Origin of the sequence: Rhizobium grahamii CCGE 502 (assembly GCF_000298315.2) — a bacterium.
In the GTDB taxonomy this organism is placed as follows: domain Bacteria; phylum Pseudomonadota; class Alphaproteobacteria; order Rhizobiales; family Rhizobiaceae; genus Rhizobium; species Rhizobium grahamii.
Window position 1 is genome coordinate 57,452 of the sequence record NZ_AEYE02000024.1, and the last position, 57,671, is coordinate 115,122.

Consider the following 57,671-nt stretch of genomic DNA (forward strand, 5'->3'; position numbering starts at 1 on the left):
GGCTCCGATTGAGCTTTGTCGCGATCTGCACGGTCAGGCGAAGTTTGCGCCAAGCGACTTCCATGATGTCTGTATCAGGCACAGCACGGATGAAATTCCCCCCGAGGCTCACAAAGGCTCGACTTTTTCCTGACCGCACCGCCTCACAAACATCCACGGTGCTACGTCCTTCCCAACGCGGCGGATCAAAACGGTAGAGTTCCGCCAGCTTGTCGAGTGGCACCAGATCGGGCTTCTCGGTAATCCCAACCGTCCGTTGACCCTGAACATTGGAGTGGCCACGTACCGCGCAGATGTTCGCTCCTGGCTTGCCGATATTACCGCGAAGCAATGCAAGGTTCGCCACCATGTGTATGTTTTGAACCCCCATCACATGCTGAGTAAGGCCCATCCCATAGATAATTAGTACGGCGTCTGACGCTGCATAGGTTCGAGCAGCCGCTATCATCTCTTCACGGGTAAGCCCTGAAAAACGTTCAAGGTTTTCCCAGGTATGGGCACGCGCCGCGGCCGCAAATTCTTCAAAACCAGCGGTGTGTTCCTTGATGAAGTCGTGATCGAGAACATGTTTTTTATCTGCCGCAGCCATGGCTGCCGCGAATGCTACGGCGGCCGCGCTCTCGCTCCTCGGTTCTCCATCAGATCCAGCAACCGTGCTTACGCCGAGGCCCTGCTTGCCATCGTCGGCCTCGATCAATGCCTTGCAAACCCCAAACAACGCTGCGATGTCGCCGCCGTTTCTGACCTGATAATACTCGCTCGAGATAGGCGTTTCGGATCCGCTGATCATCTCGCTCGGGGCCTGAGGATTGATGAACCGCTCCAGGCCGGGCTCCCTCAGCAAGTTGAACGTGACAATCTTGACGCCACGATGCACGGCATCCTGAAGATCGTGAAGCATGCGCGGCGATGACGTGCCGACATTTTGTGCAATATAGAAAATGCAATCGCAATTCTGGAAATCCGACAGAACAGCTGTGCCAACTGTGGCACCGATGCTTTCCGGAAGCCCAACGGAGGTGCTTTCGTGGCACATGTTTGATGAATCTGGGAGGTTGTTGCTGCCGAAGATGCGTGCAAAGAGCTGGTACATGTAAGATGTTTCCAGCGAAGCGCGGCCAGACGTGTAGAAATCGACCATTTCAGGCGCAATTTGCTTCAGCTCGCGACCGATTTCCTCGAAGGCAGTGTCCCAGCTGACCGGAACGTATTTGTCGGAGGCGAAATCCCAGCGCATCGGTCGTGTGAGCCGGCCTTGCTCCTCGAGATCGTGATCCAGCCATTTCTCCAGTGCGCTCAGTGTATGCGAAGCGAAAAACCTTTCGTCTGCGCGCTTGCTCGTCACCTCCCATGCGGTTGCTTTTGCACCGTTTTCGCAAAACTCCAGCGGGTGAGTTTTGGCTGGTTTGGCCCAAGCGCAGCTAACGCACATGTAGCCTTCGGGCTTGTTCTGGTGTCGGAGTAGCGACGGCCCGGAGAATGGAATATGCTCCCGCAGAACGATCTCCGTCACCGACTTAGCCGACCCCCATCCACCGGCCGGCCCGCTGTCGAAACCGATGTGAGGGTGTTCATTTGGTCGAGACGTCATGGCGGTATGCCCTTTTTGGATCCAGCAGATAAAACGAGGAAGAATTATTCGCCACTCGACCTTGCTGTGGTGGAGGGTTGATTGACTGTTGCGGGAAAGTAGCGACCATCGATCAAACTTGGCTCCTCAGCGAAAGACTTCGAATTGGTCCGGCGCTTCCGTATCGCGGGTACGCTTAAACATTGAGAGGGGAAGGTTTGTTCCAACAGTGAAACCCGATCCATTCCACCTTGCGCGGTGTCGAGCATTTCCGAACAAAGAGAAGCTGTAATATTCCGTAAGCTCCTTCTGAGGCTGCATCGGTTGAACCCCTTGACGCGTGATAGCGACTGCAAAGACCAGCAGGTAAGAGAGCCTTCTGCGAATGGAACATCGTCCCGATGTCACTTCGACCTCTTCGAAAGACCCGATGCGGTGCCGCCCTGTCCGCGCCATCAACAAATAAGAATTTTGCCGTCGGAACATTGATTTATCTTGGGGATTTCGTCCGATGGAGGTTGCGATGACCAAATTTCACTTTCGAACCACGGATCTGGACGCCACAATTGCGGACGAAGAGGGATATGATTTCCCTGATTTGCCGGCAGCACTTGCTGAAGCAAAGCGGCTACTGGCGGAAATGGCTCTGGACGGGCTCCCTCCAAACGGTGGCACCTTGCGAGTTGACCTTTTGAACGCTGACCGCATTGCGATCGCAACAGTCGCGCTCGAAATGAAGGTGAGCTTCGGTGTGACACAGCAGGACCATACACAGCCGTCTTAAGCGCGTTTCATCCATCGGTAGATCGGTTTGCCCATCAGTTGGAGATTTCGGAAGGATCTGCTTTTTGCAGCCGCGCAGCCGGCGTTTTCCATATCGATGGTCCGGAACTTCCCCCGGCACTTCCATGCCTTGCCTGCAGCGGGGATGAAAAGGGCCCAGCTGCATTTCGCAACATCATTTCAGTAGTTTGCTGTGGTGTTCAATGAGTCGCCGCAACCGGCTTATCGTCCATAGCCATCACGATGCCGGCATAGTGAACGGGATTGTTGTTTCGGTCTCTGAAACACCGACCGAAAGCCGAAACATTTACGTATGAGCCGTCTGCTTTGCGTGATCGATATTCCTGGACTGTCGGGTGCTCCGCAATGATGGCATCGTTTATTTGCTTTGCCAGTCTCGGCGCATCGTCAGGATGCACGCGCTCGAGGTAGACTTGCACCGGCAATCCATGTTGGGTCTCAGCCGGGTCAAGGCCGAAAAGCTCCGCCAGGGCACTGTCCGCGTAAACAAGGTCGCTGTTTAGATCCCAGGTAAACAAGCCGGCATCCGGCATTCGGTCAGTCGAGATCTCGGTAAGGAATAGTCGATCTGTGCGTGACGCCATAACTCCTCCCCCTTTAATCCTACTTCAGATTGAACCTGTATCAATCTTCTGCGCAAGTTCTCATTTGAGAGGAGCCTCTACGTCCAGAAGTTCAATGGTACGACACTGCTTTGTAGGGAGTCGAAGCCTGAAGAGTGGAAGCACCTGCGTTTTGCCTGCACCATCTGCGGTCCAGCTTGGCGCCTTTGATAACCAGCGTCGTTTGGAGAGCAGATTTGGTCGACAAGGGCTCGCGCAGTTCAGAGCAAATACATCTTAAAGAAGCCATTGCCTCCATCTTGAATACGAGCCGCCGTTATCGCGTATGGATCACGTGCTGGATATGTCCCGGAATCTCGGATCGACTTCCTATCCAGCCTCCGAAAAGGATCGCGCAGCCGATCAAGGCAACCACGACGATATATATCAGGTGCGGGATCCTTTCCTTCGTTGTCATGGCTCCTCCAGTTACTAACAACATTGCAGAGACCTATCCGTTCCCGCTCGACAGCATAGACGAGGCGGTGTTTCCCCTTACGCGGGCGTAGGTACGATATCGTACGCGTGTTCATGGTTGACCGTCCGTATTGCAAAGCTACGATTAAGGAGAAGGCGACATAGAGCGCCAGGGGCATGGCGCCCACACAACGTGGAAATATGCGCAGCCCTGAATTGAACGTTACGCATCTTGAGCGGTTTTAGCTTGATCTTATGCGCAATCTGCCGGGTGGCGCCGGCGCATTTCACCGGAGGAACGAATGTCTCTCTCTCATGTCCCACGTCTCAATCCAAGTGAATTGAAGCTTGTCACTAAGGTCGCAACGAAGTGGTGTCACAAGCATCATATCTCTCCCTATAGTGATCAAGGGAAAGCTGTCTTGGCAGTCACAACCGAGCGCGTTCTGGCCGGTGAACGTTCATCGGTTATCCTGGCCGAAGTTATTCAATCGCACATGGCGATACGTCGGTATCAGCAACCATGGGAATAGATGGGATTCAATGCAGCTCTCCCGAGAGCGGGCGTGACCTGATGCTCGCCGAGGTCTTTTCAGCCGATTGGTGGTGACATTTTTCGTGCCGTCGTCCGACCGATGCGTTCTCACGCGGAGCTCGGGAGAAAGTGTTCGTAACTTTCGGGCTGTGCCACGAACTAGATCAGCGCATGGGCGAGACTCTGCCCGGTCTGCACGTTCGACGACCCATTCGAAGCCGCGAGCTTGCGCAGGATGGCGGGGAAAGGCTTGCCGCAGGATCCTGCGGAAGCCCGTGGAACCAACTCCTTCACCGTCGAGACGTCGACGACACGATATTGGCGAGTACTCCGGTTGACAAGGGTTGTACCGGCTGTCATCGTCATGGCTAACGGCAGACAGGATCTGTTGTTATAGCTACTGCAGTGGCTTGAGGCTTCTGGTGATGCCTTGTAATCCTAGGGACGCAGTCTGTTTGCTTTCCCTGGCCCTCGACGACCTCCATTTCGAAAGTTTCCGCGTAGCGGCGGCGATGCATGAAGGAGTGCACCTGCGTGGTCAGCCAGTCGAAAGAAGTTCCTCGCACATTTCTGCTGGCAATGCTGGCGTCACTGCGAAAAGTGTTTTTCAGCATAGCGATTGCCAGTGCAGTGATCAGCGTCCTGGCCCTGACAGGTTCCTTATTCATGCTTCAGGTCTATGATCGGGTCATTCCCGGTCATAGTGTCTCAACACTCGTCGGCATAGGGATTATAGCCGCTACCCTCTTTGTTTTTCAGGGTATTTTGGAGCTTTTGCGATCGATGCTTTTGGCGCGCGTTGGCGTCGCGCTTGACGAACGGATGAATGAAAAGGTCTTTGGCTCGCTGATGCTTCAACATCAGCTCGCACTGGTACCAGGGGACGGCATGCAGTCGGTGCGTGACCTTGACAAGGTCCGTTCATTTCTTTCCGGCGCCGGACCGATCGCGCTTTTCGACTTGCCTTGGATACCGCTTTACCTCGGATTGTGTTTCCTGTTCCACTTCTGGATCGGGCTGACGGCGACCTGCGGCGCGATCGTGCTCGTCTCTTTGGCGGTTTTGGCCGAGATCTTGTCGCAACGCCCGGCGGCGGAGGCGGCCAAAGATTTGACAGCACGCCTCGCCTTCGCGGAAGGCGTGCGGCGAAACTGGGAAGCGGTTGTCGCGATGGGTTTCGTTGGCCGAATGACGGATCGGTGGACCGACATCAATGGCGCCTACATGGCAAATCAACTTGTAGCCGCCAACGTCATTGGCACGCTGACGACTACATCGCGCATCCTGCGCTTGATGCTGCAGTCCGCCGTGCTCGCGGTTGGCGCAATTCTAGTCATCCAGCAAGAAGCGACCGGCGGGATCATGATTGCGAGCTCAATTCTCGTCAGCCGCGCGCTCGCGCCAGTCGAACTTGCAATCGGTCACTGGAAGGGGTTCGTGGCCGCACGGCAAAGCTGGTTGCGGCTCGTCAAGTTGGTGGATATCCTTCCTGCAGAAATCAGAAGCGTCAGCCTGCCGGCACCCCGATCGAAATTGACGGTAGAAAGTCTGAGCGTCGCACCTCCGGGTAACCGTGAACTGGTCCTTCGCAATATCTCATTTGGCGTTTCGGCGGGGACCATCCTCGGCGTCATTGGCCCTAGCGCCTCAGGAAAGTCCTCGCTGGCACGGGCGATCACCGGCATTTGGCCCGCCTCGAGCGGCTCGATACGCCTTGATCAAGCCGCGCTGTCGCAATGGGACCCGTCGAAGCTCGGGCGCAATGTCGGCTATCTCCCGCAGGACGTGAGCTTGTTCGACGGTTCCATCGCTGACAATATTTCCCGTTTTGACGAGCAACCGTCTTCTGAATCGGTTGTCGCCGCCGCCAAATCGGCCGGTGTTTACGACATGATCGTAAAGCTTCCTCAAGGCTTTGACACATTGATCGGTGAGAGTGGCTCTCGGCTTTCTGCCGGGCAGCGCCAGCGCATAGCACTTGCGCGCGCGCTCTACGGAGAGCCGTTTTTGGTCGTACTAGATGAACCCAATTCCAATTTGGATACCGAAGGCGATGCCGCTCTTACCCAGGCCTTACTCGGCGTCCGTGCACGGGGTGGCATCGGCGTGGTCATTGCCCATCGGCCGAGCGCTTTGGCGGCGGCTGAAACCCTACTGGTAATTGTAGAGGGCCGACTACAAGCCTTCGGACCTAAAGAGACAATTATTGCGGAACCAGTAAGACAGCCGCTCAAGCAAGGCGCGGTCAGGCTGAAAATCGGCGGGGAGGAAACTGGCTCATGACAAGGGAGAGGGTGTCACAAAGCGAGTATTCGATGCGTCGGCTTTCTGTCCTGGTGCTTGGGACGATCGCCTTGCTTGTCGGTGTGATGGGCGGACTGGCCGCGACCACGGAGATCTCAGGTGCGGTTATTGCCCCCGGATCGCTCGTTGTCGACAGTTATGTGAAGTCTGTCCAGCATCTCAAAGGGGGTATCGTCGGCGACCTTAGAGTGAAGAACGGCGACCGTGTCGATGCCGGCCAGGTTCTCATCCATCTGGACGACACGCAAACCATCGCCAATCTTGCCATTATTCGAAAACGTTTGGACGAGCTCTCCGCACGGACAGCCCGGCTTCTTGCCGAACGCGACCATGCGCCTTTGATCACATTTCCGACAGAGCTGTTGGCGCGGGCTGGTGAAGATGACGTCGCGCGGACGATGGCCGGTGAGAGGCAACTTTTCGACGACCGTATGGCATCCAGGCAAAGTCGTAAATCGCAGCTCAGGGAGCGGATCCAGCAATTGAACCAAGAGGCGGGCGGCTTGGCTGCGCAAGAGACCGGCAAACGCACCGAGATCGACCTGATAAACAAGGAGCTTTCAAGCCTGCAGGGTCTGTTTGACAGGGGCATTTTGCCAGCGGCGAAGGTCTATGCGCTGCGGCGAGAGGGCGCGAGTCTCACCGGTGAACTGGGCAATCTCGTTTCGAGCATCGCTCAGGCAAAAGGCAAAATGACCGAGACGGAACTTCAGATTACCCAGATCGACGATGATCAGAGTGCAGAGGTCTCGGATCAGCTGCGCCAGGCACAGAGCGATTCCGGGGAGTTCATGGAAAGGTTGGCGGCAGCTCAAGACGACCTGGAACGGGTCGACATAAGGTCGCCGCAGGCCGGCATTGTCGACCATTTGAGTGTGCATGCGCGGGGCGCCGTGATATCGCCAGGCGACAGCATCATGCAAATCGTGCCGGATCAGGACGCTCTTGTCGCAGAACTTAAACTTTCCCCGCAAGACATCGATCAGGTGAGTATCGGGCAGCCAGTCATGCTGAGGTTTTCAGCGTTCAACCAGCGCGACACGCCCCAGCTCAATGCCCAAGTCGTCAAGATCTCCGCGGAACTGACCGTCGATCAGAACGCCGGCGCGAGCTACTACCTCCTTCGTGCCAGCATATCGAAGGATGAATGGCAGAGGCTCGGAAAACTGACAGCTGTCTCCGGCATGCCGGTCGAGGCCTTCTTGCGAACGGGCGAAAGAACAGTGCTTGCCTATCTGGTGAAGCCGATGACGGATCAGATGGCGAGGACCTTTCGCGAGGAATAGTGCCGGATCATTTAAAACCGTCAGCGCGAGCCGGGGCGAATGGAAAAAGTTAATTCTGCAGGATCAGCCGGATAGCAGGCGAGCCTATTTTGCCTATTGATTTTGCCAGCGGTCGATTGCAGGCTAGTGCATCATTTCAACTCGAAGGAGGTCGGGATGGTTAAGCGAATTCCGATAACAGCCGGGAATTTGATCAACCATCAGGTCGGCACGAACGACATCCTGGCCTCGCCGGATTCAACCAGTATTCTTTTCGGTGATGCCAGAAAAAGCCTGCTGGATCACTCCACAGGTGGCAATGATGGTCTGACCATACATGGGTCCGGGAGTTTTTTTGGCGACGCTGTCAAAAACATTGCTGACCATGCAACCGGCGGCGACGACACGTTCAGCGCTGCAGCGAGTTCCAGCAATATCACGGTCGCGCTGTACGGGGATGCAGGAAAGGATATTTTAGGCTTCGCCGCCGGTGGCGATGATACCTTTAGCCTTTCGGCCTTCCAGAACACGTTCACCATCTACGGAGACGCTGGCGGTGATATGAAGGATCATGCCGTTGGTGGCAACGACACGGTCACAGACGGGAATTCCGAGGGCTTCGTTATATTCTACGGTGATGCGGGTCTAAATTTGTCCGACCACTCACGTGGCGGCAACGATACACTCAATACAGGCCTTGAAGATAGCATAACATTTTTCGGCGATGCCGGAGGCGACCTTGGTGGTCGGGCCGTTGGCGGCGACGACACAATGAACGTCGCGTCTGTCGGAGCCGTTCTGGCCTACGGGGATGCGACGACGATGTCGGATCATGCTCGCGGCGGCAATGACAGCCTTATTGTCAGAGCACAACAGAACGCCGACGATTTGATCGTGGGCGATGCGCAAACAATGTCCGGCAGTTCGCGCGGCGGCGACGACGTGCTAAACGTCGATGGCGTTCGCCACCTGGAAGGGACCATCACCCTTGTCGGCGATGCTCAGAAAATGTCCGGCAACTCTTTGGGTGGCAACGATACCCTGATCAGCGGCAACGGAAATGACGATATGTGGGGGGACGCCCAGGTCATGATCGGCCACGCCATGGGCGGAAACGACACATTTGTCTTTAAACCAAGTAACGGCAACGACAGGATTGAAGATTTCGGCCAAGGCGATTTTGGCGCCGGGTCGAATTGGGGGATCGACCACATCGACGTTTCGGCGTTAGGAATTGCGGACTACAGCGGGCTTGACTTTATCTCGGTCTTTGACCCTACAACGCATGAGAGTGTGATTTCATTCGGGACTGGTGGCGTCGTCGTCCACAGTCAGCACGCGTTGGTGGCACAGGACTTTTTATTCGCATAGGCCGCTGCCCTTGAGAGTTCGAGCAGTTCACTTGCCATGGAGGTGAAATTGTCTGCGATTGATCTTAGCAAATATCAGCTGACGTTCGACGACGAGTTCAACACCCGGAGCATTTCTCAGACCGGGAATGGTACGACTTGGGCAGATATTCGTCCTCAATGGCGCTTCGACGCCAATTCGGATATCGGCTTTGGCAATTCGTCATTTGTCGATCCGTCCTCAGGTTACGATCCGTTCAAGGTGAGCAACGGCGTTTTGACCATTACGGCCGTGCCTGACCGTACCGGGTCTGGTTATCCAGGGGCCTGGGAGTCTGGCCTGATCACCACCCAGGGGCACTTTTCGCAGACCTATGGCTACTTTGAGATTCGGGCAGATTTCTCGAACCTGGCGGGCGCTTGGGACGCGTTCTGGCTTCTGCCGGACCACGTGATAGCCGACCCGTATAATGCCGGGCACTGGCAGGAACTCGATGTTGTTGAAAACTACGGGAGTTTTGAGAGGGGTGTCTATAGCGGCATTCACACCACGGATGCAGCTCCAAATCAAAATTGGCAGCAGAATTTGCAGGTCTATAGCGAGCTTCCCCAGCCAGCAGGCTTCCACGCCTATGGAATGGATTGGAACGAGGACACCATCGGCTTCTATGTCGACGGTCAGCTTGTCGGAACGAAACCGACGCCCAGCGACATGCATGGGCCAATGTATCTGTTGGCCAATCTGGCGACGCAGAATGACATCCACAATAACGCTGATATTGCCAAGGTGCCCATTTCATCGCAGATCGACTATATCAGGGTCTATTCGCACCACCCAGAAACAGGCGGTGCGCCACCACCCAGCAGCACAATCGGGACGGGACCGGACAAACTCGTTTTGTCCATCAGTGAAGATGCATACCTCGGCGACGCTCGGTACAGGATTGAGGTAGACGGAACACAGGTCGGTGGAATTCAAACGGCCCATTCTCTGCACGGGTCCGGGCAAACAGACCAGTTGCTGGTTCAGGGGGATTGGACCCACGGCAGCCATGATGTTGCTGTCACGTTCCTGAACGACGCATGGGATGGGACCCCGACTACCGACCGAAACCTCTATTTGGAAGGCGCAAGCTACGACGGAACCGATGTTCCCGACGCAACGCACGCTCTGATGGGGGTCAGCACATTTCACTTTCACGTATTTGATGTCTGAAGTCCGAGCGGGATGATGCCACGTCGTTTCGCTCCGATAGTGGTCAAGAGGCATCGGTGAAGCTCTCGCGACTTATCGAACCATCGCGGCAGGAGGCCAGATTTGTGGCCTCCTAACGGCGTGGGCGAGAGCGCCGACGATCTCTGGCGAGCGCGACGACGGGGCGCGAACCCATGACCGTCGTGCGCTCCTCGTTCCGAAGGTTTGCGCTGCAACTATCTCACAAGCAGCTCGCCTTTCGCATTATCGGCGTTCTACTTGTTCAAATCTTTCGCCATTTGAAGATGGTGTTCCAACGCCGGGCGCGTTTTTGCCGCCCACGCCTTCAGGTCGGCGTTATCCCCTCCGTCGCCGTACCGTTTGAACAGGTCCACCGCCGCTTCATGGGCCTCCTCCTGATCAGAATGATACTGCTTCACAAAATCATCACCCTGCAGCTTCTGCAGCTTATCGAGCATATTGCGTTCTGATTTACTCATGTCCGTCGGTATTGTCGCCTTGACCTTTCCTGCGCTCACGAGTGCCTTTATTTCCTCAGTCGTTTTTTGGTGATCGGTGATCATCTGTTGAGCAAAAGTCTTCGTGGCATCGTCTGACCTTTCTAGTGCGAGCTTGCTGGAGGCAATTTCGAACATGTCGCTCGCGGCGGCCTCGGTCACAAAGTCCTCGGTCTTCGGAGCGACACCAATCAGGGAATTCACACCGGTTTTTTCCGCCGCGGACTGGCCAAAGGCGGAAGACGCTAGCACGATGGCAAACCCGCTGGCGATGAGAAGGCGTTTCATATCGTCCTCCTGGACAGTTGAAAGATACCCTCAAACTCAATCAGGATGGGAATGTTCCTTGCCCACGAAAGCGTTCGGCTTCCGCGCCGCCGGATCTGCGCTCGCGTGACTGTTATGTCAGCTCGCCGGCTGATCAAACTCCTTCAAACCGGATCTGCTCCCATGACAAGTCCTTCGATGTCGTGCTTCTGAGTGATGGGTTCCAAGGTTTCGACCACGCGACAAACAAGATGATCTCGAGCAACGGATGGAAGGCTGTCATACCAGTCCTGCGTAACCATCATGTCATGAAGTTCAGCGTGGCCGGCGCCAGGCGCATCAACTCCTAGAACCAATACTGGACGAGCAATCGGAGAGTTGTGCTCGGTGCCTCGATGTACCGTCAGCGCGGATCTGCAGGAAATATCACCGCGGCTTGGATACTTGCGGGTCGCACGCTCCTGGAACCGTGTCCACTTGGACTTGTCTGGAAACATTTCGTGCTTCCAATCTCTTCCGTCATCATATTGGGTGCCGGGCGCCACCTCAAACGGGCCCATGTCTTCGGTGACATCGACACCGGTCAGATTAAAGGCAAGCGACGTGATCCTCCGATCTCGATACGTATCGACAGGGGACGGAAAGTCACGGTGCCATGGCTGGTATTTCGCGCCCTGGAAGGGAACGTCCAGTCCGATCTCGACAATCTGGAAGTCAGGTCCGAGTACGCCGGCACACATGCCGACGACCCAGGGATGGGTGACGAGATCGACGAAACCGCGGAAATTCTGGGGATGTATCTCAACATACCATCGCCTTGGCCCCCGTCCGACCGCGCCCCCAGGTCTCTGGATTGCTTCCCAGAACGCCGTCATCATGTCCTCACGCATGTCATCAGCCCAGTCTGCGCTGAAAGCACCCTTCAGGCCGGTAATCCCGTCCTTCTTCAGGCCAGCGATATTGGATTTCAAGTCAAATTCCTCACTGCTCGCCATTGAGCATTCCTCCTCCTTGAAGAGATAGAAGAGTAAGATTACTAATAAATATCAGTCAAGCTAATATTTATTAGGCGGCGATGAAAGAACGCAAAGTCAAAAACCCTCGGCGGGTCACAATGGCAGATGTCGCTAGAGCGGCCGGCTGTTCCCAGGCGACCGTATCATTGGTCCTGAACCATGTAACTGAGGTGCGGATATCGTCCGAGCTTCGCCAACGCGTTATTGAAACCGCTCGGGAACTTGGCTACGGCCAGGCCTCGTTTGTAAAGAGCCTTGTGCTGCAAGAGCTCCGGGGCGCCTGTATTGGTTTCGTGGTGGATCAATTGGCCACGACGCCTGAAGCAGTCAACGCAATCGACGGCGCCAGACAAGCCTCCTGGGGCCACGACATAAATGTCCTGGTTGGCCAAACGCTCGACCACTCGGACCGCGAGAACATTGTAGTTGAACGCCTTCTGCGCGCTGGTGCCGAAGGGATCGTGCTGATGTCCATCTTTTCAAGAAGAATAAGCTTGAGTGAGACGATGCGGCGGCTGCCCGTGCCATTGGTCCTCCTTAATTGCTATACGGATGATTGCCAGTTTCCTTCCGTTGTCCCCGACGAAGTCGTCGGAGGGATGCGGGCGACAAGGGCACTGATTGATTACGGCCATGAACGGATCGCGACAATCACCGGTGAAATGTTCATGGATGCAGCTTCTGATCGCCTTACAGGATACAGGATGGCCCTGAAGAGATCGGGCATTGCCGAGTGTCCTTACTACATTGCGCAAGGGAATTGGACGCCTTCTTCGGGTTACGAAGCAACAGCTGCACTGATGTCGATCAAGACACCCCCGACAGCCATCTTCTGTCAAAACGACAAGATGGCCATCGGTTGCCTCAACGCGCTTCTCGATCGCGGTTTAAGGGTACCTGAGGACGTGTCAGTGATCGGGTACGATGATGACGAGCTTGCGCGCCACTTGAGGCCGCAGTTGACAACGGTCGATCTCCCTCATCGTTCAATGGGCGCTTGGGCAATCGCTCAGCTTGCGCGCGGCAAGCACAAGTCACACAACCCTATAGAAGTCACGAAGATGGAATGTGCGCTTGTTTCTCGCGGATCCGCGTCATGGCTAAGTGCGACCTTGCGGTAAAATCGAAGCTCGAGTGCCGAACGCCACGTCTCAGATCATGATTTCGCCGCCGGTTACCGGAACGACAGCGCCCGTCATGTAGCTACCGAGATCCGAGGCGAGGAGAACATAGGCTCCCGCCAGTTCAGCTGGCTGGCCTGCGCGCTTCAGAAGCGTCTGCTCACCAAATTTGGAAGCCTTCTCGGCCGGCATTGTCGAGGGGATTAGCGGGGTCCAAATCGGACCGGGCGCAACGGCGTTTACGCGTATTCCTTTTTCAGCCACCATTTCAGCCAGCGCCGCCGTAAAATTCGAGATTGCACCTTTGGTGGATGCGTAAGCGAGTAGCTGCGACGAGGGCTGCCTGGACTGGATGGATGTCGTGTTGATAATCGAACTTCCTTGCTCCATATGCGGAATGGCGGCCTTTGAAAGGAAAAACGGGGCGTAAATGTTGGTTCTGAATGTTTCATCCCACTCTTCGGGTGTGATATCCGCAATATCGGCGTAAGTCCTCTGGAAAGCCGCGTTGTTGACCAGAATGTCAATCCTCCCCAAATCGTGGATGGTACGATTGATAAGCTCCTGGCAATGCGTCTCCGACTTGATGTCGCCGGCCATCAAGACAGCCTTGCGGCCCGCCTCTTTGACCCAATTCGCGGTGTCCTGCGCATCGTCATCTTCGTTCAAATAGGAAATCAGAACGTCTGCTCCTTCACGCGCAAATGCGATTGCCACGGCTTTTCCGATGCCGGAATCCGCACCGGTGATAAGAGCGACCTTTCCTTCAAGTCTACCAGACCCCTGGTACGCGTGCTCGCCATGATCCGGACGCGGTTGCATCGCGGCAGTGGAGCCCGGCGGCTTCTGCTGTTGTTCGGGAAACGGCGGTTTGGGTCGGCGGATGTCGGTCATGAAGCTATCCTCGATTAATTCTGCTGCAACTGAACCGACAAAAGAGGAAACAGTTCCCGCTGGCGTGCTTGACCTTGTCCACCGGTAGGGAAAGTGCATGCCATCGCGCGCGGCCGTGACCTTCCTATGGTCTCATCCGCGGACCCACTGTGGTGCAGGACGTCGGTTCCACAAGAGCGAGCCGGGCTGCCTCGTCTTGCTGGAACCAACGTCGACCAGAGAAGTTCTTATGAACACCCACTTACATCAGGCCGTCATCGATGTTCAGCAGGAAAATACTCGACGCATCCATTAGCGATTTTGCCACCAGCCTCGCGGCAATGATCGATGATGAGCTGTACGCGACCATGGAACTGCTAGAGACAGAAAGCGAGTCTCCAAATGACGGGAATGTTGACGAAATTCTGGCCAGAATAGCGTTAACGGAAAGTGAGATAGAGCGCCGCCATCCCGGCCAGCTCTTGCGCCCATACCTCGACTGGAAGGAGCGCAATGTTGGTCCATGATATTAGCGGCTGTCTCGTCGCTTTCTAAAGGGTTGGCCACACGCCATACTTCGTCGCGTGAGATTTTTTATAAGATATGCGATCAGGCCAACCCAGATCGCAACATGATTTTCGAGGGAACTGTCTGCCGGCTTGGCCGTTTGTCTCGCAGTCCCAACCGAATGGAGAAAATTGTGGATTGGAATCGCGTAGAAGGAAACTGGAAGCAGGCCAAAGGCAAGGTCAAGGAACAGTGGGGAAAGCTCACGGATGATGACCTCGACCGAATTGCCGGCAAGCGCGACCAACTCGAAGGCATTATCCAAGAACGCTACGGGCTCGAACGCGACCGCGCCCGCCAGGATATCGATGATTGGTATGGCAAGCAGACCTGGTGAGGTCACTGCGGCCCGGGCACCAGCCCGGGCCGCCCTGCATGAAGGCCCTCGACAGAGATTTTGACTATCGATCCTCGCCTTTTCTCAATCCATCTTGAGAACGATAAGAACGTGATCTCCATCGACATCTGTGACGACATCTCCGTCCTGGGTGACAAACTGCGTATCGTCGTGGTGCTCGAAGTCCGGCAAAATCTTCTGTGTCGAGCGCATTTGTTCGATGGCGATCCGCAAATTTTCGGCCCGGATACTGTAAGGCAAGCGTTGACGATTGGGCACCGGATGACCTCCTAAGGCGATCCAGAAATAATTAAGCAAGCCAGTTCGGTTGCAATCCCTTCAATGTGAGTAAACAAGGCAAACAGGGAGAACCTTTGGGCGTACCTCTCTGGCTTTTGGTCTTATGTCACTCAAATTGCTTAGATGAAACCTCGAGGTCAGGAATCTGGTAGAGGGCAGCCCGAGGATCTGCAAGCGTCGGAAAATTTTATCACCTCTCTGCCGCTGATTTCGTCCATTGTCTATCGACATTGCCCGTCAGATGCATCCTTCCGGCGCCGGCCGCGTTATGGGAAGATCGTCGGAGTGAAGACCATGAGACAACCAATCCTGAGCAAATCGGGCAACCCGATAACAGCAAGCCTGTTTGCGCTGGCAGCCGGCGCTGTTTTGTTGAGAGCTTTTGCCGAACGCAAGGACCCAGAACCTTCAAGTCCATCGCAGCATGATTCGATGGACGAGCGGGGGCGCAAGGCGGTCGTTCCGGAGGCGATTCCCAAAAAGGGATTGCGCGACGTGTTCTGGCGGGTTGTGGGCAAGATATCCAGCCACCGTATAACCCTTATTGCAGCAGGGGTATCGTTCTACCTGCTCCTCGCGATCTTTCCGGCACTTGGTGCAGTCGTGTCATTATACGGACTTGCCGCAGACCCGAGCACAATATCCGACCACCTGAGAGAGCTTTCCTGGGTACTCCCGCCTGGAGCCTTTGACCTCATTGCGGAGCAGGTCAAGAGCATCGTACAGCGCGGAACAAGCACGCTCGGATTAGCCTTCTTTATTGGCTTGGCCATCGCGCTATGGAGCACACATAACGGTACACTTGCCGTGTTCGACGCAATGAACGTGGCTTACGAAGAGAAGGAAAAGCGTGGTCTTGTCAGGCTTAACCTCGTTGCACTTTGCTTCACGCTGTGCGCTGTCATTGGGGCCCTGCTTATGATTTTTCTCGTTGCTGTTATGCCGCTGATTTTGACCTTCGTGTGGATAGATGCATTCAAGGAGCAAATCGTATTGCTGATGCGATGGCCCGTGCTGTTGCTTGTCGTCATTGCTGCATCAACCGCAATTTACAGGTTTGGTCCAAGCCGTGAGCCTGCCCGAGTGAGATGGATGACATGGGGAGCCGCCTTCACAGCTATCGGCTGGTTCATCATGTCAGCAGCGTTCGCATTCTATCTAAACCGCTTCGCAGATTACAGCGCCACCTACGGCACATTGGGCGCCCTCATAGGCTTCCTCATGTGGATGTGGTTGTCCGTTGTCATCTTGATCCTGGGAGCGGCATTGAACGCCGAGCTTGAGCACCAGACCGAAATTGACACGACGACGGGACGACCCTTGCCAATGGGTGCACGTGGAGCTTATGTCGCTGATACTGTCGGCGAGGAGGCCGAGTAATGGGCTGAATGAACGGACCCCGGTTCCATTGATTTGAACTCCAATCGAAAGATGACTGCGGCTTGAAAGGGAGCGGCAGCGAAACTTTTGGTTTCTGGACGATCTTTTTTGCAGTTGCGCTTGGTTCGCGTGTCAAACACGCGATCTAGCGGTAGCGCAGATGTTGACTCCGTGTCTCGCTCGGTTGAAAAGACTCTTGGCTATAGAGGGAGATAACTGATGGCTGACGAGAATAACACAGGGTCGCCGAGCGATGGCGGAACCACCGCTGCTCCTACAGACGTTGCGCCGCAGAAGAAGCAGCGCGGACCGCGCAAGAAGGCGGCCATCGAGGTGACCGGTGCAGCAACGCCGCTTGCGAAGTCGCCGAAGGGCACGCGCAGGAAGCGCGGCGAGCAAGTTGGCGAAGCAAAGCCGGCTTCTGTTGAAACGTCCGTCGCGGCCAAGGACAAGAGCGGAGCCGCCGTTAAGGGTCCGCGCAAGTACGGCTCCGCAAAGCAGGGTCGGCAGCCAGGCACGGTAAGCGCTTCGGCGAGCGACGAGTTCGCCGACCTCATCCAGCTCGAGGAAGAAAATAAGAAGCTTCGCAAGTCACTTGCCGAAAAGCTGCGTTCTGAAAACGCCGATCTTCGCAAGCGTCTTGGTCTTAACTGATCTGAGCGCTCCGCGAGGCTCAGTACAAGAGGCCCTTTATGTTGCCGGTAGAACAGAAGTAACCGGGCCCGTTCAAGGGCCCGGAAGTAGAAAGCTGCGGCAACGTCGTGGGACGCGGCCGGCTCGAGGAGCATTATGAAATCCCCCTGGAAATTCTTGACACAACTGGGGTCGCGAAAGCGGCGGGCGGACCCCGATGAGAGTCCTGTCGGTGGTCATGCCAGCGAAGATACGCGGGCAACCGAAGCGTCGGAAGAATTTCTGACTCCTGACGAGACACAGGCAAGCCCGGTCGATAGCGATATTGCACCGGGCGCGACCGCCGCGGGCGTCGCGGCTGCGGACCAAGTCGCGGACGAGCCCGCCGAATTGTCGGTGGACGCCGAAGAGAACGATCAGCGTAAGATTGGTAGCCACGATGGCCCAATCGTTGAAATGTCAGACTCAAAACCGGAAAGCGACAAGAGGAAGAGACAGGCGGCTGTTCCGCAGCAGCCCCGGAAGCCCAGGAAAAACCACTCAAGTGAAGTTGCTCAATCTAGCGCCGCATCGGAAAGAGCTCGACCTGAGCCGCTGTCGTTGTCGTTTGCGATTGTTGACGATAAAATCACCGAGCTGGACCAGGAGATCAAGCATCTAAGGATCGAATTGGCTCAAAGGCTGCGTTTGCAGAACGATCAGCTTCGGAAGATGCTGAAGCGATTCGATTGACCTCATTCTAAAGTGAACAAATATGAAACCACAACAGCGCAAATTCGTCGTCGAATTCAAATCGACGCGTCGCCGTCCAAAAGGTCAGGCGAAGTCAATCTGGGGCAACACCGATTTCAAAGCCATCGTGCGTGAGACGCAAGCAGATGCTCCGCACCTGTTCGGGCCAGTCGATCCGTCGCCGCAATCAGGACCGGAGCGAGAGCATCATCTACCGGCCAGCTTGGCACCAGCCGAGGCTGCCGCCCCGGACCATGATCTGACGCAATTCAAACAGTCTGATGTGCCAGCTGAAGCAGCACCTCAGTTTGAACGGGATGCGGCGAAGCCGGTGGTGCGATCGTCAAGACCGCCACGTGAGCAACCCAAATTGCGCCACCGTCCAGTGCGTAGGGCAAGCACCGATTTTCGCGAGACGCCGACGATGGCTCAGCCAGGTCAGTCCGACGACCTAATCGCGCTCGAAGACGAAAACAGAAGGTTGAAAGCGTTGATGGCGGAATATCTGCGCCAGCAAAACTCAGCGCTTCGGGATATGCTGCTGCGTTTCTGAGAGAGTCATGAGACTGCCTCGATCGGCGACGTTGTGACGGGAGGGGGTTGAGCTTACCTCCCGGACACGAAGGACCACGGTCGTACAATTGTTGGTCCGGGGTATCTGTAGCAACCGGGTTATGCCGTCCCAAGCGGGCTTCCTGCCATTCAAGGTCCGATCGAATCCGGCCGCGCTTTCGTCAACCGCACGCTGTCAGCGAAGCGTGACCAGCGGCGGATGGCTATGCGGACCTGTAGTCGAGGCGAGATTCTGAAAACGCTGGTCGAGCAGAAATCTTCTCAGAACCATCGGGCAGGCTGTTGTTAAGCAGGCCAACAAAGGCGTCGCGGGGCACCACGGTTAGTCTCCGGCGTCGTCTCCAAGACGAGGGTGCGACCGGGAGAGGCGCAGATAGCTGGCCCGTACTCAAAGTAGGACCTGCGCCCGCTCCCAAGCTACGGATCCAAGCTTTCTTTCGTTTCCGTCGAAATCCTGAAACACGGTCGTTCGTTGGATTGGGCTAAACTTCATTCCCACGCACCCGCTGTCTAACGGGTCGATCAACGATGTCATTAGTCGTGCTCGGGGCCGCCGTGGAAACAGATGCTCGAATTTGGCTCGGCCTCGAGGACGACTCCAATATTCACGAGGCCCCAAAGCGATGGTTTTCAGTGTCCTCGAACACCCAAGCGTCTCGCAAAGTGACGTTCGACTGAGGGGCAAGTTTTCTCTGAGTGACGCCGTATTCTGTCCTTCACTGCTTCATCCGGTCGTTAATGACGTCGCGGGAGAGGAGTATCAGCAGGCGCCTCCCGCGGCATCCAGCGGCAAGCTTCGCCATGGATGTGGTGCGCAAAAGACTTGCTTTTTATTCTGCGGCCCGTAAGATAGCCCGGTTTCATTTCTTGTATAGAAGCGCTCCCTCATCACAGCACTGCAATAGAACGTGACCTTTATTTCTTTTTTTATTGCTGGACGGTCTTTAACAGCGTTGTTATGTTGCCCTGCACAATAGAGACGAGGGCAAGCTTCATCGCACAACGTTAATCGCTCTTTTGTTGCATTTGCTATTGGGGCCTCTGTTCGGTGTTGCCCAGTCAAATCGTTGGCTGCACCGCGCAAGGTTGTAAACGGGAGCGTTCGGTGGAGCAGATCTACATTTCAAATGAGTACGCCGATTTGAACCCAACATGGCACGAAGAAGATTCGCCATGGAAAGCTGCGCAAATCTCCAAGATCATCGACAAGAACAAGATCAGCTTTTCCAGTCTCTGCGAAGTGGGTTGCGGCACCGGCGAGATCCTGCTCAATCTGGCGCGAACTTACCCCCACGCAAAATTTGATGGGTATGAGGTCGCTCCCCATGCCTACCAGAGGGCTAGCAGGAAAACGACAGACAATGTTTCCTTCCATCTGAAGGACGTTCTCAAGGAACCGGACGTCCAATATGACGTACTTGTCATTGCCGACGTGATCGAACACGTGGAGGACTATCTTTCCTTCATCAAGGGGCTGCGTAGGCTTGCACGCTACAAGATCTTCCACATTCCCCTTGATCTGTCGGTTCAGTCTGTCCTGAGAGGTTGGCCAATTACAAACCTTCGCAAGAACGTCGGCCATCTCCATTATTTCTTTAAGGATACGGCCCTCGCCAGCCTCACGGATTGCGGCTATACGATTGTCGACCATGCCTATACCGCCAGCCGGATCGAGCTGCCGAAACAGGCCTTGAGCAGCAAGCTGATGAGTCTGCCAAGAAAGCTCTTATTCCCCCTTAACCCCGATCTTGCGGTCAGGGTCCTTGGCGGCTACTCATTGCTTGTCCTGGCAGAATAGGATCGTCGGCGCGGATCAGCTGCGGCCGAACTCGTCGACGATACGGATGATATCGTCTTCCCCGAGATAGGATCCGGTTTGCACCTCGATCAGCTCGAGCATGATCTTGCCTGGGTTGGCCAGGCGATGGATTTCGCCGAGCGGGATGTAGACGGATTCGTTCTCTCTCAGCATCTGCACGTTCTCGCCGATGGTCACCTCGGCCGTGCCCTTGACGACGATCCAATGCTCGGAACGGTGATGATGCTTCTGCAGCGACAGTTTCTTGCCCGGCGTGACGAAGATGCGCTTCACCTGGAAGCGGTCGCCGTTTAGCACTGAGGTATAGCCGCCCCAGGGCCGGTAAGAGGTGGGGTGGGTCTCGGTCAGCTGCGATGTCGTGGGGGCGGCGGCGAGCATCTTCACGAGGTTTCCGACGTCCTGGCTGTCTTGCAACCGCCCGACATAGACGGCGTCCTCGCTGGCGATGACCGCGATATCGTCCATGCCCTGGACGGCGAGGTGGACGCCATGCGTCATGATAAGCGAGTTCTTGGTGTTGACGACCGTCGTATTGCCGGCTGCCACATTGCCATATTCGTCGCGGCTACCACTCTTCCAGACGGAATCCCAGCTGCCGAGATCGGACCACTTGAACGGCGAAGGGACGACGGCGGCGTTGCTCGTCTTCTCCATGATCGCGTAGTCGATCGAGATGTTCGGGGCAGCGGAGAATGCTGCCTTGTCGAGGCGGGTGAAATCGAGGTCGGCCTTAGCGTTTGCAACGGCTTCGCTCCCCGCCTTGATCGTTTCGGGAGCATGAGTGCGCAATTCATCGAGTAAAATCGAGACCGAGAACATGAACATCCCCGAGTTCCAGTAGAAGCCGCCCGTCGCCACCATGTCCTCTGCCTTGTTGAGAGGCGGCTTTTCGATGAAGCGCGCCACCACACGGGCGCCGGTCGTCAACGTTTCTCCACCCTCGATATAGCCGTAGCCGGTTGCCGGTTCGGTCGGCTGAATCCCGAAGGTCACCAACTTGCCCTGGGCGGCTGTGGCCGCGGCAATGCGAACGCAGTCGAAATAGGTGTCGTCGGCAACGATTTCGTAGTCGGAGCCGAGCACGTGAATAATGGTGTCCTCGTCAAAGCGGTCGCGTACCAGCATGGCCGCGGCGGCGACCGCGGCGGCGGTATTGCGGGCAACCGGTTCGAGGAGGATGGCGGCGAGGTCGATATCCAGCTCACGCGCCTGCTCTGCGACGAGAAAGCGGAATTCCTCGTTGGTAAGAACGACAGGTGCGTCGTAAAGCGCAGGATCGGAAACGCGCAGCAGCGTTTCCTGAAACAATGTCTTGTCGCCGACAAACTGAATGAACTGTTTTGGAGCTGCAGCACGAGACAGGGGCCAGAGGCGAGTGCCCTTGCCACCAGCCATTATTACGGGAACGATCTTCTGTGTCATTTGATATGTCCTCGAGTACGATTTGTGCTTCGCCAATCAATTCGCCTGCGCCCACCACTGGATTCGCTCCAGGCCGTCATGGAGCAAATCCGTGGCGGCGGCTTCGCTTTGCGCCTCGGCATAGCAGCGCATTTCCGGAGCGTTGCCTGAGGGACGGAAATGAATGATGCGTCGATCCGACAGTGTGACTCGAAGCCCGTCAATATCAGTGACGCTGCCGACCACACCGATCGGCTCCAGAAATGCGGCGAGATTGGCAGAGCCGGCGCGAAGATAGGCCATCAATCGTGCGCTCGTCTCGACCGGAAAATTCTCAAGCCGGTCGGCTGCGGCAAAAGGCAGATGGAAGGACGCCGCAATCCCTGAAAGCGGTTGCCGTTTCGAGGCTGCAAGAAAAAGGGCTGCCAGGATAGGGACGAAACAATCGCGTGTTGGCAGGGGCTGCAGCACCTGCCCGTTGATATCAAACTCGCTGGCGGTCAGTACGCCGCCATTGGCTTCGAAACCCGCCACACGGCCCTGGCCGCTGGCCAGAGCTTCCTGCATCCCCGATATGACGAATGGAGAACCGACCCGCGTGCGAATGACGCTGAAGCGACCGGCAGCTTCGAGACCGGAATTCGACGTCACGGGTGTCACGACCGCGGTCGCGCCGAGAAAGTTCGCTGCGATCAGTCCGAGCATGTCGCCACGCAACGGCCTGCCGGTTTCGTCCGCCACCAATGGGCGATCCCCATCTCCATCCGCGGAAATGACGGCGTCAAGGCGATGCTGGCTTGTGACCTCCTTGAGCGTGGCGATCGTCTCTTCGGAAACCGCCTCGGTATCGACGGGGATAAATGTTTCCGAGCGGCCAAATGGCACGACCGTTGCCCCGAAATGTTCCAGGAGTTCCACCAGAAGGTCACGGGCGACCGTACTGTGCTGGTAGACGCCGACCTTCAAGCTGGAAAGCGCGTTTACCGGAATGAGGTTGGCGTTGCGCTTGCGGAAAACTGCCAGGCACTCGGCGGATCGGTTCTTTGTCCTGGCACCGCCGGGGGCAAACGCGAACTCGGCGCCATCGAGTTCTGCCGCAAGAGCCGTGATCGCCGCCTCGTCCGGCTTGTCGATCTCTCCGTCCGGTCGGTAGAACTTGATGCCATTACGATCTGCTGGGATGTGCGAGCCAGTCACCATAAGACAGGCGGCCTTTTCCTGCAGTCCATAAAGAGCCAGCGCGGGCGTTGGCACCGTACCGCAGTCGTGGACATCAAAACCAAGGCTATCAAGTGCATCGGCACAGTTTGTGGCGATCTCCGGGCTGGAGTTCCTGAAATCCTGACCTACCAGAATGGTGTCACCGGGGCGGGCCATTCCGCTGTCGAGCAGATAGCGACCAAAGGCTGAAGCATAGAGCGCCGAAGCGCGGCCCTTGAGGTCGACAGACAGGCCGCGAAGCCCGCTCGTTCCAAATTTCATTCCGATATCTTCCTTTACACGTAGCGGTTATACGCCACACTCAACAGCCCTTGTAAAGTTCCCCTCGGCAAGCTTTACGTCGTCATCGCTCCTTCCGACTGCCCGCCTCCCGCCAGATCAGAAACAGCACGCCTCCTACATACCCAATCTGCATCAGAATTATACAAAGTACGCTATAGTATAATGACAGAGCTATGCTCCCGTAATGAAACCAGCTAAGAGCAAAAAACACGCATGTAACGCATAGCATTCGTAGATAAATGCCAGGAGCGCGCATTAATTCGATAAAACGCTTCATGAATATTTGAACCTTTCGTTTACAGGTTCACATGCGGGTACATGTTTTGCAAGTGCGAAGATTGGCAGCTGATTCATAGTTCAACGCAAGATCAGTGCTTGCGAACGTCACAAAAAGGTCTTGAGCGCTGAAACATGACAAGGCGCGCCAAATATCTGCCTTTGTTGCTTTCCACCCGCTTTATTCTTTTCAAGACTTTCATCGGCGTATATGCTGCGCTGCAGCGTCAAAATATTACTGTATGTCCGTCAACTGGCGCGGTGGCGATTTTAAATGCTGCCAGGATATGCAGGGGAATTCTTGGCGAGCCGGGTATTCTGTAGGGGCGGGGGAAATTTCGCCGATATTCATCGCCAAGGAATAAGAGGTTATTAGTGGTGGCTGCGTTCAAAGGATGTTCAGGATGATGGAGCCTATTGGGTTATTTACCGTCGTTCTGGGCCTCTATTGCCTGACACGCGGTTATGGCGCGACGGTTTCTACCTTTATCGTCCTGACACTCCTTGGCTCGGCCGCGGCGCTGACCTTGGGCGGTTCCAGTGTTCCCCCGGCACATCTGTTTCTGCTGTTTGTTGTCATTGCCGCGCTTCGAACGCCTTCTTTGCCGGGCACAGCAATCAACGCCTTTCGCCTGGGCAAGCCGGCCTTCTGGTTGGCCGGGCTATTGCTCTATGGCGCGATCTCCGCCTATTTCTCGCCGAGATTGTTTGCGGGTATGAGCCATATCATTCCGTTGGGAGCGTCTGAATATCCCTCGACGGGCGGTACCGTCCCGCTGGGCCCGGTCTCAAGCAACTTGACGCAGACGATCTACCTCACCGCAGACATGGTGTGTTTCGTCATCATTGCGTCCGTCTGCTCCACCCCGACCGGGTTTCGCGCGACGTTCAACGGGCTTCTCGCCTGGGCTGCGGTGAATATTATGTTTGCCCTGCTCGATCTCGCCACCAGCGCAACCGGCACCGAAGAGCTTCTACAGTTCATGCGCAATGCGCAGTACACGTTCCATGACAATGATACGGTCAATGGCATGAAGCGGATCGTCGGCTCATGGCCGGAAGCCTCGGCTTTCGCGGGGATGACGCTGGGTGCACTCGGATTTACCGGCACGCTCTGGATCTGTGGTCGCTATACCGGACCAACCGGTCTACTCGCCATCTGTTCGTTCGTGCTGATCATACTGTCAACATCCTCGACAGGCATGATTGCAGCCCCGATTTGCCTCGTCCTGCTTTATCTGACCGCGGTCCTGCGTTGTGGGGTGGGACCAAAGAGCAGACGCAGTACCGCTGTCGTTCTCCTGGCTCCACCAATCGTCCTTGCCCTGACATTGATCGTTGTGCTCCAGGACAATCTCTTTCGCACGATCTATGACTACTTCGACTTGCTGGTCTTGAGCAAATCGACTTCCGGCTCTGCGGTCGAGCGCGGGTCCTGGAATCTTGCTGCCTGGGAGAACTTTACAGATTCTCTTGGGCTCGGAGTGGGTCTCGGCACTGCGCGCACCTCCAGCTTTCCCATGGCGCTTCTTTCCAATGTGGGCGTCCCTGGCACGACATTCTTTCTGCTGTTTCTGCTTTCAGCCTTGAGGCCCGGCATGTCGGCTCGCACGTTTGAATCCGACGTTCGTCTTGCAGCCTGCAACGGCTGCCTTGGATTGCTTGCTGGATCACTGGTCGCCGGTCCAACAGTCGACCTTGGCCTGCTCTTCTTTGTCCTCGCCGGTCTTACGGCCAGCCGTCCGATTGCCAGGATGAAGGAGGTCCCGCTGTTGCCACTGCGAAGTGGTGTCCTCGACAATGCGGCGCCCGCACGCCACCCGCAATTGACGCTGCATAGTCGCAAGCATCAGACGTAAACGCGGAAATAATCCACTCGCATATGGGTTAGAAGTTGCTGAGCCGTCAGACCTTGAGGGTAGGGTATGTCTGCGCTGAGCGCGAGGGTAAGCAGTGGCCAGAATACGTCCCCGTCGACGTCGAGATCGGGAGAGCGATGGATCGGCCAATCTGCTGTCTTGCCCGTGCGTGAATCGATGATTGGCTTTCGTTCGAAATAGGGGACGCACTTTGTGTCGTCGACGAGAATACCATAACGTCTGTAGTCTTGCGTGACGTCAACACCCGTCGGCACGCCGGTGCCCTCGTGGTGCTCGCCAGGCTGGCCCCATTCGTGCAGATAGGTGCCATACAACGTCGGCTCCCATCCCTTGTGTTCCACGACATCGAGCTCGATGCTGGTTTTAGGGGCAAGAATGCTGCGACCGTTCATGAGCCAGAAGGCTGGCCAGGTAAGCGGATGGCTCGGAAACAGCATCCGTGCCTCGAAATAACCTCGCCGCCATCCTTTGGTGACGATGCCGTCCTTCCTAGCAGTCTGAATGTTTCCCGAAATCCACTGGTATTCCGGGTTGGTGTTGCCATAGTAAGCCGGCACAGACATAGGTGAGCCGATGTACTTGGCTGAGATTTGCAACGCCTTGCCATCTTCGGCTCTGGGATCATCTACGATTTCGTAGGGGATGAAGCCCTGCTCCCCTGACCGCCTGGCAAAGGCTGAGCGACCATAGAAGCCGGTGTCAAAGGTCCCGGCTTTCGGTCCTGCATTCCAGACAGACCAATCCAGCTGCGAAAAACTGTCCTCGAAGTCGATTTGCCGATTGGCGGTCGGATCATCAGTGCTGGCAAGGACCTTGCGCTGCGCGATGCCCGCGACGATAACGGCGCCGGTGGCGGACAGGAGGCTCCTTCGAGACATTCCATCTCTGCTCATGCAGGCCTCCTATGTCCGATGCTACTATCCTGCAGCGGCACGTAGAGCGGTGGCATGGACATCGACCACCTTCTCTTCACTATATTGATCGATAAACGATTGCCGGAAGTCTGAATCACGTTTTGCCGAGACAATGTGATCACAGTAGTCGATCATTGCGGTGACGAGCGAAGCCCCACCCTCCGGATCGACCAGACGGCCGAGCCTGGGGTCGACAAGGATGTCGCTCGGCCCGAACTCGCAATCGGTTGCAATGACGGGCAGGCCGAACCGAAGCGCCTCGCATATTGCAAGCGACCAGCCTTCCCAGCGCGACGTCGATACGTAAATGTCGCTTGTCGATAGCGCGGGTTGTGGATCGTCGGGATGGTGTTCGATCGCGACGACGTCCTGCAATTGAAGCCGCGCAATTTCGCGGCGCAGATCCTCTTCACCCGATCCGTGCCCAACGATCTTCAGCCGGGTGTTCTTTCGCTGCTTGTGAACTTCAGCAAACGCCCGAACGAGAATGTCCTGGCCTTTCTGATGAGAAAAGCGGCCAACATTGATAAAAGTTACGCATCCAGGCTCGCCGCCAGTGGTCTGCGCATTGTCAAATTTGCGAACGGGATTGGGCACCCAGCATTGCGGGACCTTGCTGTCAAACATCTCGCGAAACGATGAGAGTTGTCGCGGCGAGGTTCCAAAGACATACGCGGTGCGGCGAAGAAAAAAAGCCTTCATCAGAAAGAACAGTATTCTCGCCTTCAGATGGCTGCGTTCGCGCTTTGGGTTGCCGTGCAAATGGATAGCAAAGTTTCTCTGTATCCCGAGACAAGAGACCATCGCGATCACAGCCGGCTCGATCTGAGGGACAACGACAAGATCGTATTTCTTGCTCTTGATGACATCTCGGAAGGTCGTCATCAATTGTAGCCTACCGTGTGGTCGTCGGTCGATCGTGTGGTAGCGCCGCTCGGACGGCCGATTATGATGTTCTGAAGTATAGAGGACATCGACGTCGAAATCCTCGTGATATCGATCGGTCAGACTGCTGCAAATCGTGTCCACTACCCGTTCGATCCCCGCAAAAGATTGCGTTCCCGGCTGGATGTAGAGAATTTTTCGAGCGGATCGGGGAGGGAAGGGGTGCCTCTGTCCGCGCTCGGCGGCACTCAGCTCCATAAGGGGGTCCTTTTTAGCGTCGATCTGATCATTATAGTGGTTCGCCCGGACCGCTTGAGATTATTTTTTTGCGCGCCGCACAAAAAGCATCGCCCGCATCACAGTATAATTGTGCGATGCGGCGTAAAATGCAATAGTAATCTTAACGATGCGAACTTAAAACGACGTAATACCGATACGCCTTTTTGGTTAGCGGTATTGCTAAAATAGCAGGCGATTTTTATCGCGTCACAGGGTAGTCTTCAATCCGCCGTATACTTCGACTGGATCTTCCGGGGCGTGCGCGTTTCATCGGCGCGACGAACGTAGACCAGGTACAACACGGTATGAGTGAAAATATAGCCCGCTTCCAGCACGGAGGCGAGCGCCATGCTCCATCCAAATGCCATAATGGATGACATGCCTGCCACAACGCTGAAGATAGCATAGGCAGCCATGACAACCATAACGACCAGGGTGAAGACCAAAATCGGCATACGAAGCGCGGAAACTGCGCCGAGCACGAAACAAATCGCTAATGTCAAACCCATAAAAGCTACTCCGGCCCCCTGTACGTAAACGTACCTAATCATCGGGCATATAACTAATATAGGCAAGCTAATATTCTCTTACAGCGAGAACTATTCGCCCTTTGACCACAGCTCTACGGCGCAAGCGCTCAGTTGCTGGTCGGTACAGAGGCCGGCGCCCCCCGCTGCCGCCGCTCGACGCGTATCACGTCGCCCGGCAAAACTGGGTCATTGTCGTCGACGATCAGGCTTTCATTGCTGCCGTTGACCACTCGGTTGATGCTCGTCGTAAAGGCATAGGTATCCTTGTCCTCTTCCAGCGCGGCGATCGCTGCCGGAGCGCGCACTTCGAGATTTCTAAGAAGATCCCCGGCTGTTTGCATTTTCTTGGCGTTGGATGCGAAACGATCACGAAGTTCTGCGGCTTCGGTCAGAGCGTTTATGCGGTAGCGGTTACGAACATCTCCGATATCCTGATCGACCTTCGCAAGATCCTGCTGCGTCTTCAGGATGGCGAGCGAGACGTCAAGATTGCGGCTTTCAAGATCGGCCAGATTTTGGTTGGCGCCAAGCTGGCGGGCCGAAACCGTCAATCCCTGCTGAACGAGCTTGTTGACGGAGCCGAGGTCCTTATTGGCGAGATCAATCTGCTTTGCGAGCGACACCGCCTTTTCTTTCAGTGCCGAAATCTGGTTGGCAGCCAGTACCTTCGCCTGATTGAGAGAGCCGATTTCCGTCTCCATTGACCTCAAGCGGGTCTCGAAGAGAGCCTCTTCCTCAGTTAGCATCCGTGCAATGCCGGGCTCCGCCTTTCGCGACGTCAATTCGTCCGGGAACCTGATTTCAGGAACATTGTCGAGGATAGCGTCGATGCGTGCCTGGCGTGCCACCAGTTCGAGCCGCTCGGCCTCAAGCGCGCGCATTTCACCGCGACCAGTCAACGCATCGCGCTGAAGGCTGATGATGTTGGTGTCAACTGGCCCGACACCGCCAGCCATGCTGACAGCCTGTACGACCGTGAGGCCCGGACTGAAGCTGTACTTCCCGGGCGTTGCAACCAACCCTGTGACGAAAAACGGCCGATACGCAGATATTTCAACCGAGGCGTTGGGCCGCTTTTGTAACCCCACCTGATTTTGCAGGCGCGTGCCGATGGATTCGGAAACCTGCTCGAGGGTCTTGCCTGCGGCCGGAACGGTGCCGATGATTGGCAGCGAGAGATTGCCGGCAGCCGATATGACGAATTCCCCCGTCAACGGGACCCATTCGAATGGCGCGCCTGTGCTCGGGCGCCACTCGTACACACGGATACGAAGCACATCCTGGGGCCCTAGCAGATAGTCCTGCGCTGCTTCCGAGTGACTGGCGACGAGACTTGCGAGGATGGATGCGGCCGCAAGGAAAGCTACCTTGGAACGGCGACCGAGAAAACTCCTCAATGAGCGGATGTGGTGTACGATCCTGGATGACATGCGTTGCTCCATCACAACCGTTTGCCAGCCGCCCTAGGCTGAGGCGGCAAGCTCGGTTCCGGTTGCGCGTTCGATAAAGGTGCGAAAACGATTTATGAAAACCTCGCGGCGGAAATCCGCAGCGCGCGAGACAGCATCGGTTGGATTGAAGTCAAGCTTCTCCATCCGTTGAACGGCATCGATCAGTTCCTCGACAGTTTGGTTTTGAAAGAACACACCGGTTTTGTTGGCAACGACAGTTTCGGTGGCTCCGCCGCGTCCGTATGCGATCACAGGCCTGCCGCTGGCCATAGCCTCGACCGGCACAATCCCAAAATCCTCTTCGCCCGGGAATATGAGCGCCTTGCAGCGAGCATAGTGGTGTTTGAGAGAATCGAACGGCTGTGAACCGAGAATAGTTACGGTCGGACCGGCGATCTTCTTCAGATGGTCGAGCATCTCTCCGCCGCCGATGACCACGAGCTTAGCCTTGAGGCGATTGAATGCTTCGACAGCGAGATCAGGTCTCTTGTAGCTGACCAACTCCCCGACCATGAGGTAATAATCGCCCAGTTCAGATGCGTGTACGGGCCGAAAAGCACCGGTATCGACGGGGGGGTTAATCACCGAGGCTTCCCTACGGTAATAGCTTCTGATGCGGTGCGCGACCGTCGTTGAGTTGGCGACGAACTCATCCACCCGATTGGCGGTCGCCACATCCCAAGTCCGCAGGTAATGCGCCATTGGCGGCATCATCAGTCGGGTCATCAGACCCGAACTCTCATAGTACCTGTTGTACATGTTCCAGATGTATCTCATCGGCGAGTGGCAGTAGCACACATGCATAGCCGGTGAGGTTGGAATAATACCTTTGGCGGGCCCCGACTCGCTGCTAATCACAAGGTCGTAGGCTGCGAGATCGATTTGCTCGAGCGCCATCGGCATAAGCGGCAGGTAGCGCTTATACAATTTCTTGGCATAGGGCATCGAGCCGATGAAGGTCGTCTGGATCCGATGAGCCTTCAGCTTGTCGGAAATCGCCCGGGGATCAAAGACATGCGTGTAGATGTCCGCGGTGGGAAATATGTCGCATAGCGCCTCGAGAACCTTCTCGCCGCCACGCATACCTACCAGCCAGTAATGAATGATCGCTACTCGCACGCAATGCTCCACTAACTCGAATGAGTAACTCGTACTCGGGCGCGCAAAAACGGGAGCCGAATCTAATCTAGATTCCGATATGTCTATTTCGGAAAGCTAGATTAGTTCTATAATAAAAATAAGACAACAACTTCCGAGAAGTACGCCTTATTTTCCGCATTGCACCCTTGCATAGTGCAGCGCAGTAAATATATTGTCAAATTGTTTAATACTTGTTAACGTTCTTGTGCTTGCCCGTTTGGGCAATTCTGCACGTGCCCTTGGACAGTTTTTATTACGTGGGAGTACGCGGATGAGGGAATTTGATCTCGGACGAGAGTTCGACAGCTTCGATAAGGGGCGGCACTCTCGAAGCGAGCGAGTGCGGCCCTTCGAAGGAAAAAGACGAGGTGCCTCGTCGACCGTCGCCGGATTTGCAAAATATGCTCTCGATGCCGTCCTTGCGGCGAGTGGGCTTATTGTCCTCTTGCCGATAATCGCGATGCTGATGGGCATACTTTTAGTGCTGCAGGGAAGGCCGATCTTCATCGCGCATCGCCGCATTGGCAAACATGGCGTGATGTTTCCCTGCCTGAAATTCCGCACTATGGTGACCAACGCCGATGAGGTGCTGAAACGACACCTGGCAGCCAATCCGCACCACCGGGCGGAATGGAACGCGACCCGAAAGCTTAAGGACGATCCCCGCGTGACGCCACTCGGCGCACTTCTTCGCAAGACCAGTATCGACGAGATTCCTCAGCTCCTGAACGTGATCCAGGGGAAGATGAGCCTTGTCGGCCCCCGGCCGATCGTCGCAAGCGAGGCTGAACTCTACGGCGCTCACTATACCGACTACATTCAGGTTCGTCCTGGACTTACCGGACTGTGGCAGGTGAGCGGACGCAGCGACACCAGCTATGGCGAGCGAGTGCAGCTTGACGTGCGTTACGTGCGGGAGCGAAGCATTCTCGGCGACGTCGCCATTTTGCTGAAAACAGTACCCGCAGTTCTTCGTTCTCGCGGCAGCTACTGAACGACAGCGGCGCGGGGTGAGCCCTGCGCCCTTTCTCCTTTTATCGTCGGCATCTTGGTGGGTGGACGAGAAAAGAAGCCATTTGTTTGTTGCTCCGCGGCGGTGCACCTGCGGGGTTTCGGTCGACCCATGTTGAACGGAGGACAGGCATATTCTTGGTAAATGTCATCAATACGTCGCTCCCTATGAGAGCCTTTGGCCCGCGGGGAGTTTGATATGACCGCCCCCTTTGTCATCAATGGCCGCTTCCTCACCCAGAACGTGACTGGGGTGCAGCGTTATGCGCGCAACGTCGTGAGTGCGATGGATGCGTTCGACCGAGCTCACCAACCCGTCGTTTTCGCTCCAGCGGCTACAGAAAACCCGGGCTATTCCCGCTTGGGATTCATTGCGAAAGGGGCGCTGAAAGGGCATGGTTGGGAGCAGCTCGACTTGCCGCGCCTCCTTGGAGCCCGTCGACTTCTCAATCTCTGCAATACAGGGCCAGCAATCAAGAGTGATCAGATCGTGTGTATTCACGATGCCAATATCTTTGCGGCGCCCGAAAGCTATAGTCAGGCATTTCGTGCGGTTTATCATAACCTTCAGCCTATTCTTGCGCGCCGCTCCGCACGAATTGCGACCGTTTCGCACGCTGCCGCCAGGCAGATCGCAAGGCATCTGCCTGTCTCTCTCAGCTCGATCGCTATTTTGCCAAACGGGCACGAGCATGCGCTGAGTTGGGATCCTGGGCGCGCAACGTCAGCACCGGAATTGCTCGTCTCGCGCAACCACCGGCCCTATGTACTTGTGCTTGGATCGAGAGCCCGTCACAAGAATGTTTCCCTCCTGATGGAAATCGCCTCAGACCTCGATCAACTTGGCGTCGATATCGTCATTGCCGGCGGCGGCGATGGCGTCTTCACGACCGAGGCACTTGAGGGGAAAGCCAATGTCCAGCTGTCGGGAAGGGTATCGGACGACGACCTCGCCTATCTCCTTGATCACGCGCTTTGCCTTGCCTTCCCGTCCCTGACCGAGGGGTTCGGCCTACCGATCCTGGAGGCGATGGCCCGAGGCTGTCCGGTCATCTCGTCAAATTCGGCGAGCATGCCAGAGGTCTGCGGTAACGCTGCGCTTCTTGCATCACCTTTCGATGCGAGCCAGTGGATTGATCATATCCGCTTGCTTCTTCAGTCAAAGGATCTTCGCGACGATCTTGCCGGACGTGGTCTGGAAAACGTGCGGCGCTTCTCCTGGAAGCAGACCGCCGAGGGATATCTGGATCTCTTGGAAACGCCAGCCGCGAGCCTTGCATCCCATCAGCCACCGGAAAGCCCGGCACCGCGTATTGCTGCGGTCTTTGCAACCCGCGGCAGACCAGAGGTCGTGGCAGCAACAGTAAGGCATTTCCTCGCCACGCAAAGCCTACAGCCAAGTTCCATCATCATTTCATGTGTCGACACGGCGGATGCCGGCAGCCTCGCTTCCTTGCCTGACATCACAATCGTGACAGGCCCGCCGGGTCTCGCTGCCCAGCGAAACACAGCCCTCGAACACCTTGAGCCCGACACGGAGATCGTCGCTTTCTTTGATGATGATTTCGTTGCCGATCAAAATTGGCTCGCAGCCGCAGCCCGCGTATTTCGAGACGAAAGCCAGGTCGTTAGCTTTACCGGCCATGTTGTCGCCGACGGCATCAAGGGACCAGGAATCTCGTTCGACGAAGCTGTTCGTGCCGTCGAAGCTGCTCCGGTGCCGACCAGCGCGTGGACCGAGCATTATAGCCCCTATGGCTGCAACATGGCCTTCCGTGTCGCAGCAATCGGCAATGTTCGGTTCGACGAACGGTTGGTGCTTTACGGCTGGCTGGAAGACCGCGATTTTGCGGCCGCCCTTGGGCGACGCGGTGGCCGTTCGATCAAATGGTCAGGTGCTTATGGTGTCCACATGGGCGTCAAGAGTGGACGGGTCAGTGGCGAGCGACTGGGATATTCGCAGGTTATCAACCCCCTCTACATGAGAGGGAAGGGCACGATGAGCTTCATAGAGGTCGCCGATCACGTCTTTCGGAACACGGCAAGCAACTTCGGGCGCGCGCTGTGTCCCGAACCGTTCATCGACCGCAAGGGTCGGGCAAAGGGCAACCTGCTTGCGCTTTTGGATGTCCTGCGCGGACGACTGGAACCTGAAAGAGCCGCGGAAATCGGTAGTCGCAATATAACCCACACGCCCGGCTGGAGGCAGGAGACACGATGATGTTCAACAGACCAAGGCCCCTTGATGCCAGCTCCCGATTGTGGCGTCTGGATGAGCCCCAAGCTGACACGACAGCTGATGGTCCCCTGGTCCTCATCAGATCGGCTATTGCACTCGCTTATCGCCATAGGGTCAGCCTGATCGCCTGTACCCTCCTCGGCCTATCTTTCGCGGCCATCTACGCGCGTTCGCTTCCGCCAACATACACATCAACTGCAACATTGCTCTTGGAACCCCGTCAGTCCACCGTTTCCGGGCAGGAATCCATCCAGCAGGGGTTCGACCTCAATCGCGCAGACAGCGAGTTGCAGACGATCCGCTCCGAACGGTTGCTGTCGTCAGTGTTTGAAAGCCTCGGCCTGAAGGACAGCCCGGAACTGGGTCCAAATCAGCCGGGAATGATAGAACGCCTGTTTTCGACTTGGCGTGCGAGCGACGCCTCGTCGCAAGCCGGCCTCCTGAAGGGTTCGCGCGATGTCGTCAGCGGTAACCCGAATCTCGTGGACGAAGCCGAAAGAGCAGCCTTCCTGAACTTCGCCAAACGCCTCAACGCCCGTCGCGTGGGACAATCATTCGTTATCGAGGTGGAGTATGCCTCCTCCGATCCGACTTTGCCCTCACGGGTCGCAAACGGGGTAGTCTCAGGCTACATATTCCAGGCGATTGCGTTCAAGGAGCAGATGGCGCGCGCCGGAACCGAGGCGCTGCAGAGCCGCCTTGATAGTCTTTCCACCCAGATGGACGCTGCCCGTTCAGCAATGCACGAGGGGTCTCTTCCTTCGATCCCGACACCTGATGCAGATGCCCGTGTGATCGGCGCTGCGCTTCCGCCACTCGCCCCCTCGGCGCCGCGCAAAACCCTGATCACTGCACTTGGCGGCGTCCTTGGCCTCCTTGGTGGATTCGGTCTTGTCGCTTTCAGGATGGCGCTCGACAGACGTATTCGCGATGCTCGCGATCTGGCCCGCGATAGCGGACTTGCCTGCCTCGGTTCCATTCCGGTCGCTCCGGACTCCAGTGGCGTTCCCTGGAACGTCGGCTCGCGGTACGTTGGATTCGTCAGCGCTATCCATGACTTGCGGACCTCGGTCGAGATTGCCTGCACCAGTCTGCGCAATGATAACAGTATTGCCATCGCTGTCGTCTCCTGGTCTCCAGGCGCCGGCGTCACCATGATTTCCTCAAGTCTCGCGCAGCTGATGAGCAGGAGCGGGCGCTATGTGACACTGTTTCAGAACCCGTCGGATACAGATATAACAGCCCAGGCCGAGGTCTATACCTCCTCGACCGCCTCCCTCGCAGATGCTGCCTTTGCAGGACTTCCCCTCGAGCACATTTCCTTTCACCAGGTCGACGGCGTGGCGGTTCTGCCGATTCACTCGCGCGATACCAACGCGAACCTGTTCACCGACTTCCGCAACCCACGGGTTCAGCGGATCCTCGAGGCCACACGGTTGAAAGGCGACGTCATCCTTGACCTTCCGCCCTTGCACGGATCGATGGACGCGATGGCGCTCGCCGCTTATGCCGATGCCGTCATTGTTGTCGCAAAGGCTGGAGAGACGACGATCGAGGAGGTTACCGAGGCAGTCCAGCTCCTGCGCCGGTCCGGCGCCAATGTCGTTGGAACCGTTCTGAATAAGGTAAGGCGATGACCGCTGGGGGGGGCACAATGCCTGGCCCGGCCGCGCTTCGTCTCGCCGTGATCATCGCGTGCTGGAACTATGCAGAGTACGTGGATGAGGCAATTAGAAGCATCCTTGATCAGAAGCGCAACGACTGCGAATTGATTGTCGTCGACGATGGTTCGACTGATGGATCATGGGACATCATTCAACGACATCCGGTCAGGGCATACAAGATCAGCAATTGCGGTCAACGCGCCGCCTGTTCCTTCGGAGTGAGCAAGACAAGCGCTCCGTTTGTGCTCTTTCTAGATGCTGATGACGCACTGGCGCCGGGCTCGCTCGCAACCATCCTGAGAGAATTGGATGACAACGTAGCAAAGCTTCAGTTTCCGCTCGTTCGCACAGACCGCAACGGCGTGGTGATTGGTGATCCCGTTCCGAACCTGGGACGATTCCGCGACACAGGGGCACTCGCCCAGCTCGTGCTCAAGAACGGGACCTATGCCAGTCCTCCGACATCAGGGAATGTCTTTCGACGCGATCTGTGCGCGATCCTCAACGATGCGACCTATGATAGGGCGGTCGATGGTGTCCTGCTCTTTGCAGCGCCCTTCTTCGGCGATATCGTTAGTCTGTCCACGCCACTCGGTCGATACCGGGTTCACGATCGAAACGATTCCGGCCTCGGCCGGCCCCTGGATGCACAAATCCTGCGGCGGGAGATCTCACGGTTTGCCGACAGAATGAGCCACTTGCGACGCCTGATTGAACCAATCGGCAAGGCAGAGGACTTGGTTCCAGTTGACGAGACACAGTATTTTCTCGAACGCTCGATCTATCTTGCCATCGCAGAGGGGCGTCGCGTTCCAGCGACAATGCTGTGGCGCCTGATCGGTAAGATCCGGGCAACCGACAATTCGCTTAAAAACAGATCCGCGATGGTCGCGTTTCTACTTTTTACGGCTATTCTCCCGAACCGTAACGCACGTCGTGGGCTATCCTATCGGCTCGATGCAGGCGACCGGTCAATGAGCGGGTTGTTGCGGGCGCTCTTCTGAACGCATATGCCGTCAGGCACGATCGATAAGCTCAAGACGCCCGCGTCCGGCAATCAGACGCATTCCGAGTAAAAGCAATGTGGCACCATAAGCTGCAACTCCAGTTGCGGCGACGAGAGCCAGCTCGACGACATGGTTCAACTGCTGCGCAGCCAGCTCTTGTCGTAAGAACCAGACCGAAGTCGCCATGACGCCAGCAGCGAAGCCAACTTTCCAAAGATTGTACAATTGCTCGCCAATCCCGAGGCCAAGGAGCTTCCTGACCTCATTGAGGTAGAACCCGAACATAAGGAACGAGAGCGCGATCCGCGCAAAGCTCACGCCCATAACGGATCCCAGGTAGAAGCCAAGCGAAAGCAGCACTACGCGCAAAAGCAGATCGGCGGTGTTTAACCGGAAAATAATATTGGGTCGATCGAGGGCCAGGCTGACGGAATAGAGCGTCTGGAAATATGGAATTGGTATCACCGAAAGTGCAAGAATGCCGAGAAGTGGCGCAGCTTCATTCCACTTTTGCCCCAACAGGAGGTCGGTTGCGAGGTCTGATGTAAGCGAGATCCCGACACAGGCAGGTATCGAGATCAGCATCGCAAAGCGTGCCGCCTTCAGAAACGCGATTTTTACACGCGCACGGTCGGAACTTATCTGGGAGAAAGCGGCCATGACCGGCTGAAGAGCTGGTCCGATGATACTCTGTGTGGGGATGACAGCGACATCGTTGGCAACAGCGTAGCGACCGAATGTCGCGCGGTCAGCCAGCCCGCCGACCAGGAAGCGATCGAACTGCCAGTTAAGCGCGGACACAAGCTGGGCAGAACTGAACCATCCGATAAAACTCGCAAAATCACGCAGCCGCGAAAGCGACAGCGCCGGGCGATAGGGGGCAAGGACATAGGAAGCAATGCATGACACGACAGACGCTATGACCGAGTTAACCGCGATCGCCCAGTATCCTCCACCCGAGAGCACGACAATTGTTGCCGCGATGCTGGCCGTCAGCTTGCCGGACAGTTCCAGTATGAACGTCTGTTTAAAACCGAGCTGACGCGCGAACTTTACCATTGCAGGGCTTGTGAAGCCTCTTGCAACCGGACCAATGGCCATAACTGCCACGACAGGCATAAGCTGTGTCTCATGGTTGAAGAGTGCAAAAGGATAGGCTGCTGCCAGAATGATTGCGGCAATGAGGCAGCTTCTGATGATCCCAAGCGTAAAACCGGTATCGAGATGGCGTTTGTCAATAGAGGGCAGTCGTACGAGCGCTTGTGTGACGGGGACCTCCAGCACCGTATCGACAATCATGACGAGCGAAGTCGCGAGCGCCGCCAGACCGAAATCCGACGGAGACAGAATTCTTGCGAGCACCAGAAGCGTTAAAAAATCGATGATGCGTCCGACAAAGCGGGAAAAGACCAGCCAGCTCGCTCCTTGAACAGCCTTGAACGCCAGCATTAGAAACTCCAACTCGTCGAAGCGGCAAATATAATTGTTTGATGGCAATAACCCGGGTACCCGGTCTTGTCTTTATTCCCCGGGTCGACAGATGGCTGAGCAAGTCCGCTCATCGCTGGAAGCGCGCTGATACGCCGCGCAGGATGTGAGCCAGCTCGAGTACGGGCAGCAGCGCAGACTTGAGGCGTGGGAAATCCCGGGCGATTGCCGCCTCCCGCCATAGATGTGATTTCACCGATTTCAGCTGCTGGGCTATGCCTGCCTTATCAGCGCGGTTGAGGACGCTGATCGTATCCGAACGCCCGAAATCAACCGATCGCAGCCCCGCGCCGAGCGCAAGAACGTCGAGGGCCGAAGGATTGGTTATGGCTTGCTTCAGTCGCACCCATGCGGCCGGTACATCTCGGATCACCTGCGCTCCGTCGTCAAGATCGTGGATATATTCTAGCACACCGGCGAGAAGTGGATTGCCTGACGAAGCGTCGATCTTGCCATAGCTGATGTTGCCGCAGTTTCCTTCGACGAGACCGTCCTGGCGAAGGCTGAGCATCCGTACGGACGGCACAGATGGCTCGAACAGTCTCTCGATGATATGCCAGTAGCGAAGGATGACCGTTTCTACCTTGAATGGGTTATAGAGGTTGTCCTCAACGATGAGCCCTGAAAGCTCCCCGAAATGTTCTTCGCTCAAACCCTTGTAGTTGCAGCGGGCGAACTGGATCGTCTCGAAGCGCCGTTCAGGCATTCCAGCCGCCAAAAGCCTCTGCGTACTACCGTATAGCCCGGTGTCGCATAGGATGACGCGGTCCTTCACGTCTGAGAATGTGTCGAGGTGACGTCTGAAAAAGGAATTTTGTTCGATGACATCATCGAGAACCGGACGTCCTGCGGGAGTGTCCAGCATATCGAAGAACCGAGCTGCGGAAAAACGCGCATCCCAGGCATCCGGCAACAAATATTGTCCGCCACCCAGGAAGGTCGCAACTTCAGCGAAGCTATTGCGGGCGAACTCCCTGCCGAGCTCGTCCAGGACGGCAGGACTCCGAGCCTCCAGCGCAATTCGTGCCGCGACCAACCTCGATACAAGAATGTTGTCGCGTCGAAGGGACAAAGGCAAACCAAGCCGAGTGAGGAGATGCTCAAAGGCCTGCCGTATTCCAATCCCGCCGCGCGCGCAAAATGCCAATGTCGCGCCTTGAGCTTCCGCTTGTCGTGCGTATAGCCAGATGTTCAGACAAAACTGAGCCACAATCGGGCCGAAGACCTCCCGGCCAAAGGATGTTTGATCCTCCAGAATGGAGATGCGACGTCTACCGCTTGGCAGCAGTCGGCGTCGGATTCCCCTTACCGTCTCCGAGCGTGCTCCATCGGCCTTTGCCGCAAAGCGCCTCAGGCGGCCTTTCGGAACGTGAATGGTCTGAATTCCCATCTTGTGGGGGACCGCGTGATCAGCCAACTCATCGTCGCCAATATGAAGCAGGCGCGCGGCCGAAATTTTTTCTGAAGCAAGCACGGCCGAAAATAGCAACCCAGAGCGTTTACTGGCGAGAAGTTCTGCACTTGAATAAATTGCGTCGACCAGCCCAGGACCATGAAAATAATTGATGAGCTCCGAAAGACGATCTGCACCTAGCGCCGTGTCGGAAACCGCAACGATGCGCAGGCCCACCTGACGGTGCCGGCGAAGTGCCATGGCTAGATCACCATTGGCAAAGAGCGAATTCTTTTCGATCGCAATCTCGATATCGATGCGCTTGTCTCGGAGTGCCCCAGGCAGGCCTAGCATCGCGAGCTGCCGTTCGACGATATCGGTCAACCTGACTTCTCCAATGCCGCCGCCGACATTGAGTGCGCGATAGGCAAGCTTCTCCGCAGCCAAGCGGGCCTGCAATAGCTCCTCGATGTTTGCGCGCAGCCCCTGTTCCCTGAGAAGTTGGGCGAAACGTTGCTCGCCTTCCATCACACGCGATCGCTGGGATCGCGGCTGGCGCAGCAACAGCGTATCGAATACGTCGGTCGAGATCACCCAGACGCCTTCGAGCGGGCTATGTAGAAGGTCGAGGTTACGCCGCAGCACTGATTACCCCTGCCGATACATGAAAGATGTCTTCCGCACTTCTCAAGATGAGACGGAGCGTGGAAATTGCTGCACCTGCGAGGAGATGCTTGGCCTCATGTAATAACATCGACCGCCCATTATCAAGTGAAAAAAAATTGTTAGTTCTTGTAATGATAAGTGTCTTTGAAGAAGATAGGTTCCACCATGAAATGTTTTAATGTATTTAGTGGTTTCTGTTGACTGTGCTCTAAAGAACAAGAATTGTTGCAATGCAGCACTCTTCGGGGAACGGGGTGGAGAATGGATGACACAAGCCTGCAGGTCGTGCCTGTTTCCAAATTCCCGCATTTTGACGCCGTTGTGTTGGGCGCGGGCATATCGGGATTGGTTGCCGCTTCCATCTTGTCAGAACAAGGCCAGCGGACGCTTGTCGTCGATGATTATGGCCATGTCGGCGGCAATCATATGGATTGGACGTCACCCGAGGGATATACCTTTGACGTCGGCAGCTTGATATTTCAGGACGATTCACCGCTGCTGCGACATTTTCCGGAGCTTCTGGCCCACTACGTTCCGATTGAGCCGACCTGGGGGCGTTTGAACCCGCAAGGCCGGATTACAGTTTATCCAATCTCTGTCCGAGACGACATCCTGGCTGCTGGACCGGTGGGACTGTTCCGTATTGCCTTGTCCCTCATCTATGCGAGGGTTTTCCGCAGGAACATGCGCAATGCCCAGGACTTTGCACGCTATTGGATTGGTGCCTATCTGCTTCAGAGGTCCGGCCTTGAGACATATATGAAGCGCTTCTACGGGATCGCACCTGAGAAAATCGATCTCGATCTCGCGCGCAAAAGAATGGGTTGGATCAGTGAACACGCATCCGTAAGAGGCCTGCTCAGAAAAATCATCCGGCAGCAAGCCGCAGGCGGTCCGGTAAATCGTCAGATGGCGCGTCCAAAGCAGGGATTCGCGAGTCTCTATGACGTTGCTGTTCAACGCCTCGAACACGCGGGTGTGTCGTTCCGGCTCTCTGCTGGGATAAAAAAAGTCTCGAAGCTCAGCGATGGTTTTGAAGTGGCACTCACGGCCGGTTCAGTGTTCACCAAGCGGGTTATTTCGACCATTCCGATTCCCGCTGCCGAGCGACTCTGCGACTTACCGTCACATGCAGAACTTAGTACGATTACGCTCATAACGCTCTACTTCAGTTTCCGGGGCTCACGAGGCTTTCCGCAGTCGATCATCTATAACTTTTCGCACCACGGGTCCTGGAAACGCTTGACCGTTTATTCGGACTTCTACGGTTCACAAAATGACAGGGAATATTTTGCGGTCGAGGTAATCGCGGGCCAAGTCGTGACCGTCGATCAGGCCGAGGCAGATTTTCGCAGTCACACACGAGCTAACGGTTTATTCACCGGGGACCTTAAACTCGAGGGAAGTCAGGTCCTCGAAAACGCCTATCCTATATACAGTCAGGGCGCTGCACAGCACGCAACGCAGGCAATCGCCAGCTTGCGAATGTTCGGCATCGAGTCGATCGGCCGTCAGGGTGGGTTCAATTACCAGCCCACCGCGCGGGTGTCTACGATCGAAGTTGAGGCGGCTCTCGGAGGGAGCTGACCGCAACGCGCGGGTATCAAGGTCGCTCATCACCGCGGGCGCAAGTGAGAAGACGAAAGGTTTATTATGCGTATCCTACATGTTCTCAATCACACTCAGCGCCTGAACGGCCATGTCCATGCTGCTGTCGACCTGGCATGCGCACAGGTAGCTCAGGGCCACGACGTTTGCGTCGCAAGTGGAGGAGGCGACTTCGACGGATTGCTGAAGCGAAAAGGTGTCCATACGGTCTTTGTCGATCACAAGCGGAGCTTTCCGAACCTTGCCAAGGCACTTGTTCACCTTCGCAGCCATATACGAAGCTTTCATGCTGAAATCGTTCATGCCCACATGATGACAAGCGCAGTGCTCGCATTTCCGGTTTGCAGGCTCAGCGGCATCCCTCTCATTACCACCGTTCACAATGAATTTGAAAAGAGCGCAACCTTGATGGGTCTTGGAACGCGTGTGATTGCTGTGAGCGACGTGGTGGGCGCCTCCATGCAAAAGAGGGGAGTTCCGTCGTCGCGGCTTCGTGTCGTATTGAATGGTACCATTGGCTCGGCTCGGTCGGACGGGCGATCGGAGGAACCGGCCCCTTTTATCTCACCCAGCATTCTGTTTGTCGGCGGACTTCATCCAAGAAAAGGTTTGCCTGATCTTCTGCAAGCGTTAGAAATCGTCCATCGCTCAAATCCGAGGGCACACCTGTACATCGTGGGGGATGGCCCGTATCGCGATGCCTACAAGGACATGGCTTCAAAACTTGCCTGCGCATCTGCCGTTACATTTGTAGGATCAACCACGGATCCTTACCCATATATGCTGGGCGCCGATATTTTCGTGTTGCCGTCGCACGCGGATCCAGCCCCACTGGTGCTATCAGAAGCGCGAGAAGCGCGTTGTGCAGTCATCGGAACGCAGGTCGATGGAATTCCTCAATTGCTCGAACACGGGGATGCCGGCATCCTCGTGCCGCCTCGCGATCCCTCAGCACTCGCGGAGGCGCTCATTCAATTCGTCGAAAATCCGGAAAAGATCGACGAATGGAAGGCTCGCAGCCAATTGCGTATTGAGCACCTCACCATCGATCGTGTCGCGCGAGAAACAATGCAAGTATATATCAGCGCGCTGGGATCAAGATCACCAGCCGAGGCTGCAAAGATGGAGCAGTCCAATTTGGTCTAGCAGCAGGGATGTTCAGCCGTCAAAGCTCAGACCGTTTAATTTGTCTTCCAGATTGTAAGATTAATTGTGGAATATCTCGTTGCGAAGTGTATATTGCAACGCACCAAGCCGAGTTGCATGCGGAGCGATCTGATGCCGCCGAATTATCCTCTTGTCAGCATCATAATTACTTGTTTTAATTACGAATTGTTCATAAGCGAATGCATTGAGAGTGCATTGCAACAGGATTACCCGAACCTTGAAATTATTGTCGTTGACGACGGGTCGAAAGACGGCTCATGGGATATCATTCAGCAGTACCGAGACCAGGTTACATGCGTGCGGCAGCAAAACCGAGGGGCGCTGCGCAGCTCCCTGACCGGGTTTAGGCTATCAAATGGAGATTTCGTTCATTTTCTCGATGCGGACGATCTCCTGGTACCTGGAGCCCTCCAGCAGATTGCACCTCACCTTCGCCCAGATGTATCGAAGGTGCCGTTCATGTTGAGCCCTATCGATAGGGATGGACAGGTAATTGGAGATCCGTTTCCAAAACTGGCACAGTCCATTGAGTCTGGACCACTGATACAATCGATAAATCAGAGAGGCTACTACAATACTCCGCCAACATCGGGGAACATTTATCGCCGCGATATATACGAAAATCTTGGTGATCTAAGCTATGAACGAGCGATCGACGGCGTTCCCTATCTACTGGCGCCTTTCCTCGGAAAGGTGGTGTCGCTAGACGTGCCCCTCGGCAAATACCGAATTCACAATGCGAACCTGTCATCCTTTTCAACGCTGTCAAGCGATCGGCTGAATGGATATATCGATCGATTTATGGCGCGGCTCCGGCACCTGGCGCAGCTGATCGACGAGCGGGGCATCAAGGGCAAAATAAGACTGCGCCAAGACTACGCCTATGTTCGGGAAATGACGATCCTCAGCACTGTCGCTTCTGGCAAGCGGCCAGCACTTCGTCTTCTGGCGTCCTATATATCGGCGGTTCGCAGAGAGCACCGGGCATTGAGAACGTGTATGTCTCTTGCTTTCGCGCTCGGCCTTTTTGTTCTCCCAAACCTTGGAAGAAGGCAGCTTGCTTCGTTTCGACTGGACCCGTCTCGGTTCTGGCGGGTCAGGTCGCGGCTCAAACACGCGGCCTCCGTCGGAACCTGATGGTACCAATCCACATGCGGCAGAGGGCAGGAACTCGTATCGATGCAGATGGAGGCCATGGATGATGTCGGGCACTGAAGCGCAGCTCAAACCTGACCTGGTATACGTCGCATTGCATTCTTCAGCCGATTTCGTCGCTTGGACGAATGGACTTCAATCAATGGTACATGCAGGGGAAGTTGGTGGTGAGTGAGACAATATCCGTCGTCCTGGCCACGTACAATGGCGAACGCTTTCTCGAAGAACAATTGCAAAGCCTGGTCACACAGACGGTCAGGCCCTTTGAAGTCATTATCAGCGACGATGACTCCACCGATACCACACCCGACCTGCTTGCAACATTCGAAAGATCGGCGCCATTTCCGGTGAAGCGCTGGAAGAACTCACCCGGTCTGGGCTTTCGGGAAAACTTCCTCCGTGCCGCATCAAAGGCGACCGGCGGGTGGATTGCCTTTTGCGATCAGGATGACATTTGGCGCCAGGACAAACTTGAGGTCTGCCAGAGACATTTCGATGAGGGCGTCACGCAGGTCGTCCACCAGGCTGACCTCATCGACAGTACCGGGACGAAGATCGGTCTCTTCAGCCAAGGCATAGAAGAAACCCGCATCAGAACGGCGCTCTTCTACGATGTATGGGAGACATTTCTGGGCTTCTCGATGATGGTCCGGCGCGAGGTGCTGGATATTTTTCCGTCAAACCAGCGATTTGTCGACTACATCGAGCCGAAGCATCTCATCGCGCACGATCGGTGGGGATTCTTTCTTGCACAGACGCTGGGAAAAACGGCAGAAATCGCCGAGCCACTGGTCAGTTACAGACAGCATTCCTCAAATCTCTTTGGCAAGAGCGGTCGCAAGCAGGCTGACGCCGACATTCGGTCGAAGAACCAGGGTTACATCGACGCAACCCGCGGCATGCTGGCTTGCATCGAAGGATTGCCCGAAGGGACAGAGGCTCGCTTCCCCGGGTTTCGGCGTCAAGCTGCGTTGCGGGTCTACGCGTCCGCTTTGCGGCAGGTCGAAGCCCGTGGAAATATCTACGAGCTCGCCGGACACATGGCGTTTGCCGAGTTCATACGCCTGATCAAGTCGGGCTGCTATCGAAGTGCACAGGATGGCCGACTGCGATGGCGCTCCGTCGCCCGCGATCTGGCGTTTTGCTTCGGGGTATAGAGTCGACCGCCGCTGACATGACGAGCAAATAACGACGGCGAGGAGAACTTAGACAATGGCGAGCATCCAGAGGTCCACTTCCCATTACGTCGCGCTCGACGGCGTGCGAGGCGTGGCTGCAATATCGGTGCTGCTTTTTCACCTCGAACGATGGCTCGATGTTCCAGGGCTCGCGGCCAACGGGAACCTCGCGGTCGATATGTTTTTCACGTTGAGTGGGTTTGTCCTTGCAGTGGCCTATTCCGAGAGGGTCCATACAATGGGCCTTTGGAAATTCGTCGTCATGCGTGCGGTCAGGCTTATGCCTTTGATCATCCTCGCCACGATCATCAGCTGTTCCTACGTTCTCCTAAGGGCCGTCTGGCAAACCAATGATATCTTGTTTCCGACACTTGCGTTTGCGGCTTTCACAGGGGCTTTGAACATCCCCTACTTCCATGCGCCTTCGAACATCGGTGGCCCCCAGCTGTTTCCGCTCAATGGTCCGCAGTTTTCTCTGTTCCTCGAGGTGGTGGCGAATGTCGCATGGTGGGCTGTCCGCTTCGGTCAACAGATTGCTATCGCAGTCGTTACCTTCGTCGTGTCCGCCATCTGCGTTATCATCTTCGGTATCGGAGGCGACACCACCGACACATTCTGGCAGGGTTTTGCGCATGTTGGTTCGTCATTCGCGCTCGGGGTTCTGATATTTCATCTCGATCGGATATTCTCGCTTAAACGGAAGCGGCTGGTCGGAGTTCTCTTCTGGTGTCTTATGGCATTGATGCTGCTAGTTTTTTACGTCCCAGTCGAGGCGACGTTCACGTTGAAGCTCTTGTGGAAATTCATTCTGGCACCTGCGTTGGTATGGACCGGAGCCTATGTGAGCCTCAATAAAAGCCAGAACCGAGTGGCAAAGTACCTTGGCGATCTGTCGTACCCCATCTACGCCTTGCACTATCCGATTTTTTGCTGGGTCAACGGCACGCTGCAGGCCGTCACGGGTACCAAGGCACCAATTATCGAAGTCCCACTCGTCGTTATGACGGTCATCGTTGCAAGCGATCTCGCTTTGCGGCTTTTTGACAAGCCTGTCCGCAATTATCTAACACGGCAAATTGGCGCAAGACGATCAGGAGTCCGCGCGGCCGCCTCATGATGAAGCCAGCGTCAGAAGCGCGCTATGGCAAGCAAGACGGTCAACAGATAGGCGACAAACGAGGTCGCGAATAAGGTGATAAGGTAACCGATCAGGCCCGCGTGCTCATAAGAACGGTTCGGTACTGTCTTCGGAGAGCCCCCTCCAGGCGTGATAAAAAAGCCGTCATCTCTGTACATTCAGCTCTTCTCCCACCGATTGCAATTGCTCCCGAATTCCATTGATCGCATCCGCCGCACGCCGGCGAGCGTGACCGGTGTGTCGTCCACGCGTCACGACAACGCCGGCAGTTTTGCCCGGATAGCACCGGTATCCGGAGAACGAATGATGCGATAGCGTGCTTCCACAAAATTATAGATACCGAATGAAGCCAGGCCTGCGGCGACGACAATGTAGATGATAGCGCCGAAAGGTAGACGCCGGATCCAGCTGAGCGCATCCGCCACGCTCCCTGCCTTGCCCGGATCAACCGTGAAAGCAGCGTAGCAGAACAGGATGCCGATAATGACGAAAATGATCCCACGCGACACAAGGCCATAGATGCATAACAAGAGCAGGGTCTTTTGATCTGAGAGCGACAGGTAGCGCTCGAAGCGACGTGAGAGCCCTTTGTAGATGGTGATAACACCGCCGCACAGAAATCCTACCCCTATTCCTCCAGCGAGATAGATCCCGAAAGGCTGCGCCATCGCCCACGCGGCTAATCCCTTCTCTCCACTTCCGCTACCGCCATAACCAAGGCTCCAGGCACGCGAGAAAGCATAGAACGCAAGCCCTGTATAAATCATCGCGCTCATGAAAAGGGTTGTTCGGATGGCCATGCCTTTCGCGTTATTTTCGTGGTTGTCTGCATTGGCAACCGACTGGGCCGACCGCCACGCCACGAAACCCAACAGACCTAGCCCGATCAAAGTCAGCCAAAGCTGACCCAGCGGTTGTGACAGAAGCGCATCGAGAGCGGATTTGGTCTCGGGACGACCGCCAAAACTTGAAAAGAGCGCAAGACCGGCAACCAGGATAAAAACGGCCCCACGCGCCACGTAGCCTGCACGTGCCAACAACTTAAATTTCGAACCCATCGCCATCTCATACTCCCGGATCCAACCAGAACGAGGCGAGAGGCATTCAGTTCCTCAAATGACCCCGCATAGGTTTGCTTGTACCTGTCCAGGCCCGAAGGTGGCGAATCTACCAACTGCAACTGAACCGCCTTTGATGTCTTGCGTTATGCTGATGGGGAGAAGGGGAAGTAGAAGGCTCGGTTCTCTTTTATCCTCAGGTCGCACTGTGAGTGGAGCGAAGAAAGCAATGGTTGATACCCGAACCAAAGGTCGGAGCGCCAAAGTTGCGCTCGAGCAGTATTTTGAGGAGCTGGAAGAGCCCGCCGAGAGCGATCTAGGGACTGACGATGATGATGTCATTCCTCCCGATGAGGCACTGAGGGAAGTTGCTTGGCTTCGGAAAGAGGTGGGAGATTTACGAGCGCGCTTGGCAGTCATGCGCGGAGCAACGAACGACAACCTTCAAGACGTGGCCACAAGACATCCATGGTTCAGGATCACTGCCACAGTTGCTGGATTGGTTGTGCTCGGAGCGATAATCAGTCAGCGTCGATAGCGGGCGCAGGCCCTATCACAAGAAGCAGCTGCGATGCCTTCAAGGACCACAACATCGAGTGGCTTGATCAGGGCATGACGATCCTGGTGGGCTGCTCGCCGCGGTTTCCGCCGGCCATTCTTCTCATTCTCTCACAGCAGGTTGTGGTGAACCCCTCTCGGCGCGCTGGATCCATTCCACCGGAGCCAATTCCATGTTTGTCAATTTCGAATTGAAAGAGGTTACAACGACGGCGGGAAATATTCGTCTTCGGATAGGGGGCAAAGGACCGGCGACGATGGTTCTTCATGGGCACCCCCGAACCCATATGACGTGGGGTAAGGTCGCTGACTTGCTTTCGAACCGATTGACCGTGATCTGCCCTGATCTTCCGGGTTTTGGCGGGTCCTATATTCCGGAGGACAGATCAAACAGCGAGAACTCCTCCAAGCGTGCAAAGGCCGCTGTTCTCAAGGAACTTATGGAACATCTCGGCTTTTTCAGTTTCAACGTTGTTGGTCATGATCGTGGAAGCCTCACAGCCTTCCGGTTGGCAATGGACCATCCGAGTTCTGTAATGAGACTGATCACAGTCGATGGCTTGCCGGTCATCGAGCACCTCGAGCGAGCGGACTGGAAATTTGCCAGAGATTGGTATCATTGGTTCTTCTTTGCTCAGCCTGAAAAACCCGAGCGCGCCATCTCCTCCGATCCCGAGGCGTGGTATGACCAATTGTCTTCGGAGGTCATGGGCGAGGAAGCCTACCAGGACCTTCTGAAAGCCATTCACGACCCAGCCGTGGTGCATGGAATGGTTGAGGACTACCGCGCCGGCATCCGCATCGATCATATTCACGACCGACAGGACCGGGATGCTGGCCGCCGGATTCAATGCCCGATGTTGTGTCTCTGGTCGCTAAGAGATGATCTTGAAAAGATCTATGGAGACCCGGTTGCGATCTGGCGGACTTGGGCCACTGATGTCGTTGGATTTGGTATTGAGAGTGGCCACCATATCGCGGAGGAAAATCCACAAGGGCTCGCAACCGCGATCGCAAACTTCCTTTTGCGATGAACGAGCCACTGCGGGACGGGCAACCGCGGTTGACCCCAGGTGGGTCAGCCGCGCTGCGGGCTTTGGCTCAGCAGTCGAGAGACAAATCAAATCGCCAGCTGGAACTCTCTTGGAAAGACAGTGTTAGTCACTGTTATAGGAGGAGGATGGATCGCTATGACAGAGGAAAAAATTCGGAATGAGGCCTACAAAAGATGGGAGGCAGAGGGCCGACCTGATGGACAGGCCGAACGACACTGGCTGGATGCTGAGAAGGAAACCTCGAAGGACGGCAAGCTGCCGGAAACGTGGTCGTCCGACCAGTCAGGTGGTGTGGTTCCAGCTGAAGAAACCGACAGTGCCGCCTCGGATGCAATTCCATCGAGTGGCGAGGGGACCTCGCGTTTTAAACCGGGGGAACTGGCGTCCGAGAATAAATGATTTGCATCGCACCGAGTGATTACTGATCCCGAAATGGCAGCACTGAGATGGTTCAAAAGCTCGATTGATGTCTACCCGTTCGCCAGTGGGGCGAGCCATGGTGGCGTGAAATGTGAAATCGCATCAATTGCGCGCATTGATTTGATTTGGCTCCTCTCGAGGGCGCGCAAAGCCAATGACACCGGGTTGTGCAAACGGAGTATCAAAAAATGAGAAGGTGGGTGCATCTCTGCATCGATATGCAGAGACTTTTTGCCGAAGACACCCCTTGGCACGTTGCATGGATGAAAGAAGTTTCGCCACAGGTGGAAGCAGTCGCGGATCGCCACCCGGAGGCTACGATTTTCACCAGGTTCGTTCCACCCCGAGAGCCTGAAGAAATGCCTGGTATGTGGAGCACCTATTATGAAAAATGGTGGATGATGACCCGCAAAAACCTTGATCCGGCGCTTATTGACCTCGTTCCATCATTGCGTGGCCGCGTGCCGCCTGCGCGTATCTTCGACAAGATGACCTACTCACCTTGGGTTAGCGGCGAACTTCATTCCGTTCTGGTGAACGAGGGCGTCGATACCGTCGTTTTGACCGGTGGTGAGACCGATGTTTGTGTGCTTGCTGCGGCGCTCGGCGCAATTGATCTCGGTTACCGCGTTGTCGTCCTGAAAGATGCCGTTTGCAGCGGCGCCGACGACACCCATGATGCATCCCTTGAACTCCTTGGCGACCGCTTTTCTGTGCAACTTCGCCTCGCGACAACGGATCAATTCCTGAGCGACCTTCCATCAGTTTGGAGTTAGAAAAGACCGGAAAGAGAGATGGCGAAGATCGCGCAGAACCAACTATACGCACTGCCCCTCGATATCGAACCGATGGAAGCAAAATTGGTCGATCGCCTCCCACGCGAGGAAGGGTGGCAGTTCGAACCGAAATGGGATGGGTTCCGATGTGTCGCGTTTAAGTCGGGGTCGGCCGTTGACCTTCGGGCGAAATCCGGGAAACCTCTCGGACGATATTTTCCCGAAATGCTGTCGCTGCTGTCGGATCTGCCGGTTAACCAGTTCGTCGTCGACGGCGAACTCGTGATCGAAAGTGAAGGACGTCTGTCTTTCGAAACCTTGCAGATGCGCCTGCATCCGGCCGAAAGCCGGATAAGAAAACTGGCCGCCACTCACCCTGCTAAACTCGTCCTGTTCGACGTTCTTGCGGACAGCCAGGGACGTTCCCAACTCAACCAACCTCTCGAAGGGCGGCGAACGATCCTCGAGGCAATGATAGGACCATTTCAATCGCAAAAGGAATTTGTGCTGTCGCCCTACACCAAGGATGGGGAGCTAGCTGAAGTATGGCTTTCAAAATCGGGGAGTGATGGGTTTGACGGTGTCGTTTGCAAACGACTTGACGGACCCTATGCTGCGGGCGAGCGCGCCATGATCAAGGTGAAAAGATTTCGCACTGCCGATTGCGTGGTCGGCGGATTTCGCTACGAGAGTCGCTCTGACAAAGTTGGCTCGCTACTTCTCGGTCTCTACAACGAAGAGGGGAATCTGGATCATGTCGGCTTCACATCGAGCATCAGCGATAATGAACGTGTAGCACTTACGAAACAGCTGGAAGCGCTGCGCCAGCCTCCAGGTTTCACTGGCAAAAAGCCCGGAGGTCCCAGCCGATGGAGCACCGAACGAAGCGGGGAGTGGGAGCCATTGAAGTCGAAGCTCGTGGTCGAGGTTCGGTTCGATCATGTCACCGGACGCCGCTTCCGCCATGGAACCACGCTCCTCAGATGGCGGCCGGACAAAAAACCACGTCAGTGTGGATATGAGCAGATCGACCAAGCAATCATGGCGGACCCAACATACTGATCGGTGAGGTCGCGGCATCTGGCTGGGAACCAATTAGACCCGGTATCCGCCTTCGGGCTGCCAGAGCGACTGATTGCATCCCTGGTCCCGATCTGAAACACAATTCCCCCGATCAATAAGTCGGGCTTCCAGGCAATGTGGAACAAACCCTTACCGCCAGGGTTGGATTAACGTTCTGTATCGCAAGCATGGGAGATTTAAATGTCTAACGAATTCCCGAGAGGGGAGCCCGCGCGCGCCTCGGCCACAACTCCGCAACAGGGTGTCAGGTCCACGACGCCCGGCACACCAACCGCGCCCGGCACACCAACTACCCCCGCCACACCAACTATGCCCGCCACGCCAACCATGCAAGGAACCCCGGCGAAAACCAGCGACCTCAAAGAAAAGATAAACGACGATCTGAGTTCCGTTCAAAACAGCATAAAGGCAGGCGCCGATACTGCGGTAGAAAAAGCGAAGGACGCGGTCTCCAGCCAGAAAAACTACCTCGCGCGCCAGGTTGGTGGGATCGCTAATGCGCTGCAGAAGGTCGGTTCCGAACTGGAAAATTCGGATCAGTCCGACACTGGCCGTTATGTCCGGCAGATCGGACGGAGTGTGCAAGGTGTCGCGCGGCAAATGGAAAACCGTGACCTCGGCGAACTCGCAACGTTTGCAGAAGATTTCGGCCGAAAGCAGCCGGTTGCATTCCTCGGCGTAGCTGCCCTTGCCGGACTTGCTGCTAGCCGCTTCCTGACTGCATCAGCCAAGCGCTCGACAAACATCGGTTCCAACCGGTCGCAGCCGGAGCGAAGGGCGGATCATATCAAGAGCGAGGACAACACAGATGTCTAAAGTACCTGATAACATATCCCTGTCGGAACTGGTGGGCGGCCTTGTCACTGACGTAACAAGTCTGTTGCGCAAGGAAATCAACCTGGCAAAAACAGAGGCGTCCGAAAAATTCTCACAGGCGCTAAGCGGTGTTGAAGTTCTGATCTTCGGGCTTGTTCTCGCCATCGGTGCAGTTGGCGTGTTGTTGACGGCTGCCGTAGCAGGGCTCGCGGCGTTTCTTCTTACACAGGGCGTTTCGGCGACAAGCGCGAATGCCTTGTCAGCCCTGATCATCGGAGTTGTTATCGCCGGCATCGCCTGGGCGCTGGTTGCCAAAGGTCTCTCGGCGCTACGCGGGAGCAATCTTCGGCTCGACCGGACCGCGACGTCGCTTCGGCGTGATGTCGGCGCTGTAAAGGAGAAAATGTGATGAGCACCTCAACAGAAAAGACCTCGCTGGATTTGCAGCGGGAAATCGAAGTTGATCGGAAGCGGATTGAAAATCGCATCGACGCCATCCAGGAAAAGATGTCGCCCGGTGAACTGATAGATGAGGTCCTGACTTATGCGAAACAAAGCGGTGGCGCCGAATATGTTGGCAATCTCGGCCGCGCGTTGAAAACGAACCCAATACCCGTGGCTCTGATGGGCGTCAGCCTTGCCTGGCTGATGGCAAAACAGAATGGCGATAGCCCTTCCATATCAGTGTCCGATCCCGATTATCCGCTCTATCAGGCCGACGGGCCAATCCGCCGTCTCGGTCCCCCGGAAACTGAGTTCGGCAGTCGTTACAGCTATTTCGCCGACAATTCGGGAAAGCGCTTGAAAGCATTGACCGATGATGCGGGTGCCCGCGCAGGCCATTTCATTGATGAGGCCGGAAAGACATATCGTGGGTTCGTTGATGCAGGCGGAAAGCAGATCGATCAGATCGTCGATGAAACTGGCGCAATGCTGGATGCCGCTTCGGGTTGGAGTGCGAAAACCTGGGCTCAGGTCAAGGACGCCACGAGCAACATAGGATCGAAAGCGTCGCAAGCCATGTCCTCGTTGTCCGATAAATCAGCGTCGGCTGGAGCGAGCATCCAGGAACAGACCAACAAGCTGAATGATGCCATCCTGACCCATTTTAGAGACCAACCGCTCGTTGGCGGAGCTTTAGCCTTCGCCGTCGGTGCCGCCATCGGCGCAGCACTCCCGCATACGGACATGGAGGACGAGGTGATCGGTGACGTCGCAGACTCGGCAAAGGATAAGATCGCCGACGAAGCATCGCATTTGGCCGATCAAGGAATGGAAATCGCGTCCGGTGTTTACGGCCAGGCCGTATCCGTCGCGGCCGACGCACATGATGTGGTGAAAGAGCGGATCCTCGATGAGGTGGGCGCGTTCAAAACCGGGGACGGCACGACGGAGGCAAAATCACCCTAGGGGGACATAGGACGCTTAGCGGCGCAACCAACCCTCGCTTCGTGGGCGAGGGTTGGTTTAGTGATAGTCCGAAGGAACAGCACGGGACGTGGTCGGGCATGCTCAAAACCCTCAGTCGAGATCTCGCTTAATCAGTCCAAGTGCCTGACCAGCGTTTGATATGACGCTCGACCAGCGCGCTTGTAAGCGAGATCGTTACCTGACGAGACTGGCCGCTCCAATCCTGCTGACAGGCGCCCAACATAAAATGGAGTTCACGCCAAAAGCCGAAGCGATCGTCCGGCAGGGGTTCCGCACACTCGCGTGTGGTGCGCAATGGCCCGAACTTATCGGGCAGCGCCTTCAGTGATGTGCTGCAAGGGCTAAGCTCTCTTGAAATGAAGCGGTAGGCGGCAGGGGGCTCCAAAATAGTCGCGTGTCAGATAACGGTTTGCAGGCCGAGCTCAACCACGCGCCCCGTCGGCAGGCTGAAGTAGTCCGTCGCGTTGCCCGCGTTCTTGGAAAGGGTAATGAACAACCGGTCCTGCCAAAATGGCATGCCGCCCTTCCTGGAAGGAAGGATCGTCCGACGGGATAGGAAGAATGAGGTGGACATGATATCGAACGTCAATCCGAGCTTCCGTGCCAGGATAAGTGCACTTGGGATATTTGGCGTTTCCATATAACCGAAGGTGATAACAAGTCTGCTGAAGAGCGGATTGAAGCTTTCGAGGAAGATCTTGTCATCGTCAGGAACGAACGGCTTGGCGGCCGTGACGACGCTTAAGATGACATTGTGCTCGTGAATAACCTTGTAGTGCTTCAGACTGTGGAGCAATGCGGTCGGAGCGCCTTCGATGTCGCTCGTCAGAAAAATCGCCGTGCCAGGCACAGTCGGTGGTTTTCGGCGGTGAAGGCTATCGATAATGGAGGAGAGCGGGATTTCGTCGGCTTTCGTTCGGTTTGCGAGCAGACGCCGGCCTGCAGTCCAGGTCTGCATCAGGAGCATCATTGTCGATGCCACAGCAACCGGAACCCATCCCCCGTCAGCAAACTTCATGACATTTGCGGAAAGAAAACCGGTATCGATCACAATCAAAGGAACGATGACGGCGAGGGTACTCGCTAGAGCCCAGTTCCAGGAGCGGCGCATTACGACGAAGAGGAGAACCGATGTTATTAACATCTCTCCCGTGACGGCTATGCCGTAAGCAGCGGATAGACCGCTTGAGCTTTGAAAGAAGACGACAAGAGCAGCTACGAAGACAAACAGAAGACTGTTTACCTGCGGCATGAAGATCTGCCCTGAATGGGTCTCTGACGTATGCCGGATCTCAAGGCGGGGAAGCAGGTTGAGGTGCATGGCCTGTCGAACAAGCGAATAAGCCCCTGAAATGACGGCCTGGCTGGCGATTACCGTAGCTGCCGTTGCAAGGCAAACCATCGGTAACCTTGCCCATTCCGGGTGCATGGAGAAGAAAGGATGCGAGGCCATTTCCGGATGTGCGAGGACGAAAGCACCTTGTCCAAAGTAGTTCAGGAGCAAGCTTGGAAACACGAGAACAAACCAGGCGACCACGATGGGACGTCGCCCAAAATGACCGAGATCGACATAAAGAGCTTCCGCGCCCGTCACTGCAAGGAAGACTGCCCCGAGTACAGCCACCGTCGACCCGAGGTTGTGCTCGATATATCTTACAGCGTGCGAGGGGTTGACAGCGCCCAGCACCGTCGGGTCGTCGAAAATATGAATTGCTCCGCTGACGCCAAGAACCACAAACCAGAGCGCAGTAACCGGGCCGAATACTGACGCCACGCCGCCTGTGCCAAATCGCTGAACAAAGAACAAGGCTGCAATGATCGTAAGAGTAATTGGTACGACCCAGTCGGATGCCGCCGGGGCGACCACTTGAATACCCTCGACAGCAGAGAGCACAGAGATCGCCGGTGTGATAATGGCATCGCCGAGAAAAAGGGATGCCCCCACGACACCCACGACCAAAACCCATTTGGGACGATCCGCAAGACTTTCACGCGCCAGACTCATGAGTGACAGTGTGCCACCTTCTCCGCGATTGTCCGCCTTGAGGACAAAGCAGACGTATTTAAGGGTGACGACGATCGTGAGCGCCCAGACAATGAGCGATAAGACGCCAAGAACGTCGGTTCGACTTGCACCAAGTCTGCCTGTGGCATGAAGGGCTTCTCGAAACGCATAGAGCGGGCTTGTACCGATATCGCCGTAGACTACACCCAGAGCGGCAATCACCAACGATGGGAGACCAGTACTGGATTGATGCTCCAGTTCCGGGTCGTCGTTCCGCAGTTGACGATAGGTCAATTTTGCGCCCCTGATAGGCCCTGTGCCTAGCTTTCAACGTTGCCATTACCGCCGAGCTATTGCAACGACGAGATCACTGCCTTCATGCCGGAGCGGCGATCGACCGTATTCGTTGATGAGCAGATCCCAGTGCGGGCTCGTCTAGATGTCGCGAAACGAGCTATCCGGTGACAAGCAGATAGGCACGGTCAGGTCAGACATCGTCTGGCAGTATGTTCCCTGATAAAGAGGCCCGCGCGATACCATCTCTTCTGTCGCGAAGGTAGGCTGCTATGTCACCGTTGCATAGGCCTTCGAGATCGCTGGCCTCGTATCCCTCAGCTTGGGCTTCGGCACGCAACATATCAGCCTGTTGCTCAAACGCGCCTGTGTCGACTTCAAACCCTTCGCGCTCCATGTGCTCCAGCTTATCTTCAAGCCAGTCATGTATCATTTTCACCGGAAGCTCCCGCACTGAATGCTCTGGCGGACCCAACGCGAAACTGTAGCGTTGGTTCCAGAGAGAAATACCAAAACCTCAACGCGGATGCTGGTGGGATCGACAGGATTATTCGTTGATAGCCGCGACCCGAAGACGAGCTGCCGGAATTAAGGAAGAACCCGGCTTCTTGCCATGGCTCAGCCTCTATGATGGAAAACGGCCGGCGCTTCGAGCAAGGTGCGGCTGTTACAAGACATTTGGGTGGGCTGCGGAGGAGACGGGTGCCGGCCTCCAGGTCACCGGCGTAGCGTCATCGTGCGCCGGGCAACGACCCTTCCTGATCGGCTCCGTTGACGAGGTGCGAGCCGGCCGTATGCTCAAGAAAGAAGCCGATCTCGTGTTCCAGCCCGACACAGGCCTCAGTCTTCGCCTCAATAACGGTGGGCGTCGCGTAGCCGCGAAGCATCTGGTCACGAGCCAAAACAGCCCGAGCGTAGAGCTCAAACAGATCGCGTAATCTGGGGGCTTTGTCAGCGTGCCGCCTGTAGCTCGGCCTACGCATCATGAATGAGGCATAGCCATGTTTGAAAAGATCAATCGCCCTCAGATCCATTCCTTCACTCGCACTCGGGACACAACACACTTAAAAAATGCTCCAATCACACTCCACCGCGTTACGACGGCGGATAGGGCCGGTGCGAACCAAGTGATGCCGGCTCTCATATATGAACGTATCCTGAAAAACGAAGCATGGAAAGTATTTCTTCCCATACCGAGCAAATACATCCTTGCATGGGGGCCGAAAGACCACCCATCAAAGTGGAAGTTCTCACTGACGATGTATTGGTGAACGCGTTACTGCTGGCCCGGCTTCTTGTCTCGCCGGCATTGGACATGCATTGCGCGAACAAGTGACACACCGGCCTGGACAGCTTCTCGACGATGTTGTCAAAAATCGCGAGATGAGGCGGACCTGGATGTGCATCGCTTCGCCTTCTTGCAATCACCTGAGCTCAGGACGAAAACGTCGCAAGTGTCCATTTTCGTTGGAACAGCTTCCGGCATTGTCGGTTGGTTTGCCGAAGACCACAACGGGAGCTCATCGTGACAATTATACGTCCGGAAATTTTCGCCGAACCACAGCCTGATCAACCATTCATTCGTCGCGATGCGAATGGAACAAGCCTTTTCAAGTTCGCTGTCCAGTATCGCATGGGAGGACTTCTTTGGGCTGCAGATATTTGGGCCTATTCCCATCAAGATGCAGAGGCACGCGTAAATGCGATGAGGGATTCCCTGATGGTGTGCGGCCAAATCTACTGTGAGGCGTAAGCCCGACTTTCTGCACCGGTGCATGCCTCGACACGGCCAGTCCTTGCGTCGGTTTCACTGGCGCGGCTGGCGCCCCGTAGGTGTCCCGTAGGACTAAGGTCTTAGTCGAGTAACTGTTCGCCAGCGTACGGAAAAACCTGGGCAACAACAAGATGTTATACAGCGGCGCGCACCTGGCTCAGCGTGCGGCGGCCGGCCGGTCGCGGTTTCCCGATGCTTGAAGAGTACCATGTCTGTTCCTGATCAATCGACCATGCAAAATCGTCTTTTGG

53 protein-coding genes (2 of these 53 running past the window's edge) are annotated in these 57,671 nt (G+C 55.9%); 32 read left to right on the forward strand and 21 right to left on the reverse strand.

What is annotated here, in order from left to right:
• A protein-coding gene (locus RGCCGE502_RS19810) for an FdhF/YdeP family oxidoreductase (protein ID WP_040675149.1) crosses the window boundary here: on the reverse strand, positions 1-1,591 show its 5' portion. Its footprint begins 809 nt before the window's first position; the window shows 1,591 of its 2,400 coding nt (coding positions 1-1,591); it begins with the start codon at positions 1,589-1,591; the stop codon falls past the left edge of the window.
• Positions 1,592-2,093: 502 nt separating this feature from the next.
• Between RGCCGE502_RS19810 and RGCCGE502_RS19815 the strand changes: the two genes are divergently transcribed.
• Positions 2,094-2,354 (forward strand): DUF6894 family protein, encoded by a 261-nt coding sequence (locus tag RGCCGE502_RS19815; RefSeq protein ID WP_071224927.1) that lies wholly within the window; start codon positions 2,094-2,096, stop codon positions 2,352-2,354.
• 199 nt (positions 2,355-2,553) lie between these two features.
• Here RGCCGE502_RS19815 and RGCCGE502_RS19820 read toward each other — a convergent pair whose 3' ends face one another.
• Together RGCCGE502_RS19820 and RGCCGE502_RS19825 are read right to left on the reverse strand one after the other, a co-directional pair.
• Entirely contained in the window at positions 2,554-2,958 is a 405-nt protein-coding gene (locus RGCCGE502_RS19820; protein ID WP_016555974.1) for a PAS domain-containing protein, read from the reverse strand.
• 1,129 nt (positions 2,959-4,087) lie between these two features.
• Complete coding sequence (locus tag RGCCGE502_RS19825) at positions 4,088-4,294, reverse strand: hypothetical protein (protein WP_016555975.1); 207 nt, start codon at positions 4,292-4,294, stop codon at positions 4,088-4,090.
• 168 nt (positions 4,295-4,462) lie between these two features.
• On the opposite strand from RGCCGE502_RS19825, the gene RGCCGE502_RS19830 reads away from it, so the two are divergent.
• From RGCCGE502_RS19830 to RGCCGE502_RS19845, 4 genes are all read left to right on the forward strand, one after another.
• A complete protein-coding gene (locus RGCCGE502_RS19830) occupies positions 4,463-6,211 on the forward strand; it encodes a type I secretion system permease/ATPase (RefSeq protein WP_016555976.1) in 1,749 nt (582 codons plus the stop codon).
• A complete protein-coding gene (locus tag RGCCGE502_RS19835; RefSeq protein WP_016555977.1) occupies positions 6,208-7,518 on the forward strand; it encodes an HlyD family type I secretion periplasmic adaptor subunit in 1,311 nt (436 codons plus the stop codon). Before RGCCGE502_RS19830 ends, RGCCGE502_RS19835 begins: the two co-directional genes overlap by 4 nt.
• 156 nt (positions 7,519-7,674) lie before the next feature.
• Positions 7,675-8,868 (forward strand): calcium-binding protein, encoded by a 1,194-nt coding sequence (locus RGCCGE502_RS19840; protein ID WP_016555978.1) that lies wholly within the window; start codon positions 7,675-7,677, stop codon positions 8,866-8,868.
• Positions 8,869-8,910: 42 nt separating this feature from the next.
• Positions 8,911-10,062 carry a family 16 glycosylhydrolase gene (locus RGCCGE502_RS19845; RefSeq protein ID WP_244441757.1) on the forward strand — a complete coding sequence of 384 codons (1,152 nt, stop codon included), beginning with the start codon at positions 8,911-8,913 and terminating at the stop codon, positions 10,060-10,062.
• 254 nt (positions 10,063-10,316) lie between these two features.
• Here RGCCGE502_RS19845 and RGCCGE502_RS19850 read toward each other — a convergent pair whose 3' ends face one another.
• Positions 10,317-10,847: a DUF4142 domain-containing protein gene (locus RGCCGE502_RS19850; protein ID WP_016555980.1), complete on the reverse strand. Its 531-nt coding sequence runs from the start codon at positions 10,845-10,847 to the stop codon at positions 10,317-10,319.
• A 143-nt stretch (positions 10,848-10,990) separates the two neighbouring features.
• Entirely contained in the window at positions 10,991-11,797 is an 807-nt protein-coding gene (locus tag RGCCGE502_RS19855) for a phytanoyl-CoA dioxygenase family protein (protein WP_244441752.1), read from the reverse strand.
• A 104-nt stretch (positions 11,798-11,901) separates the two neighbouring features.
• On the opposite strand from RGCCGE502_RS19855, the gene RGCCGE502_RS19860 reads away from it, so the two are divergent.
• Positions 11,902-12,963: a LacI family DNA-binding transcriptional regulator gene (locus RGCCGE502_RS19860; RefSeq protein WP_016555982.1), complete on the forward strand. Its 1,062-nt coding sequence runs from the start codon at positions 11,902-11,904 to the stop codon at positions 12,961-12,963.
• A gap of 30 nt (positions 12,964-12,993) precedes the next feature.
• Here RGCCGE502_RS19860 and RGCCGE502_RS19865 read toward each other — a convergent pair whose 3' ends face one another.
• Positions 12,994-13,857, reverse strand: coding sequence for an SDR family oxidoreductase (locus RGCCGE502_RS19865; protein ID WP_016555983.1), 864 nt, complete (start codon positions 13,855-13,857; stop codon positions 12,994-12,996).
• A 260-nt stretch (positions 13,858-14,117) separates the two neighbouring features.
• On the opposite strand from RGCCGE502_RS19865, the gene RGCCGE502_RS19870 reads away from it, so the two are divergent.
• Positions 14,118-14,363 (forward strand): hypothetical protein, encoded by a 246-nt coding sequence (locus RGCCGE502_RS19870; RefSeq protein WP_016555984.1) that lies wholly within the window; start codon positions 14,118-14,120, stop codon positions 14,361-14,363.
• A 173-nt stretch (positions 14,364-14,536) separates the two neighbouring features.
• Positions 14,537-14,740: a CsbD family protein gene (locus RGCCGE502_RS19875; protein ID WP_016555985.1), complete on the forward strand. Its 204-nt coding sequence runs from the start codon at positions 14,537-14,539 to the stop codon at positions 14,738-14,740.
• Between the two features lie 84 nt (positions 14,741-14,824).
• On the opposite strand, the gene RGCCGE502_RS19880 is transcribed toward RGCCGE502_RS19875, so the two are convergent.
• Positions 14,825-15,019, reverse strand: coding sequence for a hypothetical protein (locus RGCCGE502_RS19880; RefSeq protein ID WP_016555986.1), 195 nt, complete (start codon positions 15,017-15,019; stop codon positions 14,825-14,827).
• Positions 15,020-15,334: 315 nt separating this feature from the next.
• Between RGCCGE502_RS19880 and RGCCGE502_RS19885 the strand changes: the two genes are divergently transcribed.
• The 5 genes from RGCCGE502_RS19885 to RGCCGE502_RS19905 all read left to right on the forward strand — a co-directional run bounded on the left by RGCCGE502_RS19885 (position 15,335) and on the right by RGCCGE502_RS19905 (position 20,156).
• The gene (locus RGCCGE502_RS19885; protein WP_016555987.1) at positions 15,335-16,420 is read left to right on the forward strand and encodes a YihY/virulence factor BrkB family protein; all 1,086 of its coding nucleotides are present in this window, start codon (positions 15,335-15,337) and stop codon (positions 16,418-16,420) included.
• A gap of 219 nt (positions 16,421-16,639) precedes the next feature.
• Entirely contained in the window at positions 16,640-17,074 is a 435-nt protein-coding gene (locus RGCCGE502_RS19890) for a hypothetical protein (protein WP_016555988.1), read from the forward strand.
• A 135-nt stretch (positions 17,075-17,209) separates the two neighbouring features.
• Positions 17,210-17,785 carry a hypothetical protein gene (locus tag RGCCGE502_RS34650; RefSeq protein ID WP_016555989.1) on the forward strand — a complete coding sequence of 192 codons (576 nt, stop codon included), beginning with the start codon at positions 17,210-17,212 and terminating at the stop codon, positions 17,783-17,785.
• A gap of 22 nt (positions 17,786-17,807) precedes the next feature.
• Positions 17,808-18,338 carry a hypothetical protein gene (locus tag RGCCGE502_RS19900; protein ID WP_016555990.1) on the forward strand — a complete coding sequence of 177 codons (531 nt, stop codon included), beginning with the start codon at positions 17,808-17,810 and terminating at the stop codon, positions 18,336-18,338.
• A 1,125-nt stretch (positions 18,339-19,463) separates the two neighbouring features.
• The gene (locus RGCCGE502_RS19905) at positions 19,464-20,156 is read left to right on the forward strand and encodes a class I SAM-dependent methyltransferase (RefSeq protein ID WP_016555991.1); all 693 of its coding nucleotides are present in this window, start codon (positions 19,464-19,466) and stop codon (positions 20,154-20,156) included.
• A 15-nt stretch (positions 20,157-20,171) separates the two neighbouring features.
• On the opposite strand, the gene RGCCGE502_RS37410 is transcribed toward RGCCGE502_RS19905, so the two are convergent.
• Both RGCCGE502_RS37410 and RGCCGE502_RS37415 read right to left on the reverse strand, forming a co-directional pair.
• Positions 20,172-21,599 (reverse strand): mannose-1-phosphate guanylyltransferase/mannose-6-phosphate isomerase, encoded by a 1,428-nt coding sequence (locus RGCCGE502_RS37410; RefSeq protein ID WP_016555992.1) that lies wholly within the window; start codon positions 21,597-21,599, stop codon positions 20,172-20,174.
• Between the two features lie 36 nt (positions 21,600-21,635).
• On the reverse strand, positions 21,636-23,060 hold the full coding sequence (locus tag RGCCGE502_RS37415) for a phosphomannomutase (RefSeq protein ID WP_016555993.1): 1,425 nt from the start codon (positions 23,058-23,060) through the stop codon (positions 21,636-21,638).
• 432 nt (positions 23,061-23,492) lie between these two features.
• Here RGCCGE502_RS37415 and RGCCGE502_RS36735 point away from each other — a divergent pair, with 432 nt between their 5' ends.
• Positions 23,493-23,681: a hypothetical protein gene (locus RGCCGE502_RS36735; protein ID WP_141652382.1), complete on the forward strand. Its 189-nt coding sequence runs from the start codon at positions 23,493-23,495 to the stop codon at positions 23,679-23,681.
• Positions 23,682-23,761: 80 nt separating this feature from the next.
• Positions 23,762-25,216, forward strand: a complete 1,455-nt coding sequence (locus RGCCGE502_RS19920) for an O-antigen ligase family protein (RefSeq protein WP_016555994.1) — start codon at positions 23,762-23,764, stop codon at positions 25,214-25,216.
• Here RGCCGE502_RS19920 and RGCCGE502_RS19925 read toward each other — a convergent pair.
• The 5 genes from RGCCGE502_RS19925 to RGCCGE502_RS19945 all read right to left on the reverse strand — a co-directional run bounded on the left by RGCCGE502_RS19925 (position 25,207) and on the right by RGCCGE502_RS19945 (position 30,379).
• Positions 25,207-26,130, reverse strand: a complete 924-nt coding sequence (locus RGCCGE502_RS19925; protein WP_141652383.1) for a glycoside hydrolase family 16 protein — start codon at positions 26,128-26,130, stop codon at positions 25,207-25,209. The genes RGCCGE502_RS19920 and RGCCGE502_RS19925 overlap by 10 nt on opposite strands.
• A gap of 24 nt (positions 26,131-26,154) precedes the next feature.
• Positions 26,155-27,294, reverse strand: a complete 1,140-nt coding sequence (locus RGCCGE502_RS19930) for a glycosyltransferase (protein WP_040675152.1) — start codon at positions 27,292-27,294, stop codon at positions 26,155-26,157.
• A gap of 242 nt (positions 27,295-27,536) precedes the next feature.
• Positions 27,537-27,824 (reverse strand): hypothetical protein, encoded by a 288-nt coding sequence (locus RGCCGE502_RS19935; protein ID WP_016555997.1) that lies wholly within the window; start codon positions 27,822-27,824, stop codon positions 27,537-27,539.
• 128 nt (positions 27,825-27,952) lie between these two features.
• A complete protein-coding gene (locus RGCCGE502_RS19940) occupies positions 27,953-29,275 on the reverse strand; it encodes a polysaccharide biosynthesis/export family protein (RefSeq protein ID WP_016555998.1) in 1,323 nt (440 codons plus the stop codon).
• Between the two features lie 33 nt (positions 29,276-29,308).
• On the reverse strand, positions 29,309-30,379 hold the full coding sequence (locus tag RGCCGE502_RS19945) for a glycosyltransferase (protein ID WP_016555999.1): 1,071 nt from the start codon (positions 30,377-30,379) through the stop codon (positions 29,309-29,311).
• Positions 30,380-30,707: 328 nt separating this feature from the next.
• Between RGCCGE502_RS19945 and RGCCGE502_RS19950 the strand changes: the two genes are divergently transcribed.
• The 4 genes from RGCCGE502_RS19950 (at position 30,708) to RGCCGE502_RS19965 (ending at position 36,354) form a co-directional block, all read left to right on the forward strand.
• On the forward strand, positions 30,708-31,430 hold the full coding sequence (locus tag RGCCGE502_RS19950) for a sugar transferase (RefSeq protein WP_016556000.1): 723 nt from the start codon (positions 30,708-30,710) through the stop codon (positions 31,428-31,430).
• A 216-nt stretch (positions 31,431-31,646) separates the two neighbouring features.
• Positions 31,647-33,668: a glycosyltransferase gene (locus RGCCGE502_RS19955; protein ID WP_016556001.1), complete on the forward strand. Its 2,022-nt coding sequence runs from the start codon at positions 31,647-31,649 to the stop codon at positions 33,666-33,668.
• Complete coding sequence (locus RGCCGE502_RS19960; protein WP_016556002.1) at positions 33,668-35,323, forward strand: Wzz/FepE/Etk N-terminal domain-containing protein; 1,656 nt, start codon at positions 33,668-33,670, stop codon at positions 35,321-35,323. Before RGCCGE502_RS19955 ends, RGCCGE502_RS19960 begins: the two co-directional genes overlap by 1 nt.
• Positions 35,324-35,340: 17 nt before the next feature.
• Complete coding sequence (locus tag RGCCGE502_RS19965) at positions 35,341-36,354, forward strand: glycosyltransferase family 2 protein (RefSeq protein WP_016556003.1); 1,014 nt, start codon at positions 35,341-35,343, stop codon at positions 36,352-36,354.
• A gap of 12 nt (positions 36,355-36,366) precedes the next feature.
• Here RGCCGE502_RS19965 and RGCCGE502_RS19970 read toward each other — a convergent pair whose 3' ends face one another.
• On the reverse strand, positions 36,367-37,806 hold the full coding sequence (locus RGCCGE502_RS19970; protein WP_016556004.1) for a lipopolysaccharide biosynthesis protein: 1,440 nt from the start codon (positions 37,804-37,806) through the stop codon (positions 36,367-36,369).
• A gap of 109 nt (positions 37,807-37,915) precedes the next feature.
• Positions 37,916-39,883 carry a hydrolase gene (locus RGCCGE502_RS19975; RefSeq protein ID WP_016556005.1) on the reverse strand — a complete coding sequence of 656 codons (1,968 nt, stop codon included), beginning with the start codon at positions 39,881-39,883 and terminating at the stop codon, positions 37,916-37,918.
• Positions 39,884-40,165: 282 nt separating this feature from the next.
• Between RGCCGE502_RS19975 and RGCCGE502_RS19980 the strand changes: the two genes are divergently transcribed.
• The 5 genes from RGCCGE502_RS19980 (at position 40,166) to RGCCGE502_RS20000 (ending at position 46,129) form a co-directional block, all read left to right on the forward strand.
• Complete coding sequence (locus RGCCGE502_RS19980) at positions 40,166-41,491, forward strand: FAD-dependent oxidoreductase (RefSeq protein ID WP_016556006.1); 1,326 nt, start codon at positions 40,166-40,168, stop codon at positions 41,489-41,491.
• A gap of 66 nt (positions 41,492-41,557) precedes the next feature.
• Positions 41,558-42,658 carry a glycosyltransferase family 4 protein gene (locus RGCCGE502_RS19985; RefSeq protein WP_040675156.1) on the forward strand — a complete coding sequence of 367 codons (1,101 nt, stop codon included), beginning with the start codon at positions 41,558-41,560 and terminating at the stop codon, positions 42,656-42,658.
• A gap of 132 nt (positions 42,659-42,790) precedes the next feature.
• Entirely contained in the window at positions 42,791-43,816 is a 1,026-nt protein-coding gene (locus RGCCGE502_RS19990; RefSeq protein ID WP_016556009.1) for a glycosyltransferase family 2 protein, read from the forward strand.
• 185 nt (positions 43,817-44,001) lie between these two features.
• Positions 44,002-44,991 carry a glycosyltransferase gene (locus RGCCGE502_RS19995; RefSeq protein WP_019280179.1) on the forward strand — a complete coding sequence of 330 codons (990 nt, stop codon included), beginning with the start codon at positions 44,002-44,004 and terminating at the stop codon, positions 44,989-44,991.
• A 55-nt stretch (positions 44,992-45,046) separates the two neighbouring features.
• Entirely contained in the window at positions 45,047-46,129 is a 1,083-nt protein-coding gene (locus tag RGCCGE502_RS20000) for an acyltransferase family protein (protein WP_016556011.1), read from the forward strand.
• A gap of 11 nt (positions 46,130-46,140) precedes the next feature.
• Here the strand turns inward: RGCCGE502_RS20000 and RGCCGE502_RS37420 are convergent, their stop codons facing one another.
• The gene (locus RGCCGE502_RS37420) at positions 46,141-46,308 is read right to left on the reverse strand and encodes a hypothetical protein (protein WP_019280180.1); all 168 of its coding nucleotides are present in this window, start codon (positions 46,306-46,308) and stop codon (positions 46,141-46,143) included.
• Between the two features lie 93 nt (positions 46,309-46,401).
• The gene (locus tag RGCCGE502_RS20005; RefSeq protein ID WP_019280181.1) at positions 46,402-47,214 is read right to left on the reverse strand and encodes a DUF1206 domain-containing protein; all 813 of its coding nucleotides are present in this window, start codon (positions 47,212-47,214) and stop codon (positions 46,402-46,404) included.
• Between the two features lie 725 nt (positions 47,215-47,939).
• Here RGCCGE502_RS20005 and RGCCGE502_RS20015 point away from each other — a divergent pair.
• From RGCCGE502_RS20015 to RGCCGE502_RS20045, 7 genes are all read left to right on the forward strand, one after another.
• A complete protein-coding gene (locus RGCCGE502_RS20015) occupies positions 47,940-48,800 on the forward strand; it encodes an alpha/beta fold hydrolase (RefSeq protein ID WP_016556014.1) in 861 nt (286 codons plus the stop codon).
• Between the two features lie 156 nt (positions 48,801-48,956).
• Complete coding sequence (locus RGCCGE502_RS20020; protein ID WP_016556015.1) at positions 48,957-49,220, forward strand: DUF2934 domain-containing protein; 264 nt, start codon at positions 48,957-48,959, stop codon at positions 49,218-49,220.
• Between the two features lie 209 nt (positions 49,221-49,429).
• A complete protein-coding gene (locus RGCCGE502_RS20025; RefSeq protein ID WP_040675159.1) occupies positions 49,430-50,017 on the forward strand; it encodes a cysteine hydrolase family protein in 588 nt (195 codons plus the stop codon).
• Between the two features lie 18 nt (positions 50,018-50,035).
• Entirely contained in the window at positions 50,036-51,079 is a 1,044-nt protein-coding gene (locus RGCCGE502_RS20030; RefSeq protein WP_016556017.1) for an ATP-dependent DNA ligase, read from the forward strand.
• 330 nt (positions 51,080-51,409) lie between these two features.
• Entirely contained in the window at positions 51,410-51,916 is a 507-nt protein-coding gene (locus tag RGCCGE502_RS20035) for a hypothetical protein (RefSeq protein ID WP_016556018.1), read from the forward strand.
• Positions 51,909-52,325: a phage holin family protein gene (locus RGCCGE502_RS20040; protein WP_016556019.1), complete on the forward strand. Its 417-nt coding sequence runs from the start codon at positions 51,909-51,911 to the stop codon at positions 52,323-52,325. The genes RGCCGE502_RS20035 and RGCCGE502_RS20040 overlap by 8 nt, the downstream gene beginning before the upstream one ends.
• On the forward strand, positions 52,325-53,326 hold the full coding sequence (locus tag RGCCGE502_RS20045) for a DUF3618 domain-containing protein (protein WP_016556020.1): 1,002 nt from the start codon (positions 52,325-52,327) through the stop codon (positions 53,324-53,326). Before RGCCGE502_RS20040 ends, RGCCGE502_RS20045 begins: the two co-directional genes overlap by 1 nt.
• 418 nt (positions 53,327-53,744) lie before the next feature.
• Here the strand turns inward: RGCCGE502_RS20045 and RGCCGE502_RS20050 are convergent, their stop codons facing one another.
• From RGCCGE502_RS20050 to RGCCGE502_RS37425, 3 genes are all read right to left on the reverse strand, one after another.
• Positions 53,745-55,631, reverse strand: a complete 1,887-nt coding sequence (locus RGCCGE502_RS20050) for a potassium transporter Kup (RefSeq protein WP_425327270.1) — start codon at positions 55,629-55,631, stop codon at positions 53,745-53,747.
• A 208-nt stretch (positions 55,632-55,839) separates the two neighbouring features.
• Positions 55,840-56,085 carry a hypothetical protein gene (locus RGCCGE502_RS20055; protein WP_141652385.1) on the reverse strand — a complete coding sequence of 82 codons (246 nt, stop codon included), beginning with the start codon at positions 56,083-56,085 and terminating at the stop codon, positions 55,840-55,842.
• A gap of 292 nt (positions 56,086-56,377) precedes the next feature.
• Positions 56,378-56,533 carry a hypothetical protein gene (locus RGCCGE502_RS37425; protein WP_176705716.1) on the reverse strand — a complete coding sequence of 52 codons (156 nt, stop codon included), beginning with the start codon at positions 56,531-56,533 and terminating at the stop codon, positions 56,378-56,380.
• A 1,095-nt stretch (positions 56,534-57,628) separates the two neighbouring features.
• On the opposite strand from RGCCGE502_RS37425, the gene RGCCGE502_RS20065 reads away from it, so the two are divergent.
• Positions 57,629-57,671, forward strand: the 5' portion of a protein-coding gene (locus RGCCGE502_RS20065; protein ID WP_016556025.1) for a Crp/Fnr family transcriptional regulator. 671 nt of this gene lie beyond the right edge of the window; 43 of the gene's 714 nt are visible here — the first part of the coding sequence; its start codon is at positions 57,629-57,631; its stop codon lies off the right edge, out of view.

Coding starts and splice junctions, on each gene's coding strand:
- RGCCGE502_RS19945 (WP_016555999.1), bottom strand. CDS start 30,379: ATGCGTGGCGGCGAGAAGGTTCTCGAGGCGCTATGCGACATATTTCCC.
- RGCCGE502_RS19865 (WP_016555983.1), bottom strand. CDS start 13,857: ATGACCGACATCCGCCGACCCAAACCGCCGTTTCCCGAACAACAGCAG.
- RGCCGE502_RS36735 (WP_141652382.1), top strand. CDS start 23,493: ATGACAAGGCGCGCCAAATATCTGCCTTTGTTGCTTTCCACCCGCTTT.
- RGCCGE502_RS19850 (WP_016555980.1), bottom strand. CDS start 10,847: ATGAAACGCCTTCTCATCGCCAGCGGGTTTGCCATCGTGCTAGCGTCT.
- RGCCGE502_RS19825 (WP_016555975.1), bottom strand. CDS start 4,294: ATGACGATGACAGCCGGTACAACCCTTGTCAACCGGAGTACTCGCCAA.
- RGCCGE502_RS19890 (WP_016555988.1), top strand. CDS start 16,640: ATGGCTGACGAGAATAACACAGGGTCGCCGAGCGATGGCGGAACCACC.
- RGCCGE502_RS20035 (WP_016556018.1), top strand. CDS start 51,410: ATGCCCGCCACGCCAACCATGCAAGGAACCCCGGCGAAAACCAGCGAC.
- RGCCGE502_RS19925 (WP_141652383.1), bottom strand. CDS start 26,130: ATGAGCAGAGATGGAATGTCTCGAAGGAGCCTCCTGTCCGCCACCGGC.
- RGCCGE502_RS19990 (WP_016556009.1), top strand. CDS start 42,791: ATGCCGCCGAATTATCCTCTTGTCAGCATCATAATTACTTGTTTTAAT.
- RGCCGE502_RS19965 (WP_016556003.1), top strand. CDS start 35,341: ATGCCTGGCCCGGCCGCGCTTCGTCTCGCCGTGATCATCGCGTGCTGG.
- RGCCGE502_RS20000 (WP_016556011.1), top strand. CDS start 45,047: ATGGCGAGCATCCAGAGGTCCACTTCCCATTACGTCGCGCTCGACGGC.
- RGCCGE502_RS19950 (WP_016556000.1), top strand. CDS start 30,708: ATGAGGGAATTTGATCTCGGACGAGAGTTCGACAGCTTCGATAAGGGG.
- RGCCGE502_RS37425 (WP_176705716.1), bottom strand. CDS start 56,533: ATGCTTCGCGGCTACGCGACGCCCACCGTTATTGAGGCGAAGACTGAG.
- RGCCGE502_RS19930 (WP_040675152.1), bottom strand. CDS start 27,294: ATGGAGCTGAGTGCCGCCGAGCGCGGACAGAGGCACCCCTTCCCTCCC.
- RGCCGE502_RS19885 (WP_016555987.1), top strand. CDS start 15,335: ATGAGACAACCAATCCTGAGCAAATCGGGCAACCCGATAACAGCAAGC.
- RGCCGE502_RS20045 (WP_016556020.1), top strand. CDS start 52,325: ATGAGCACCTCAACAGAAAAGACCTCGCTGGATTTGCAGCGGGAAATC.
- RGCCGE502_RS20015 (WP_016556014.1), top strand. CDS start 47,940: ATGTTTGTCAATTTCGAATTGAAAGAGGTTACAACGACGGCGGGAAAT.
- RGCCGE502_RS19840 (WP_016555978.1), top strand. CDS start 7,675: ATGGTTAAGCGAATTCCGATAACAGCCGGGAATTTGATCAACCATCAG.
- RGCCGE502_RS19955 (WP_016556001.1), top strand. CDS start 31,647: ATGACCGCCCCCTTTGTCATCAATGGCCGCTTCCTCACCCAGAACGTG.
- RGCCGE502_RS37415 (WP_016555993.1), bottom strand. CDS start 23,060: ATGAAATTTGGAACGAGCGGGCTTCGCGGCCTGTCTGTCGACCTCAAG.
- RGCCGE502_RS19985 (WP_040675156.1), top strand. CDS start 41,558: ATGCGTATCCTACATGTTCTCAATCACACTCAGCGCCTGAACGGCCAT.
- RGCCGE502_RS19900 (WP_016555990.1), top strand. CDS start 17,808: ATGAAACCACAACAGCGCAAATTCGTCGTCGAATTCAAATCGACGCGT.
- RGCCGE502_RS19860 (WP_016555982.1), top strand. CDS start 11,902: ATGAAAGAACGCAAAGTCAAAAACCCTCGGCGGGTCACAATGGCAGAT.
- RGCCGE502_RS19820 (WP_016555974.1), bottom strand. CDS start 2,958: ATGGCGTCACGCACAGATCGACTATTCCTTACCGAGATCTCGACTGAC.
- RGCCGE502_RS19920 (WP_016555994.1), top strand. CDS start 23,762: ATGATGGAGCCTATTGGGTTATTTACCGTCGTTCTGGGCCTCTATTGC.
- RGCCGE502_RS19835 (WP_016555977.1), top strand. CDS start 6,208: ATGACAAGGGAGAGGGTGTCACAAAGCGAGTATTCGATGCGTCGGCTT.
- RGCCGE502_RS19970 (WP_016556004.1), bottom strand. CDS start 37,806: ATGCTGGCGTTCAAGGCTGTTCAAGGAGCGAGCTGGCTGGTCTTTTCC.
- RGCCGE502_RS19935 (WP_016555997.1), bottom strand. CDS start 27,824: ATGGGTTTGACATTAGCGATTTGTTTCGTGCTCGGCGCAGTTTCCGCG.
- RGCCGE502_RS19815 (WP_071224927.1), top strand. CDS start 2,094: ATGACCAAATTTCACTTTCGAACCACGGATCTGGACGCCACAATTGCG.
- RGCCGE502_RS19870 (WP_016555984.1), top strand. CDS start 14,118: ATGTTCAGCAGGAAAATACTCGACGCATCCATTAGCGATTTTGCCACC.
- RGCCGE502_RS37410 (WP_016555992.1), bottom strand. CDS start 21,599: ATGACACAGAAGATCGTTCCCGTAATAATGGCTGGTGGCAAGGGCACT.
- RGCCGE502_RS20040 (WP_016556019.1), top strand. CDS start 51,909: ATGTCTAAAGTACCTGATAACATATCCCTGTCGGAACTGGTGGGCGGC.
- RGCCGE502_RS19940 (WP_016555998.1), bottom strand. CDS start 29,275: ATGTCATCCAGGATCGTACACCACATCCGCTCATTGAGGAGTTTTCTC.
- RGCCGE502_RS37420 (WP_019280180.1), bottom strand. CDS start 46,308: ATGTACAGAGATGACGGCTTTTTTATCACGCCTGGAGGGGGCTCTCCG.
- RGCCGE502_RS19960 (WP_016556002.1), top strand. CDS start 33,668: ATGTTCAACAGACCAAGGCCCCTTGATGCCAGCTCCCGATTGTGGCGT.
- RGCCGE502_RS20005 (WP_019280181.1), bottom strand. CDS start 47,214: ATGGCGATGGGTTCGAAATTTAAGTTGTTGGCACGTGCAGGCTACGTG.
- RGCCGE502_RS34650 (WP_016555989.1), top strand. CDS start 17,210: ATGAAATCCCCCTGGAAATTCTTGACACAACTGGGGTCGCGAAAGCGG.
- RGCCGE502_RS19980 (WP_016556006.1), top strand. CDS start 40,166: ATGGATGACACAAGCCTGCAGGTCGTGCCTGTTTCCAAATTCCCGCAT.
- RGCCGE502_RS20030 (WP_016556017.1), top strand. CDS start 50,036: ATGGCGAAGATCGCGCAGAACCAACTATACGCACTGCCCCTCGATATC.
- RGCCGE502_RS20025 (WP_040675159.1), top strand. CDS start 49,430: ATGAGAAGGTGGGTGCATCTCTGCATCGATATGCAGAGACTTTTTGCC.
- RGCCGE502_RS20020 (WP_016556015.1), top strand. CDS start 48,957: ATGACAGAGGAAAAAATTCGGAATGAGGCCTACAAAAGATGGGAGGCA.